Below are 57,671 nucleotides of genomic sequence, written 5' to 3' on the forward strand. Positions count from 1 at the left end.
TGGCCTCGTCCCAGGCGGCGAACTCCTTGCTGACGTCGGCCAGTCCGCCGTCCTTCACGTAGCCGGCGGTGTCGGTGTTGCCGAACTCCATGAGGTCGGGGGCGCTCTTCGGGTCGTTGAAGGCGGCCTTGACGCGCTGGGCCCGGGTGTCGACGGGTATGTACTCGACCTTGACGTCGGCCCCCTTGTGGGACTTCTCGAAGTCGGCGACAGCCGCGTTGACGACCTTCTCCTTGGGCTTGTTGCCGACCTCCTGGAAGAGCCAGACGCGGAGCGTCCCGGTCTTCTCGTCGCCCTCGGCGCCGGTGTCGGAGGTCTGCGGCGCGCAGGCGGTGGCGGTGAGGCCGGCCAGCACAAGTGCCGTGACAGGAACGGCGATTCGGGCAGAAAGCTTCATCCGGGACCCCTACCGGTCAATCGTTGCATTCCATGCAACGTGCGTTTCGTTCTGCACAACTCGCAGGAGACTAAGGGGGCCTCAGCGCGCCGACAAGTGGTCTCAACCACTCTGTGACCCGCGGTGCAGCCCGTGCAACGCGGACCCCACGATCCGGCCAGTCGGACCGGCCCGCGAACGGGCATACGAACGGCCCCCGGGGCGCGCGTCGCCACGCACCCCGGGGGCCGGGATCAAGGTCCGAAAAGAAATATAAGAGGCGGAGCGGACTACTTCTTGCTGTTGTCCTTGCCGCCCTTGCCCTTGTCCTTGTCGCCACCGGCGCCCATGGACTCGTAGATCTCCTTGCACATGGGACAGACCGGATACTTCTTGGGGTCGCGCCCCGGGACCCAGACCTTCCCGCACAGTGCCACCACGGGAGTGCCCTCGAGGGCACTCGCCATGATCTTGTCCTTCTGGACGTAATGGGCGTAGCGCTCGTGGTCACCGTCGCCGTTCGACACCTGCGGCGTCGGCTCTACGAGGGTCCCCGTACCTGCCCCGCGCTCGGGCTCAAGAGTGCTCATAACTGCCAAGCGTACTGAAAGCTCCGCGCATCAGTTCAGCGAAGGGTCGTCCGGATACGTCGCGATCATCGCCAGTTCGCTGCGCTGCCGCCGCAGAACCGACCGCCAGAGCTTCTCCGGGCGCGGCGACGAGACGTCGCCCGGCTCCGACTCGACCACGTACCAGGCTCCGTCCGTCAGCTCCGTCTCCAGCTGACCGGGCCCCCAGCCCGCGTATCCGGCGAAGATCCGCAGCGAGCCGAGCGCCGCTGCCAGCAGCTCGGGAGGCGCGTCCAGGTCCACCAGACAGATCGCCCCGTGCACCCGGCGCCAGCCGACGGGCTCACCCCTGTCCGAGCGGAGCCGGGAGCCCGGGGACGACTCCTCCCCGTCCGAGCGGGGCCGGGAGCCCGCGAAGGACTCCTCGCCCCCGGGGATCACCGCGACGCCCAGCGCCGAGTCGAGCGAGACAGGGCCGCCCTGGAACACCACGTCCGGCTCGCCGGTCAGACCGGCCCAGGACGCGAGGATGTCCCCGACGCCGACCGGGGTCGGGCGGTTCAGGACCACGCCGAGTGAGCCCTCCTCGTCATGGTCGAGGAGCAGCACCACCGCGCGGTCGAAATTCGGATCCGCCAGGGCGGGAGCGGCCACGAGCAGCCGTCCTGTGAGCGAGGACACCTCCGTCATGGCACAGATGATCCCGCATCCCGGCCCTCCGCGGGGGCCAAGTCGCCCGCACGGATCCGGGCGGCGCCCTTCCGCAGCTCAGGGCGCACGAACGCGGCACGGGTGCACGGGGAGCGCACGCCCGCGGGTCCGGCGGAACGGCCCTGCGGGTGGTGACCCTCCGCAAGCCCTGGGGAGCGGAACGTGTTGTGGCGAATTCATGACGTTCGAGTAGCCCCCGACGCCTTACGGAAGGGGGGCCGGGGGCCATTACCCTTTTGATGGCCCCCCGCCCGACCACTCCGGAACGCGAGTTACATGACCGGCACAGACGATGTCCTGCTTGTCCACGGCGGCACCCCGCTGGAGGGCGAGATCCGCGTCCGAGGCGCCAAGAACCTGGTGCCGAAGGCAATGGTCGCCGCGCTGCTCGGCAGCGGGCCCAGCCGGCTCCGCAACGTGCCCGACATCCGCGACGTGCGGGTGGTCCGTGGGCTGCTGCAGCTGCACGGCGTGACGGTGCGCCCCGGCGACGAGCCGGGCGAACTCATCCTCGATCCCTCGCACGTCGAGAGCGCGAACGTCGCCGACATCGACGCGCACGCGGGCTCGTCGCGCATCCCGATCCTCTTCTGCGGCCCCCTGCTGCACCGTCTGGGGCACGCCTTCATCCCGGGCCTCGGCGGCTGCGACATCGGCGGCCGGCCGATCGACTTCCACTTCGAGGTGCTCCGCCAGTTCGGCGCGACCATCGAGAAGCGGGCGGACGGCCAGTACCTGGAGGCACCGCAGCGGCTGCGGGGCACGAAGATCAGGCTGCCGTACCCGTCGGTGGGCTCCACCGAGCAGGTGCTGCTGACCGCCGTCCTCGCCGAGGGCGTCACCGAACTGTCCAACGCGGCCGTCGAGCCGGAGATCGAGGACCTCATCTGCGTACTGCAGAAGATGGGCGCGATCATCTCCATGGACACCGACCGGACCATCCGGATCACGGGTGTCGACCAGCTGGACGGTTACACGCACCGGGCGATCCCGGACCGCCTGGAGGCCGCCTCCTGGGCCTCCGCCGCGCTGGCGACCGAGGGCAACATCTACGTGCGCGGCGCCCAGCAGCGCTCGATGATGACCTTCCTCAACACCTTCCGCCGTGTCGGGGGCGCCTTCGAGATCGACGACGAGGGCATCCGCTTCTGGCACCCGGGCGGCGCGCTGGACGCCATCGCCCTGGAGACGGACGTGCACCCCGGCTTCCAGACCGACTGGCAGCAGCCGCTCGTGGTGGCCCTGACGCAGGCCACTGGGCTCTCCATCGTCCACGAGACGGTCTACGAGTCCCGGCTCGGCTTCACCTCGGCGCTCAACCAGATGGGCGCGCACATCCAGCTCTACCGGGAGTGCCTCGGCGGCTCGGACTGCCGCTTCGGGCAGCGGAACTTCCTGCACTCGGCGGTCGTGTCCGGGCCCACGAAGCTCCAGGGCGCGGATCTGGTCATCCCTGACCTGCGCGGCGGGTTCTCTTACCTGATCGCCGCCCTGGCGGCCCAGGGAACATCCCGGGTGCACGGCATCGACCTGATCAACCGCGGCTACGAGAACTTCATGGACAAGCTCGAGAAGCTCGGCGCGAAGGTCGAGCTCCCCGGCGGCTCACTCGTCTGACACGGGACGCGCCCCCCGCACCACAGTCCGCCGCCCCGGCCCCCCGCGAGGGACCGGGGCGGCGGACTTCTCCGTGGTCCCGGCGCCCGTTATCCACCCAGGGGCCGCAGAACGCCCGTACAGAGCCGAACGGGGCACGCGGCCTCCCCGGGGGGCCGACCGGCGGTGCCAGGCGCCGCAGACCGCCTCACAGCGCCCGCACGGGCGGTGTGCGCGGGAATGAACACCCTGGGCGCGGCTCCGGCGGCCCCGGGACAGCGCGAAGGGCGGCCGCCCCGGTCGGGGACGGCCGCCCTTCTTGATGCCTTGGGGACTTACTTGCCCTTGGCGGCTTCCTTGAGCTTCGAGCCCGCGGAGACCTTCACGCTGTAGCCGGCCGGGATGTTGATCGGGTCGCCGGTCTGCGGGTTACGAGCGGTGCGAGCGGCACGGTGGGTGCGCTCGAAGGTCAGGAAGCCGGGGATGGTGACCTTCTCGTCGCCCTTGGCGACGATCTCGCCGACGGTCTCGGCGAGGGCGGCCAGAACGGCGTCGGCGTCCTTGCGGGTCACCTCGGCACGGTCGGCCAGGGCGGCCACCAGCTCACTGCGGTTCATGTTTGTACTCCCGTGTTCTTCTTGCCTGTGAGGCGTGAGATCGAAGCCGATGCTGCCAGGGCCCTCTGACAGTCCCCGGACCCGGGTCTGCTGTCAGACCCTCGCGCCCGGATACGCATCCTGCCCCCACCTGCGGCGCTAACGCCAATCCGGAACCCCTCGACGTCACACGAATAGCACCACTGATTGCCTGTGATGACGTTCCGTCGACTTGTTGGAGCGTTCCGCAGCGGATGCAGGCCTGTGGGGCTCGCTGCCCGCCCACCCTAAAGGGGCGTTTGGGACCCTGCGACCCGCGACGCGCCGTACGGACCCCGGACGTGACCTACGGCACCGTCCGGGGGAGTCCCCGGCCAGGGCCTGTCGTCAAACTGCCGTCGTCGCCCGAAGGGCGGCAGACGACAGGCCCCTCAGGCCGGGCTGGAGACCGCTTCGGCGACTCCGGCCGCCTTCGCGGCCTCCCGGACGGCGTCCGCGACAGCGCCCGCGACCTTGTCGTTGAAGACCGAGGGGATGATGTAGTTCGCGTTCACCTCGTCCTCCGCGACGACGTCGGCGAGGGCGCGCGCGGCGGCGATCATCATCTCCGTGTTGACGGTGCGGGACTGAGCGTCCAGCAGACCCCGGAAGACACCGGGGAAGACCAGCACGTTGTTGATCTGGTTCGGGAAGTCGGAGCGCCCGGTGGCGACGACGGCGGCCGTCTCGCGGGCGACTGCCGGGTCCACCTCGGGGTCCGGATTCGCGAGCGCGAACACGATCGCGCCCTCCGCCATGGCCGCCACGTCGGCGCCGTCCAGGACGTTGGGGGCGGAGACACCGATGAAGACGTCGGAGCCCGCGACGGCCTGCTTGAGGGTGCCGGTGACGCCCTCGGGGTTGGTGTTGTCCGCGATCCAGCGCAGCGGCGAGTCCGGCGTGGCGTCCACCAGGTCCTCGCGGCCGGCGTGCACCACGCCGTGGATGTCGGCGACGACCGTGTGCTTGACGCCGGCCGCCATGAGCAGCTTGAGGATGGCGGTACCGGCCGCGCCGGCTCCGGACATGACGACCCGTACGTCACCGATCGCCTTGCCCACCACGCGCAGCGCGTTCGTCAGCGAGGCCAGGACGACGATCGCGGTGCCGTGCTGGTCGTCGTGGAAGACGGGGATGTCCAGGGCCTCGCGCAGCCGCGCCTCGATCTCGAAGCAGCGGGGGGCGGAGATGTCCTCCAGATTGATGCCCGCGAAGCCCGGGGCGATCGCCTTGACGATCGCGACGATCTCGTCGGTGTCCTGCGTGTCCAGGCAGATCGGCCAGGCGTCGATGCCCGCGAAGCGCTTGAACAGGGCCGCTTTGCCCTCCATCACGGGGAGCGAGGCCATGGGGCCGATGTTGCCGAGGCCGAGCACCGCCGAGCCGTCCGTGACCACCGCGACGGAGTTCCGCTTGATGGTCAGGCGGCGGGCGTCCTCGGGGTTCTCCGCGATCGCCATGCAGACCCGCGCCACACCCGGGGTGTAGATCATCGAGAGGTCGTCACGGTTGCGGATGGGGTGCTTGGACGCCATCTCGATCTTGCCGCCGAGGTGCATCAGGAACGTACGGTCGGAGACCTTGCCGAGGACGACGCCCTCGATGTCGCGCAGACCTTCGACGATCTCGTCCGCGTGCGAGGTGGAGGAAGCCGCGATCGTGACGTCGATCCGCAGCTTCTCGTGGCCGGAAGCGGTCACGTCGAGGCCGGTGACCGAGCCACCGGAGGACTCCACGGCCGTGGTGAGCTGGGAGACCGCTGTGCCACTCGCGGGCACCTCCAGCCTGACCGTCATCGAGTACGAGACGCTGGGCGCCGTTGCCATGGCCGAGTCCTTCGCTTTCCTGAGCTTCGTTGCCGCACGCGGATGGGGGTTCAGTCCCGCACGTGCGTTCCGATCGTCGCACCTACCGGCCGGTAGCAGGTAATGACTGCCACCTTTCGGAAACTTTTTTCCACCATACGAGAAGTGAGGATTCTGCGTAACCCCGGAAACGACGACAGACCCGCGCCACCAACAGGTGACGCGGGTCTGTCTTCCACGTAGGTGACACCGGCCCGCCATGCTCGCCTCGCGGCAAGTGGTCGCTCGTAGCGACGAAGGTTGGGCCCGGGGGCTTGGATCGAGCCGGTGCCGACTCCAGGCTAACAAAGACCCCGGAAAAGTGATTCCCGTGCGACGGACCGACTCGGAAAAGTACTCCGCACGCCGGCCCTCGCCGCCCCCGGATCAGTCCCTCAGCAGGTCCGGGACACCGTACTCGTCCGGCATGTCACGGTCCCCCGAGACCACGGTGAGCTGCTGCGTCGCACGGGTGAGTGCCACGTAGAGCACCCGCAGCCCCGCCGGGGACTCATCGGCGATCTCCGCGGGAGAGACCACCACCGTGGCGTCGTACTCCAGGCCCTTCGCCTCCAGGCTCCCCAGCGCCACGACCCGCTCCCCGAGCTCCTCCAGCCAGGCACGGGCCTCGGCGCGGCGGTTCATCGCGACGACCACGCCCACGGTGCCGTCCACCTGCGCGAGCAGCCTGCGGGCCTCCTCGCGCACGGTCGAGGCGAGGTCCCCGTCCCGCACCGTCTCGAAGCACGGTTCGACGCCCGTCGAGCGGACCGCGGCCGGGGACTCCATCCCCGGCATGGCCAGGGCCAGCACCTTGGCGGCGAGCTCGGCGATCTCCGCCGGATTGCGATAGTTCACGGTGAGGGTGAAACGGCGGCGCGGCCGGTTGCCGAGCGCCTCGTCACGGGCCGCGGACGCCTCGTCCGGGTCCGACCAGGAGGACTGCGCCGCGTCACCGACGATCGTCCATGTCGCGTGCCGGCCCCGGCGGCCCACCATCCGCCACTGCATCGGCGTCAGGTCCTGCGCCTCGTCGACGATGACGTGGGCGTACTCGGTACGCTCCGCCGCCAGCCGCTCGGCCCGCTCCCGCTGGGTCTCCTCGCGCTGCGGCATCAGCTCCTCCAGACCCGTGAGCTGGTCCAGCGGGTCGGCCTCCCGCTGCCTCTTCGGGCGGGCCGGCGTGCCCAGCAGGGTCTGCAGCTCGTCCAGGAGTGCCACGTCGTGCACGGAGAGCGGGCCCGTGCCGTCCTCGTCGAGACGCCTCAGCGAACGGGCGAGACGGCGCACCTCACCCTGGTTGAGGATGCGGCGCGCCCACCTGCCGAGACGCCGCTCGTCGGACATGGAGGCCAGCACCCGGCGAGGGGTGAGTTCCGGCCACCAGGCGTGCAGGAAGGTGAGGAACGGGGTCTCGGTGGACACGTCCTCGTCGAACGAGGAGCGCAACTCCGCCGCGAGCTCGGGGTCGGTGTAGCGGCCACGGCCCGACGACTTGTTCCAGAGGGCGTCCAGGAGCAGTTTGCGGGCGCGCGGGCGCAGCAGGTTGACGGGCGCCGTGCCGCCGAGGACGTTGTGCCGGATCCGCCGGAGCTCGTCTGCCTCCAGCTCGACGCGGGCGCCGAAGGCCACCACCCTCAGCCGGGTGGGGGTGCCCTCATCGGCCGGGGCCTCGTCGGCCTCGCCGAACTCCAGCTGCCCCTCCTGGGGCGCGGGCCTCGGCGCGGGCTGCTCCAGCGCCCCGCGTGCCGCCTTGCGCAGCACGTGGAGCATCCGGGAGGAGCCCTTGATCCGGGCGACGGCGGGCTCGTCGTAGGTGGTGGCGCCCTCCACGCCCGCGGCCTCGTCCGACAGCGAACCGACCGCACGGATCGCGACCTGGCCCTCCTCGCCGAGCGAGGGCAGCACCCCTTCGGTGTACGCGACCAGGAGCGGGGTCGGCGAGACGACGAGGATGCCGCCCGCGTACCTGCGCCGGTCCTGGTAGAGGAGATACGCGGCCCGGTGCAGGGCGACCGCCGTCTTGCCCGTGCCGGGGCCGCCGGAGACCTCGGTGACGGAGGCGGCGGGGGCCCTGATCACCAGGTCCTGCTCGGCCTGGATCGACGAGACGATGTCCCGCATCGTGTGGCTGCGGGCCTGGCCCAGCGCGGCCATCAGGGCGCCGTCGCCGATGACGGGCAGTTCCTCGCCCTTCAGCCTGGCGGTCAGCTCCGGGCGCATCAGGTCGTCCTCGACGCCGAGGACCCTGCGGCCCTTGGAGCGGATGACCCGGCGGCGTACGACCCGGCCGGGGTCCTTCGGCGTCGAACGGTAGAACGGCGCGGCGGCCGGCGCGCGCCAGTCGATCACCAGCGGTGCGTAGTCGGAGTCGAGTACTCCTATGCGGCCGATGTGGAGGGTCTCCGCGATCTCGGCGGTGCTGTCCTCCCCCACGGCGTCGTCGGCCGCCTCCACCGACGTGAAGGCGCCGTCCGGGCCGCGTTCACCGTCCTTGCCGCGCAGCAGGTCGATCCGCCCGAAGAGGAAGTCCTCGAACTCACTGTTCAGCCGGTTGAGATGGACTCCGGCGCGGAAGACCTGCGCGTCCCGTTCGGCGAGGGCGCCCGGGGTGCCTACCTGGCCCCGTTTGCCGGCGTCCCGCATGAGAAATTCCGCCTCGTCGATCTTCTCTTCGAGACGGCGGTAGACCCGGTCCAGATGTTCTTGTTCGACACCGATTTCCCGGTCCCGCAACGAATCGACAGCGGCATCCTGCGCGGCCACCGGGGCCCCCTTCTGACGTGCATCGAGCAGCCGTCAACCGTACGCGAAAGGGAGCCCCTGGCGCACCTGCCGCCCGGGTCGCGTTTCGGGTACTTTTTCCCGGTGCTGCCGAGCTCACGGCGTCACGGCGTCACGGCGTCACGGCGTCACGGCGTCACGGCGTCACGGCGTCACGGCACAGCCTTCACGCGGCGCCGGTGCCTGGCCACCCGCTCCCGGTTGCCGCAGACCTCGCTGGAGCACCAGCGGCGCCGCCGCCCCCGGGACGTGTCCAGATAGAGCCGCCGGCAGGCATCGCCCTCGCACCGCCGCAGCCCCGCCCGCGCGACCGGGTCCGTCAGCAGGTCCACCGCGTCCCGGGCCACCGCGGCGAGCAGCTCCCCGCACCCCGGGGCGGCGCTCAGCTCCCGTACGAGCGCCCCGCCCTGCCCGCGCACGGCCCGCAGCCCCGGCGGGGCGCCCGCCGCAAGGGCGTTGACCAGCTCCAGCGCCTTGTCGGCGCTGCCACCCGTCAGCTGAGCCGCCATCAGCCGGTCGACGCCGGCCCGCAGTTGCCTGAACCGCGCCACCCAGGTCTCGTCCACGGCCACCAGCGGCGTCCCGCGCGGGACCAGCCGCGAGGCCACCAGCCACTCGGCGAGACGCGCCGGACAGTCGAGCCGCTCACTCCCGTCGGAGGCCCCGGCGCCTGTCGCGACCAGGTCGAGACAGACACGCCCCGGGTCGAACCGCCGGTCGTACGCACCCGTGCCCGCCGCCATGAGCCTGTCACCGCCTAGGGGTCACCTGTGGGGGGAGAGCCACCCCCAGAGTGCCCGCATCCGGCCCGGCCCGGAACCCCTCAGGACACCGCCGTACCGTGTCCGCCATGAACGACGCGACGGTCACGCTGACGGCAGGCACCCTGCTCCTGCGCCCCTGGCGCCGGGACGACCTGCCGGCGCTGCTCGCGGCGTACGACGACCCGGCGATGCGGCGGTGGCTGCGGACGCAGGTCCCCGACGCCGGGGAGGGGGAGCACTGGCTGACCGTCCAGGAGGAGGGGTGGGCGTCAGGTACCCGGCTGAGCTTCGCCGCGACGGACACCGCACGGGACGGCGAACTCGTCGGCAGCGTCGCCCTGAACCGCCCCGTACCGGGCGTGGAGAGCGCCGAAGCCGGCTACTGGACCTCGGCGGGTGCACGCGGACGGGGCGTGGCCCCGCGGGCACTCGGGGCGCTCACCGACTGGGCGTTCACCACGTTCGCCGCGGAGGGCCTGCGGCGGCTGGAGCTGATCCACCAGGTGGACAACGAGGCGTCCTGCCGCGTCGCGGAGAAGTCGGGCTACGCGCTCGCCGAGATCCTGACCGCGCTGCCGCCGGAATTCCCGCTGGACGGCCACCGGCACATCAGGCACGCGCCCCTCCCCGCACCGTAGGAGCGCCTCAGCGCTCCGGCCGGCCGTCGTGCAGGATGCGCTGGAACATCCGGTGGTCCTGCCACGCGCCGTTGATGTGGAGGTAGCGCGGCGCCGTGCCGTAGAGCTCGAAGCCGCACTTCGTCAGCACCCGCTGCGAGGCCGTGTTGTCCAGGACCGTCCCCGCCTCCACCCGGTGCAGGCCGAGCTCGTCCCGTGCCGCTTCGCAGACGCGGGTGACGGCGGCCGTGGCCAGGCCCCGGCCCGCCCGGTCGACGTCGATCCAGTAGCCGAGCCGGGCGTTGCGGAACGCGCCACGCTCGATGGAGGACAGCGTCATGGCCCCCACCACCCGGTCCGCGTCGTCGGCCAGCGCCCAGGGCATCGCCCGCCCGTCGTCCCGGTCGGCCAGCAGTGCGGTCAGCCGCCGGCGCTGGCCCTCGGGGGTGTAGAAGGCCTCGGGACGCACGGGGTCCCAGCGCCGCATGTAGGCGCGGCTACGGGTCAGGGTCTCGGCGAACGACCCCGCGTCGTCGAGGGTCACGGGCCGCAGCCGGACACCGTCGGTCAGGGGATGGCTGTCATTGAACATCCCCGCACCGTAGCGGCCGGTCAGGAGCCGTCGTACTTGGTGTCCGCCGAAGGATCGAGGGCCAGCCGGTAGCCCCTCTTGACGACGGTCTGGACCAGCCGTGGCACACCCAGCGCCGTACGCAGCCGGGCCATCGCCGTTTCCACCGCGTGCTCGTCACTGCCGCTGCCCGGCAGGGCGCGCAGCAGGTCTGCCCTGGAGACGACCCAGCCCGGCCTGCGGGCCAGCGCGTGCAGCAGGGCCATGCCGGCCGGGGGCACGGGACGCAGGGCTCCGTCGACCAGCACGGCGTGGCCCCGGATCTCGACCTGGTGGCCCGCGACGGGCAACGTACGGGCGCGGGCGGGCAACTGCGCGCAGAGCACCTGCACGAGCGGGCCCAGCCGGAAGCGCTCCGGCTGGACGGTGTCGATGCCCTTCGCCTGCAGGGGCAGGGCCGTGACCGGCCCGACGCAGGCGGCGACCACGTCGTGGCTCAGTGCATCCAGCACCTCGGGGAGCATGCCGCGGACCTCCGCCCGGTTCAGGTAGGACGCGGCGGCGGGGGCGCTGGTGAAGGTGAGGGCGTCAAGACCGCGGGCGACGGTGACGTCGAGCATGCGGTCGAGCGGGGCGATGTCCTCCGGGGGCATCCACCGGTAGACGGGTACGCCGACGACTTCGGCGCCCGCCGCACGGAGCGACTCGACGAAGCCCGGCAGCGGTTCGCCGTGCAGCTGGAGAGCGACCCTGCGCCCCGCGACGCCCTCGCCCAACAGGCGTTCAAGAACCTCTGCCATCGACTCCGACTGCGGCGACCATGCCTCGGTCAGCCCGGCCGCCCGGATGGCGCCCTTGACCTTGGGACCACGGGCGAGCAACTCCGTACCGCGCAGCAGTTCGAGGAGCTGGTCCCCGATGCCCCAGCCGTCGGCGGCCTCCACCCAGCCGCGGAAGCCGATGGCCGTGGTCGCGATCACGATGTCGGGTGCCTGCCCGATCAGTTCCTTGGTGGCGGCCAGGAGCTCACTGTCGTCCGCGAGCGGCACGATCCGCAGGGCGGGCGCGTGCATGACCGCGGCGCCCCTGCGCGTGAGGAGCGTCCCGAGCTCCTCGGCGCGACGGGCTGCGGTCACCCCGACCGTGAAGCCCGCCAGGGGCCCGTGCTGTGCGTCGTCGTCGTGCATGGCGTGATACCCGGCTCTCGTCCCGCTGTTGCTCGATGATGCGGAGGACCGAGACTGTCAACGTCGCGTGACGGTCTCGGTCCTCCTGTATTTCCCGCCCGTTACGTCCTGCGTCGTACCGAGGACATCTTCACACCTCGGCGTAGCTGAGCTGGGGCTTCGACGCCACCGCCGCGGGACGCCGAAGGTATACCGCCCAGGTGAGGGTGAAACACACGGCGTAGAAGCCGAGGAAGCACCAGAAGGCGGCTGTTCCGGCGCCGGAGGCGGCGAAGGACTGGCGGAACGCGAGGTTGATCGCGAGACCGCCCAGGGCCCCGACCGCCCCGATGAGCCCCATGGCCGCCCCTGAGAGCCGCCGCCCGTACGCCGCGGCGCCCTCGTCGCCGAGGCCCTTGGCGACGCCCTGTGCGTGGAAGATGCCCGGGATCATCTTGAAGGTGGAGCCGTTGCCCAGCCCCGTCAGCACGAACAGCGCGATGAAGCCGACGAGGAACTCCGGCAGCGACTCGATGCCGGAGGCATGGACGACCACACCCGTCGCGGCGGCCATGGCCGCGAAGTTCCACAGGGTGATCCTGCCGCCGCCGTACCGGTCGGCGAGCCGGCCGCCGACGGGCCGGATCAGGGAACCGAGCAGCGGGCCGATGAAGGTGAGCGACGCGGCCTCCAGCGGAGTCCGGCCGAACTGGGTCTGCAGGACGAGTCCGAAGGCGAAGCTGTAGCCGATGAACGAGCCGAAGGTGCCGATGTAGAGCACCGACATGATCCAGGTGTGCGGTTCGCGTACGGCCTGGAGAGCGGCCCCCGTGTCGTTCCTGACGGGCCGGAGGTTGTCCATCCGCAGCGCGGCGCCGAGCGCAGCGACGACGATCAGCGGTACGTACGCCCCGAGCACGATCCGCGGGTGCGCGGCGCCCGCCGTGCCGATCACCAGCAGACCGGCGAGCTGGACGACCGGGACCCCGATGTTGCCGCCGCCCGCGTTGAGCCCGAGCGCCCAGCCCTTCTTGCGCAGCGGGAAGAAGGCGTTGATGTTCGTCATCGACGAGGCGAAGTTACCGCCCCCGATGCCCGTGAGCGCCGCGACGACGAGGAACGTGGTGTACGAGGTCCCCGGCTCCATGACCCAGAAGGCGGCGAGGGTCGGCACCAGGAGCGACAGCGCGCTGAAGATGGTCCAGTTCCGCCCGCCGAACAGCGCGACCGCGAAGGTGTACGGCACCCGGACGACGGCACCGACCAGGGTGGCCGTGGAGATCAGGAAGAACTTGCCCGCCGGATCGACGCCGTACTCCGGCCCCATGAACAGGACCATGACGGACCACAGGGACCAGACCGAGAACCCGATGTGCTCCGAGAGCACGGAGAACCACAGGTTCCTGCGGGCGGTCCTCTCGCCCGTCTCCCGCCAGAAGGCGTCGTCCTCCGGGTCCCACTGCTCGATCCAACGACCGGCCATCACGCGCCTCCACAGGGGGTCGGGGTGTTGTCCTGCCCACGCTAGGGAGTCCGCGTTTCGGTGCGGTGCCATGAGGTGACCGGTGCGCAACCTTGCTCTCACTCGGCCGGGAGGGGTGCGGTGAGCCGTCCCACCGCACCCCTCCCGGCCGTGTTCAGGCCTTGCGTGCCCGGTCCGCGCCGTTCGGCCACAGGCGGGGCCGGCGCTTGGCGGCGACGTCCTCGACCCAGCCGAACGCCAGGATCGCGAGCCCTATCAGGGGCCAGATCGCGATGAGGATCAACACCTCGTACGACTGTTCTATGTACGTGTCGAACGTGTCGCCGAACCACGGTATGGACCAGAGCTCGTCCACCAGCTGCGCGGCCGCCATCAGCAGCAGGTTGTGCCACAGATAGATCGTCACGGCCCTGTTGTTGGCCAGCGTGACCAGGCTGTCCCACCCGGCGAGCCTGCCGGGGAGCTTGCGCCAGGACGGGGCGTAGACCAGCAGGATCGCGCAGAAGCCGAGGGACCAGGTGGCCTGGGCGAGCGGGATCTCGTCCAGATTCCAGCCCTCGTCGGTGAGGTGCCCGGACGCCCACCACAGGCCGAAGCCCATGACGATCGCGGCGGAGGACACCGCGATGTAGCGCGGGACCTCCTTCAGCAGCCCGTCGTTGTGGGCGAAACCGAGGATCCAGCAGGACCCGAACACGGCGAAGTCGACGAGACCCTCGCCGAAGGTGCCGGGAACCGTCACGAGACCGGTGCCGATGACGGCGGTGAGGCCGATCGGGGCGAGCAGCGTGACCCACGGCAGCCTGCGGAACGCCTTGAGCAGCAGCGGTGAGGCGAGCACGAACCAGAGATAGGCCCGGATGTACCAGAGCGGTCCAGCCGCCTGGTCCGCCCAGGACAGCTCGAGCCAGCCGCCCTCGGAGCCGCTCTCCCAGGGGTAGGGCGGCGAGCCGAGCGGGAGGATGTAGCTGCCGAGCTTGATGAACCACCACAGCCCCTCCTCCCGGACGGGCTTCCAGCTCAGCGCGAACATCACCGGCACGATGACGAGCGAGAACGCCCACATCGGCGGGAGCAGCCTCCGCAGCCGGCTGCGGATGACGCTCACCGCCGGGCGGGACAGCGAACGCGCCATCAGCGAACCGGCCAGGGCGAACATCACGCCCATGGACGGGAAGAGGACGGTCAGCCAGGCCCACCCGAAGAGGTGGAAGACGACGACCCGGACCAGGGCCACGGCCCTGAGCAGGTCGAGGTAACGGTCCCGCCCGGGCTTGGCGCGGGGAGCGGGGGCCGCCTCCGCGGTGTCCGAGGTGTCCACGGGGGCGGGGGCGGCCGGGGCGTGCTCGGGGTAGGCCGCACCGGCGTGCCCCTGGTTCGCCTCGGTGTGCACCTCCTGGTACGCCGCGGTGGCCGCGTACTCCGGGTACGCGGCGGTGTCGGGCGGGACGGGGTGGACTGGCTCGACGACAGGCAGCGGAGCGGTGTGCGCGACGTCGGCGGGTGGCGGGCAGGGCGGATAGGCACTGCCCTGCTGCTGCACGGGCGCCCAGGCGTCATCGCCGTAGCCGTGTCCGCCGGCACTGTCGCCGTAGCCGTGTCCGCCGGCACCGTCCCGCTGGGGCCTGCCGGGGTCGGGGTAGGTCATGCGACGGGCCTCCGGTCCTTGTCCGTGTCCCTGCGGCGGTTCTGCGTGCCGCCCGGCGCCTCCACCACGCCCGTGCGCCGCAGCTTCTGCCAGCGCAGCCGGCCGCCGGTCAGAGCGGTGATCCAGGACTGGAGCAGCACGACGTACATCAGCTGCCGGTAGAGGATCTGCTGGAGCGGCAGGGAGATCAGATGGGTCATGCGCTCCCGGTCGAGCCGGAAGGCGTACGCGGCGCAGACGGCCTGCACCAGCAGGACGCCGAACCAGGCCGCGACCGTCTTCCCCGTCGGGCCGAAGACCAGTCCGTAGAGCAGGAAGACGTCGATCAGGGGCGCCAGCAGCGGTGCGACGACCATGAACAGCGAGACGAACGGCAGGCCCACGCGTCCGAAGCGGCCCGAGGGACCACGCTCGATGACCGCGCGGCGGTGCTTCCAGATGGCCTGCATCGTGCCGTAGGACCACCGGTAGCGCTGCGACCACAGCTGCTGCACGGACTCGGGGGCCTCGGTCCAGGCCCTGGCGTTCTCCGCGTAGACGACACGCCAGCCGTCGCGGTGCAACGCCATGGTGACGTCGGTGTCCTCGGCGAGGGTGTCCTCGCTCATGCCGCCGATCCGGTCCAGCGCGTCCCGGCGGAAGGCACCGACCGCGCCGGGGATGGTGGGCATGCAGCCCAGCAGGTCGTACATCCTGCGGTCCAGGTTGAAGCCCATCACGTACTCGATGTGCTGCCAGGCGCCGATCAGCGAGTCGCGGTTGCCGACCTTGGCGTTGCCCGCGACCGCCCCGACCCTGGGGTCGGCGAACGGCTGGACGAGCTCACGCACGGTGGACGGTTCGAAGACGGTGTCGCCGTCCATCATCACGACGATGTCGTAACGGGCGTGCGCGATGCCGTTGTTGAGCGCCGCGGGCTTGCCGGCGTTGCGCTGGCGCACGACCCGGACGTTGGGGATCCACATCGCTTCGACGAGGTCGGCCGTGCCGTCCGTCGAGCCGTCGTCGATGACGATGACCTCGATCGGATAGTCGCTGGCCACCAGCGACCGCACGGTGGCCTCGATGCACTCGCGCTCGTTGTACGCGGGTACGAGGACGGACACGGGCCGGGTGAAGTCCTCGCCCCAGCGGAAGTTCCTGCGGCGCACCTTCCTGGCGTGCAGGAAGGACAGCAGCAGCATCAGACCGAAGCGGGCCATGACGAGCACGCCGATGACGGCGAGGCCCACCACCATGACGCCGGTGACCTTCTCGGAGATCTCCACCGCCCCCACGAACGCCTTGCCCTTCCAGAGCGCGAACCCGGTGACCGGGGTGTGCGCGCTGGGGGCACCGAGCGCCGTCGTCAGGTCGGTGAAGTCGTAGCCACGCTCCTGCATCTTCGGCAGGAACTTGTCCAGGGCGGCCACGGTCTGGGACCGGTCGCCACCGGAGTCGTGCATCAGGATGATGGCGCCCTTGCCGTGCTTGGGCGTGGCCCGCTCGATGATCGAGCGGACGCCGGGGCGCTTCCAGTCCTCACTGTCGGTGTTGTTCACGACGGTGAGGTAGCCGCGGCTGCCGATGTACTGCGTGACCGGCCAGGACTTGTCGTCCATGGCGTCGGCGAACGAGGAGTACGGCGGCCGGAACAGCGAGGTACGGATACCGGCCGCACCCGCCAGCACCAGCTGGTTCTGGGAGAGCTCCCAGTCGATGCGGCTGGTGGACTGGAAGGAGAGGTCGGGGTGGTTGAAGGTGTGCAGCCCGATCTCGTGCCCCTCGTCGACCATCCGCTTCACGAGGGCCGGATAACGCGAGGCCATGGTGCCGGTCACGAAGAAGACGGCGTGCGCGTCATGCTTCTTGAGCTCGTCCAGGACCCGCGGGGTCCAGACCGGGTCGGGGCCGTCGTCGAAGGTCAGGACGATCTTGTGCTCGGGTATCCGGAGCGACTTGGCTTCCTCGCCCGCGGTACGGGCGTCGATGACCGGGCCGCCTTCGAGGACCCTGTCCGGCACCTGGTCGGTGGGCGCCGGTTTCTGGATGCGGTGGTCGGCGAGTACCTCGCTGTGCACGTATCCACGCAGCATGAGCATGGCGAGCAGGGCCACAAGAAGCAGCGACGGAAGCAGGTAGCGCATGGGAAGTCTGCGCCGGACGGTCCGCTTCTTCTTCCGGTTGTGCCTGCCCCGCGAAACGGGGGGTGTCATGTACTTCAGCCTTCTTGTGATTGCGCCGGCGAGTCAGAGGGGTCCGGGGAGTCCGGCGGGCTCTCGTCGACGGGAGCCTCTGTGTCGTCGTCCGTCGGCGACGGGTCGCCGGTCGGCTTCTCCGACGCCGAATTGCCCGGGGCCGGGGCCGAAGCGGTACCGGTCCTGGACGGCTTGCTGGACACGGAGGCCGAGGCGGACGCTCCGGGCACGGCCGGGCCGGACACGGAGGCGGTCCCGGAGGGAATGGCCGAGGGGGCAGCCGGGTCCGAGGCGGACGCGGATGCGCTGGGTGTGGCTCCGGGGCTCGCCGACGCGGAGGCGTCGCTCGGGGCGGGCTGCACCTCGACCTCGTCCGACTGATTCTCGTCCTGGCCGGATATCGGCAGCCAGGGAGCGCTGGAGTTCCCTCCGAGCACGGCGATCACGAGCGTCACCGCGTAGACCGCACAGATCGTGGCGAGCACCCAGCCGACGCGCCGGTACGTCTTGCTGCGGCGGCCGCTCTCGTCGACGAACACCGGGCCGTCGGAAGGATCCGGAGGGCCAGGCTCCACGGGCAGCTCGGAGAGCTGACGACCCAGCCCGTCCAGTTGGACGGTCACATCGTTCGGCTCATGCGTATGCCCGGTTCGGGTACCTTCGCGCCAATTTTCCACAGGTGTTCGCACTTCCCCCACTCAACGAAACAGGTGCGCGGGAAATGACTTGAATCGTGCCATCGGATCCGGGCCCCCACCCGTCCGTTCGGCACCCGTCACCGTGCACCCGAAACCACGAATGTAGCGCACGCCGACACCCCTCAGAGGCCCGTATCGGCGGTTGTTCATGAACAGTGACCCATGAGTGATACATCGGCATCCGGCAGCCACGAGGTACGTGGCCGTACCATCCATCCCTCCACCCCGGCGAGTTCGGCCACCGCAGCGCGCAATGCCGCCAGGCCGGGGTGGTCGAGCCCCCTGCGCCACACCATGAGCAGCGGCGACAGCGGCATCGGCCCGACAAGCGGACGCAGCACCGTCCCGGGCAGACAGGGGAAACCGACGACGGTCAGCACAGGGGCGCCGTTCTTCGCCATGACCCGTTGAAATTCGGCCACCCCTACGGCGAGCGGGGCGGGCGGCGCCAGGACGACACCCCACTCCGCGAACAGCCTCGTCGCGAGGTCCGTCCACTCCAGCGTGCGCGCATTGCCCGCCCCCGCGTAGACGGTTTCGCCGGTCAGATCACTCATCGCGATCTCTTCACACCCGGCCAGACGGTGACCGTGCGGCAGGAGAAGAGCCATCGGCTCGTACCGCACCGGCTGTACGGAGAGCTGGGCGAGCACGGCGGGATCAAGTCCTGCCGCCCGCCCGAAGGAGACATCGAGCCGGCCGGCGAGCACCTCGCCCGCCGCCCAGGTCAGCCCGCTCTCGAAGCGCGCCATCAGCTCGCACTCGGGCGCGAGCTCCCGCGCCCGGGCCAGCACCCGGGCCGCCGTCATCCCGTCGGTGTTGAGATCGACGAGCAGCGGGCGGTCCGCCGGATCCACGAAGGCCGCCCCGAGCGCGGCATGCGCGTCGAGCACCCGGCGGGCATACGGAAGGAGGCGCTCCCCGTCGGGGGTCAGCGTCACCTGCCGGGTGGTGCGCACGAACAGCTCCCGGCCCAGCTCGCGCTCCAGACGGCGGATGTCCCGGCTCAGCGCCTGCTGGGCGACGTAGAGCCGGGCGGCGGCCCGGGTGAAGTGCAGCTCCTCCGCCACCGCGACGAATCCGCCCAGGAGCCTGGGATCGACATGAAATGCGGCAACCACCCGGACAATTTACAACACAGGTGCGTCAATGGACCCCGATCAGGTGTTGGACGCCACCACCGGCACGCCCCGAGGCTGAACGGGTGCCTCACAAAACTTCAGCCCTGCCCACCCCTTCCTCCGCCCCTTCCCCTCCCCCTTCCCCTCCCCCTCCCTCCACCCCCACCCGCTCGAATCCATATCGACGACTGCTCGCCACCCCGGGCGCCCGGGCGTTCACGGCGGGCAATCTCCTGGCCCGGCTGCCCATGGGCATGTTCAGCGTCAGCGCGGTCATCATGATCGCCGGGGCACACGGTTCGTACGCCCTGGCCGGCGCCGTCACGGCGACCGGGCTGGCCGCGACCGCCGTGGTCGCCCCCTGGACGGCGCGTCTCGTCGACCGCCACGGCCAGGCCAGGGTCGCCGTACCCGCCACCGCTGTCGCGGTCCTCGGCTCACTCTCCCTGGTCCTCTGCGTGCACTACGACGCACCGGCCTGGACCCTCTTCGTCGCCTACGCCGCGACGGCCACCACCCCGAACACCGGCGGCATGTCACGTGCCCGCTGGTCCCACCTCCACCGTGGCGACGCGGCAGCCCTGCACACGGCGAACTCCTTCGAACAGGCCGCCGACGAGCTCTGCTTCATGCTCGGCCCGGTCCTGGCCGCCTCCCTGTGCGGGGCACTCTTCCCCGAGGCCGGCACGCTCACCGGCGCGATCCTGCTCATGACCGGCATCCTGGTCTTCGCCGCACAGCGCGCGACCGAACCACCGGTGGCCCCTCGCACGACCCGGGCGGTCTCCCCCCTCCGCACCCCCGGCATACCCGCCCTGCTCGCCGTCTTCCTGGCCACGGGCGCGGTGTTCGGGTCCCTGGAGGTCGTCTCCATCGCCCACGCCGGAGGCGCGATCCTGGCACTCCAGGCCGGCGGCTCCTGCGTGGCAGGACTGGTCTACGGCTCACTACGCCCGGCGACGCGGATCGGACGCAGGCTGCTGCTCTGCCTGGCGGGGATGACCGCGCTGATGTCCCTCCCCCTGATCGCCACGGCCACGACCGATTCACTGCTGGTCCTGGCCGGCTGCCTGCTGCTCGCGGGAGCGGCCACCGCCCCCACCATGGTCACCGGCATGACGCTGATCCAACGGCTCACCCCGCAGGCACAGCTCAACGAGGGCATGACGCTCGCCGTCACCGCGCTGCTCGGCGGAGTCGCGGCGGGTTCAGCGGCGGGCGGCTGGGCGGTGGAACACACCGGCACGGCGACCGGATACGCGGCACCGATGTGCGCGGCAGCCCTGGCCCTGGCGGTCGCCACCACGACCCACGGGTCCCGACGCCGCCCGACGTGACGTCCCGGCCGCTCCCCGGGGGAAGTCACGGACGCCGATATCGGGCATAGGGGGCTACAGCCGGTCCGTAACCCCAAGGCCGGGGCTGGAGGCTGACGACGAGTGAGACGTTCTGGCCGCCGAAGCCGAAGGAGTTGCTCAGCACGGCTTCCTGAAGTGCTTCTCGTCGCTCCGCTACGACGTCGAGATCGATGTCGGGACCGACGGCGGACCCGGTGAGGTTGCGGGTCGGTGGGATGACGCCGTGCTCCACGCTGAGGACGGCGATGAGCGCTTCGATCGCGCCGGCGGCGCCGAAGAGGTGGCCGAGCCCGGCCTTGGGGGCTGTCACGGTGGCGCGGCCGAAGACCTTCCCGATCGCGTGCGCCTCGGCGGCGTCGCCGAGCGGGGTCCCGGTGGCGTGGGCGTTGATGTGGCTGATCCGCTCGGGAGCCAGGCCGGCCTGTGCGAGGGCCTTCCGCATGGCCGAGATCTGACCGGATCCGTCGGCAGCCGGCGCCGTGATGTGGTGGGCGTCCGCGGCGACGCCGGCGCCCGCGAGTACCGCGTGGACGTGCGCGCCTCGGGCGTCGGCGTGTTCCGCGCTTTCGAGCACCAGGACGGCCGCGCCTTCGCTGAGGACGAACCCGCTGCGGTCCGCGGCGAACGGCCGTGATGCCGAGGCGGGGTCGGCGGTGTGCCGCGAGAGTGCCTGGGCCTGGGCGAAGCCTGCGACGGTGATCGGGGTGATGGCGGCCTCGGTTCCGCCCGCGATGACCATGTCCGCCTCGCCGGCACGGATGAGCCTGGCTCCCAGAGCGATCGCCTCGGCGCCGGAGGAGCAGGCCGAGACGGGCGTGAAGGCCCCGGCCCGTGCGCCGTACTCGATGCTGATCAGCGCCGCCGCCGCATTGGGCATGAGCATCGGGACCGTGCGTGGCGAGACGCGTCGCGGCCCGGCGGTCTCCAGTACGTCGTCCTCCCTCAGCAGGGTCCGCACACCCCCGATGCCCGTGCCGATCGCGGCTGCGAGCCGGTCCGGGTCCACCTCCGGGGTGCCGGCGTCGGCCCAGGCTTCGGCAGCCGCCGTGAGGGCCGCCTGCTGTGAGCGGTCGAGCCGCCTGGCCCGTACCGGCGGCAGCGACTCGGCGGGGTCGGCCGCCATCGTCCCCGCGACCGTGTCGGGGAGGCCGGTGTCCTCGTGGCCGCGCAGGGCTCCGCCGCGGATGCCGGACTCGCCGGCGAGCAGGGCTTTCCAGGTGGACGCCACGTCTGCCCCGAGTGGTGTGATCGCGCCGAGTCCGGTCACGACGACTTGAGTCCGGTGCATGCCCTTCAGCCTTTCTTGTATGCCATACAACAAGCGTGCCCAGCTGTTGTATCACATACAATTTCGGCGTGGACGAGAAGAAGCGGACCGAAGTCCGGTCGTCGTCGGCCCGGTCGCGTGACCGCGGTCGCACGACGAGGCGCCGGCTGATCGAAGCAACCGCACAGCTCTGCAAGGAGCGGCCAGGCGCCGAGGTGAGCGTCGCGGAGATCGCGAAGGCGGGAGGCGTCTTCCCCAACCAGGTCACGTATTACTTCGGCTCCAAGGACTCGCTGCTCGTGCACGCCGCCTTTCTCGGCTTGCTGCACGACGCCCGAAGGATCGAGCGCATCGGCCGCCAGGCCCCCGACGCGGCGGCATTCCGGCGGAACATCGCCCGCGCCGTGCTGGCCATGCCCTCGCTGCCGTCGGTCGCACGCGCACTCGCCGCCGGGATTTCCAAGCCGGAACTCGCCCCCGTGGTCGACCAGCACCTCCAGTTGCTGTTCCGGCAGTCCGAGCGTTTCGTGGACCGGATCGTCGAGAGCCGCGGCTGGAGGGCCCGCCGGCCGCTCGAAGCGGAGGCCAGGACCTTCTGGAGCACCGCGCTCGGCGCCGTGCTGCTCGTCCGCGCGGGGGCTCACGGCACTGTTGCCGACCTCGATCTCGCCGGAGCTTTGACCATTCACGACGAGTCCGAGTCCGAACAAGAACCTGGCTAGCAGCGCATACAAAAAGCCCCTGACCTGGCGAATTACTCGCAGGTCAGGGGCTGTATGTACATGGGGTTGTGGAGATGGCGGGAATCGAACCCGCGTCCAACGGTGCGGAACCAGGGCTTCTCCGAGTGCAGTTCGCTGCGCTTTTCTCGGCCCCGGAGGTCACGCGAACAAGCCTCCGACAGGCCCAGTCACTGTTAGATTTCCTTCAGGGCCCCGTGACCGGGCTCAGAAGTTTAGATCCCTGAATGATGCCAGGATCCGGGTCGGGATCACCCCCGGGCTGACACTCCGCAGAGTCTTCGCTTAGCTGCTAATTAGGCAGCGAGGGCGAAGGCGGAGGAATCGCGCTTGGAATTGGCGATTATTGGTTGCGACATATGGTTTACGAGATCATTGCCGCTTCCTCGACTCGCTTCCCCTGCTTCGACATCCGCTGTCGAAACCGATCATCCCCATGTTGATTTTTCAATACGCGCACCCTCTGTGGGGTGCACGGCCCATCGTACGTGACCAACGCACGCGGATGCCACCGTATTCCGGCAGGCTCCGGGGCGCGGGCCCCGGACAGCGGCCGCCTACGCGCTGCGCTGGCGCCGGCGGGCCGCCGAGATCGCGCGGTTCGTCTCCCGCGTGTCCTGCTTCTCGCGCAGCGTCTGGCGCTTGTCGTACTCCTTCTTGCCCTTCGCGAGCGCGATCTCGACCTTGACGCGCCCGTCCCTGAAGTACAGGGCGAGCGGCACGATCGTGTGACCGGACTCCTGCGACTTGGACGCCAGCTTGTCGATCTCGGCCCGGTGCAGGAGCAGCTTGCGCTTGCGCTTGGCCGAGTGGTTGGTCCAGGTGCCCTGTACGTACTCGGGGACGTGGATGTTGTGCAGCCACGCCTCTCCGTTGTCGATCTGGACGAAGCCGTCGACCAGCGACGCCCTGCCCATCCGCAGCGACTTGACCTCTGTGCCCATCAGCACGAGACCGCACTCGTAGGTGTCGAGGACGTGGTAGTCGTGCCGCGCCTTCTTGTTCTGCGCAATCATCTTGCGCCCGGTGTCTTTTTCCTTGGCCATAGTGCGGTCATTTTCGCACTACGACCCACCCCCGAGGCCACTCAATACTGTTTCGCCCCGCTGCTGGGCCTCCGGACCCGCCCCGACGTCCGGCGTGATGCCGCTCCCCTCGACGCTGCGGCCCGCCGGAGTGCGGTACTGCCCGACGGTCAGCTCGGCCACCGAGCCGCCCGGGAGCTTGCTGGGCATCTGGACGGAGCCCTTGCCGAAGGTGCGGGTGCCGACCGTCACGGCCCTCCCCCGGTCCTGGAGAGCGCCCGTCAGGAGCTCGGCGGCGCTCATCGTGCCGCCGTCCACCAGGACGACCACGGGCCGGCCTGTGTCCCCGCCGGACTCCGCGTACAGGGCGCGCTGCTCTCCGTGCACGTCGTAGGTGGCGACAAGACCGCCGTCCAGGAAGGCGGAGGAGGCGGTGACGGCCTCGCTGACCAGACCGCCCGTGTTGGCCCTGAGGTCCAGGAGGATCCCGGCGTCCCCGGGCGCCTCCCGCACGGCGTCACGGACCTCGCCGCCCGCGCCCTTGGTGAACGCGGTGACCTTGATCAGCACGGCCGATGAAGAGTCCTGGCCGAGGCGCCGGACACTCACCGGTTCCGTGCTCAGCCGCGCCCTGCGCAGCGTCGTGGTCCAGGACCGCCCGCCACGGCTCAGCCCGAGGTCCACGGATGAGCCCTCCGGCGTCTTCAGCCGGTCCCCGCGCAGCAGCGCGACCACTTCGGCGACGGGACGCTTACGGACCGGACGGCCGTCCAGGGTCAGCAGCAGGTCGCCCCTGCGCACACCGGCCAGGTCCGCCGGTCCGCCGGGCTCGACCCCGGTCACGGTGACCTCACCGCGGGCCGAACGGCGGGCGGAGACCCCCACGCCCGTGTACGAACCGTCGAGCGCCTGCTCGAAATCCTCGTACTCCCGCTCGTCGTACACCGCGCCCCAGCGGTCCCCGCTGCGGCTGACGACCTCCTGGGCGGCGTCCGTGCCGGACTTGCCGTCGGCCTCCGCGTCGGCGACCGCGTCGGCGATCTCCTCACGGTCCACGGAACCGGCGGCGGAGGACACCGCGTGGGCGTCTATCTCCGTGCCCTTTCCGTCCTCACGGGGCAGGGACCCGGTGGCCGCGGCGGTGGCCAGCACGCTCGCGAACACCAACGTCAGGGCCGCCCCGCGGCAGACACCGCGGGGTTTCAAAAGGTGCGTAAGGCCCAGCATGTGGCTGAGTGTAGGACAACGCCCCGGCCGCATACGGTTGGTTGGCCGCATGCGGGACGGGGCGCTCGTCACACCTTGAGGTACTTGCGCAGCGCGAAGAGAGCGGCAACCGCGGGCATCAGCAGGCCGATCGCCAGGACCAGCGGAAGCTTCGTGAGAACCGCCTCCCAGCCGATGAAGTCGATCAGATTCAGCTTCTGCTGGAGCGCGAGTCCGCCGTCGATCAGGAAGTACCGTGCCGCTATCAGGATCACGCAGGCGAGCAGGCCGCCGATCAGGCCGGCGAACGCGGCCTCCATGATGAACGGCATCTGGATGTAGAAGCCGGAGGCCCCCACGAGCCGCATGATCCCCGTTTCCCGTCTCCGGCTGAACGCCGAGACGCGGACGGTGTTCACGATGAGCATCAGAGCAATGACAAGCATCAGCCCCATCAGGAAGATCGCGGCCACGTTCATGCCGTTCATCAGCCCGAAGAGGTTGTCCAGGATGCTTCGCTGGTCCTGGACGGACTGCACCCCGTCACGGCCCGCGAAGGCCGTCGCGACCACCTTGTACTTCTGCGGGTCCTTCAGCTTGACGCGGAACGACTCCTGCATCTGGTCCGGGGTGATGTTGCCGGCCATCGGCGAGTCGCCGAACTGCTCCTGGTAGTGCTTGTACGCCTGGTCGACCGTCTCGAAGAGGACCGGCTTCTCGACGGCCTCCATCTTCTCCAGGTCAGCCTTGATCTCCTTCTTCTGCTCCGCCGTGACAGCGCCCTTGGCACACTTGGGGACGTCCTTGGCGTCGTTCTTGTTGCAGAGGAAGATCGAGACGTTGACCTTGTCGTACCAGTAGGTCTTCATCGAGCTGACCTGCTCGCGCATCAACAGCGCTCCGCCGAACAGAGCGAGCGAGAGGGCGACGGAGACCACGACCGCGAAGGTCATCGTGAGGTTACGACGAAGACCGACGCCGATCTCCGACAGGACGAACTGGGCGCGCATGGCGTCCTTTCAGTACTCGATGCTCAGTGCTGGTAGCCGTAGACGCCGCGCGCCTGGTCACGTACGAGACGGCCCTGCTCGAGCTCGATGACGCGTTTGCGCATCTGGTCGACGATGTTCTGGTCGTGGGTCGCCATGATCACGGTGGTGCCGGTCCGGTTGATCCGGTCCAGCAGCTTCATGATGCCCACGGAGGTCTGCGGGTCGAGGTTGCCGGTCGGCTCGTCCGCGATCAGCAGCATGGGGCGGTTGACGAACGCCCGCGCGATGGCGACACGTTGCTGCTCACCACCGGAGAGCTCACCGGGCATCCGGTCCTCCTTGCCCCCGAGACCCACGAGGTCGAGAACCTGCGGCACGGCCTTGCGGATCTCGCCGCGCGGCTTGCCGATGACCTCCTGCGCGAAGGCCACGTTCTCGGCGACGGTCTTGTTGGGGAGGAGCCGGAAGTCCTGGAAGACCGTGCCCAGCTGGCGGCGCATCTGCGGCACCTTCCAGTTGGACAGTCGCGCGAGGTCCTTGCCGAGGACATGGACCATGCCCTGACTTGCGCGCTCTTCCCGCAGGATGAGCCGCATGAAGGTGGACTTACCTGAGCCCGATGAGCCCACCAGGAAGATGAACTCGCCCTTCTCGATGTCGAGTGAGACATCCCGGAGAGCTGGGCGGCTCTGCTTCGGGTAGGTCTTGGAGACGTTGTCGAATCGGATCACGGATGCACCACGGTCGGCCGGGGGTAGGTGAGCGTGACACTACGCGAAGCGGGCGGACGCGTGCAGTCGGCGTCCAGCAATGGGTGTTATGTGAGGGAACGCGACGGTGCACGAACCGGGGCGTGCCGGACCTTGCCCGCCGGGCCGCGCCGAAAGCGCCGCGACCTGGCAGAGTGGTAGGGGGAACGGTTGAGTTTCCCGGAGCGTTGTGCGGAGAGAAGGCTGGTGCGGCTCCGCCGCGCGGGAGGAGGAATGCGCATGACCTATGACCGACTGGTGTGCGCGAACTGCGCGGCTCCCGTGAACGAGGGCCGCTGCCCCGTCTGCCGGGCGAGCCGGCAGCGCAAGCAGGACGAGGGCCCCTTCGCGGGGCTGAATCCGGCGATGCTGATCGCCCTGATGGTGATCCTGATGGCGGCCCTGGCACTTCTGGCGCACCAGGCCGTCTGAGCCGGAGGGCGCATCGCGCGCCACCCGAGCCGGAGAATCGTGACACCTGTCCGGCGGGGCTGAGCCATGAGCGTACGGCCCCAGGAAGCCCCCGCACACGAAAGAGCCCGGGAAGGCCATGTCGGCGCTCCCGGGCCCTTCAGTGTGCGCTGACGGGCGTCAGGCGGCCGTACGACCGCCGCCGGCCAGACGCGGCAGGAAGCGGAAGCCGATACCACCGGCGATCATCGTCGCGGCACCGATCACCAGGAAGGTGGTCTCGGCCGCACCGGTCTCGGCGAGCTCGTCCTTGCCCTTGCCCTGCTCGACCGGCTGGTTGCCGGCACTGTCCGTGTCGGTGTTGTCACCGGCGTCCGGGTAGGACGGGTCCGACGGCTCACCCGTGGGTGCGCCCGTGGGCTGGTCCGTCGGCTCACCCGTGGGCTCGTCGGTCGGCTCACCGGTGGGCTCGTCCGTCGGCTCACCCGTCGGCTCGCCGGTCGGCTCACCGGTGGGCTCGTCCGTCGGCTCACCCGTCGGCTCACCCGTCGGCTCACCCGTCGGCTCACCCGTCGGCTCGTCGGTCGGCTCACCGGTGGGCTCGTCCGTCGGCTCACCCGGGTTGGTCGGGTCCTCCTCGCCCGGGTCGGTCGGGTCATCGGTCGGAGTGCCCGGGTTGGTCGGGTCACCGCTCGGGGATTCGGAAATCCCGAGGAGGTCACCGAGCCCCGACGCCTGCGCCGCACCCGCGGCGGTGAGCGAGGCGCCCGCGGCGATCACTGCGCACGCGGCTATGCGCGCCACGCGGATGCGCGTCTTCTTCGTCATCTGTTTGCTACCCCCAGTAGCTGATCTCGTCGATGGAGCAGCCCTATGCGGTCCACGGCCCTGCGGGGTCACACTCTCTGCAGGGCCACGCCGTACCGTGGTCATCCCGCCCGCCCCCGATCACACCTGTCCCAGACATAAGCGTGCTGCTCTAGCACCCTGTCCAGAGATAAGAACTACGTCAAGGCCGTTCCGGTGCCATACGGGCCACTATGGGGGTTCTTGACGGGTATTCGGAATCACGACTGTGACCCATTCGCCACGCCTCTCCCTCAACTCCCCTGCGCTCCCAACAGGGTGAGCGCGCCGGGAACGCGTTCGGGCCCGGACAGAACAACCTGTACGGGCCCGAACGGCCTTGCGGCCGTGGTTACTTCTCGCTCTGCTTGCGCCAGCGGATGCCGGCCTCGATGAAGCCGTCGATCTCGCCGCCGAAGACCGCTTCCGGGTTGCCCATCTCGAACTCCGTACGCAGGTCCTTGACCATCTGGTACGGGTGGAGGACGTAGGAACGCATCTGGTTGCCCCAGGAGTTGCCACCGTCGCCCTTGAGCGCGTTCATCTTCGCCTGCTCCTCCTGGCGGCGGCGTTCGAGGAGCTTCGCCTGGAGGACGTTCATCGCGGACGCCTTGTTCTGGATCTGCGAGCGCTCGTTCTGACAGGAGACGACGATGCCGGTGGGCAGGTGGGTCAGGCGCACCGCGGAGTCGGTGGTGTTGACGCCCTGGCCGCCGGGGCCCGACGAGCGGTAGACGTCGACGCGGAGCTCGGACTCGTCGATCTCGACGTGGTCCGTCTGCTCGACCACGGGAAGCACCTCGACACCCGCGAAGGAGGTCTGGCGCCGGCCCTGGTTGTCGAACGGCGAGATGCGGACGAGCCTGTGGGTGCCCTGCTCGACGGAGAGCGTGCCGTAGGCGTACGGGACCTCCACCGCGAAGGTGGTCGACTTGATGCCGGCCTCTTCGGCGTAGGCCGTCTCGTAGACCTCGGTCTTGTAGTTGTGCCGCTCGGCCCAGCGGAGGTACATGCGCTGGAGCTTCTCGGCGAAGTCGGCGGCGTCGACACCGCCGGCCTCGGCCCGGATCGTGACCAGGGCCTCGCGCGCGTCGTACTCACCGGAGAGGAGCGTGCGGACCTCCATCTCGTCCAGTGCCTTACGGACGGACTCCAGCTCGGTCTCCGCCTCGGCGCGCGCGTCGGCGTCGCCCTCGTCCTCGGCGAGCTCGAACAGGACCTCCAGGTCGTCGATGCGACTGCGCAGGGCCTCGGCCCTGCGGACCTCGGCCTGGAGGTGCGAAAGCTTGCTGGTGATCTTCTGTGCCGCCTCCGGGTCGTCCCAGAGGGACGGGGCCGCCGCCTGCTCCTCGAGCGCGGCGATGTCGGCCCTCAGCGCATCCAGGTCCAGGACGGCCTCGATCGACCCCATGGTCGAGGAGAGGGACTTCAGCTCTTCGGAAATATCGACGACTGCCACGGGTCCAGCGTAACGGCTGGGCGGATGAACATGTCCCTCCCCCGGGTCCAGGCCCCCGGGGGACGGGCTCTCAGGGGGCCGACGGAGCAGAATTCCGGGTGTCGTCGGGTGCGGTGCCCGGGTCGTCGCCACTCGTGGCGAACCAGCCGCCGACCCCTATCGCCACACACACGGCGACCGCGGCGACGCCCAGGGTGATCCTGCGCTTCCGGACAACCGCCGACTTGTTGCGGGCCGAACCGGGGCGGGGCCGGCCGGGCGCGCGCGGGGCGCGGGCCGTGCCGAGGGGGCCTCCGGAGAGTTCGTCCGGGGCGGGGACCCGCATGCTCGTATGGGTGTCCCGGTTGGAGTCGGGGGAGGAACCGGGCACCAGCGGGACCGCGCCGCGGCGGCGGGGCTCCTCCTCGGGGGCCGGGGTGTACTGCTGTTCGTCGTAGGCCTGCGGTTCGCTCTCGTTGCCCGGCTCGTCGACGTCGAGCGGGGGTATCCCGGACAGCAGCGGCAGCAGCTCCCGCAGCCGGGTCGCCAGCTCGGAGGCCCGCAGCCTGGAGGCCGGGGCCTTGGCCAGGCACTGCACCAGGAGCTGCCACAGCTCGTCGGGGATGCCCGGGAGCGGGACGACCGTCTCGGTCACATGGCGGCGCAGGACGGCGCCGGGGTGGCCGCCGCCGAAGGGAGTGAAGCCGGCCAGGAGCTCGTAGAGCACGGTCGCCAGGGCGTAGATGTCCACGGCGGCGCGCGGCGGGAGGCCTTCCACGATCTCGGGCGCCAGATAGTCCGGTGTGCCGATGATCTGGGTGGCCTTGGTGCGGCGCGGGGTGTCGATCAGCTTGGCGACGCCGAAGTCGGTGAGCAGCGCGGGGTGGGAACCGCCGGGACCGAGAGGGCCCTCCATGTCGAGCAGGATGTTCTCCGGCTTGACGTCGCGGTGGACCACTCCCGCGCGGTGCGCGGCGGCGAGGCCGTCGGCGACGTCCGCGATGATCGCCGCGGCGGCCTCGGGCGCGAGACGGCGTTCCCGGTCCAGGCGGGTACGCAGATCGGTGCCCCGCACCAGATCCATCACCAGCGCCAGGTCGGTGCCGTCCACCACGAGGTCGCGGACGGCGACGACATGCGGATGCCCGAGCCCGAGCAGCGCGGTACGTTCCTGCACGAAGCGGCCCACGAGCTCCTGGTCGGACGCGAGGTCCTCACGGAGCAGCTTGATGGCGACCGGGCCCTCGGGCCCGTCGCCGAGCCACACCGTGCCGGCGCTGCCGCGCCCCAGGATCTGGTGGGCGGTGTACCGGCTGCCGATATTCCGTGCCAAGACTGCTCCCTCAGCGGCTGGCGTTGACCCCCGGTCGACAAAGTTACGCGGCCGATGGGGTGTTGCGTGCCCCGGATGACGCCAACCTTCACTTCTGCGGGCGAATTGGGCCGCAGAAGTCGACAAAGAGACGAGGTGTGGCCGTTACTGGCCGCTTCCGCCCAGATCCCTGGCCCAGTCGGTGACCCTGCCGATGCCGTCCCCTATGGCGTGCCAGAAGCTCGTGCCTTCGTCGACCCAGTCCTGAAGCGGCGTCAGTTCCCAGATGAGCCAGCCCGCGATGATCAGCAGCACCACCGTGAACAGACACCCCTTGAGGCAGCCGAGGCCGGGGATGCGCATCGGGTTGGCGCTGCGCTGCCTGGGCTGGCGGGGCGCCGGCGCCTGCGGCTCGGGCTGCTGCGGGGGCGCGTACTGCTGCCTCTGCTGCGGCTGGGGCCGCTGCTGCTGCTGAGGCTGCGGCTGGTAGCGCTGGGGCTGCTGCTGCGGATACTGCTGGGCCTGCTGCTGCGCGTACCGCTGGTCCTGAGGCTGCGGCTGCGGCTGCGGCTGCCGGCGCTGGGGCTGCTGGGGCTGCTGAGGCTGCTGCTGGGGCTGTTGGCGCTGGGGGGCGCGGCGCAGCGGGTCCTGGCTCGGGTCGAGGTACTGGACCTGCGTCTGCTCGTTACGGTCCCGGGCCGCCCTGAGCTGGGACTGCCAGGGGTGCGGCTCGTCGGACTGCGGCGCGCCGTCGGGGCGCGGGGGTACGGGCGGCATCATCGCGGTCGGGTCGGCGCCGCCGCCCGGGGTCTGCTGCATCACGCTGGTCGGGGCCGCCGGGTCGTGCGAGCCCGCGTTGGTCGGCAGCACCTGGGTCGGGTCGGCCGCGCCCGGGGCGTCCGGGACAGCCGCGGGTGCCGGGTCGGGGGTGAGCAGGGCGCCCACGCCCTCGGCCGCCGCGATCTGCGCCGCGTTCGCGTGGACGCCGATACCGGCGCCGACCGTACGCAGCGCACGGGCGAGGTTCACCGCGCTGGGACGCCGGTCCGGGTCCTTGCTCAGGCAGCGCTCGATGACCGTCCACAGCGGTTCGGGGACGGTGCTCGGGCGCCGAGGCTCCTCGCTGAGGTGCCGTTGCAGGACCTCGAGCGCGGTTCCGCCCGCGAACGGCGGACGGCCTGTGACCAGCTCGTAGAGCAGGATGCCCGCGCCGTAGATGTCGACGGCCGAGGTCTGCGGACGGCCCTCGGCGGACTCGGGCGCCACATAGGCGGGCGTGCCGACGAACTCATGGGTCCTGGTCAGGCCCGGGGAGTCCGCGAGGCGCGCGATGCCGAAGTCGGTCAGCATCGGGTGCATCTCGCCGTTGCGCTCGTCGAGCAGCACGTTGGCGGGCTTCAGGTCGCGGTGCACGACACCGTCGGCGTGGCTCGCGGCCAGCGCGTCCGCGATCTGGGCGGTGAGGAGCGAGGCGGCGACCGGGGTGAGCGGCCCGTTCTCGCGGAGGTAGCGGTGCAGGTCAGGGCCGTCGACCAGGTCCATCACCAGGGCGAGGAGATCGCCCTCGACGACGAGGTCACGGGTGCGCACGATGTTCGCGTGGGTGAGCCGCAGGAGCACGGAACGCTCACGCAGGAACCGCATCACGACGTCCGCGTCGTTGGCGAGCTCCTCCTTGAGCACCTTGATCGCGACGGTCTCGCCCGGCTGCCCGGCGACGGCCGCCTCGGCGCCCGCGGTCTCCCGCTGGCGGGCTCGCCAGACGGTGCCCGTGGCGCCGCGTCCGAGCGGTTCCTCGAGCAGGTACTTGCTGCCTACCGGCCGCACGTCATGCGCTCCCTGCTGATCGTTGTGCTTGCGGATCCCCGGGCCCTCCCGGATGTTCCGGCCCACTCTAATGCCGCCGTACGGGGCACCGGTCGGTCGTCGTCGCGTCGTGTTGCCGCTGTGTCAGCGGGAAGACGCAGACACGGAAGAGTTGGTTGCCGAACGAGTGTGCAGCACACCCTCGGCGGGACCAAGCAGGCACTTTTGCACGCACACTCGGCCATTCAAGATCACTAAGCGGTCACCCCCGGGCGTGTTGTCAGTGGCAGGTGCGAGGATGCGTGCAAGCACGGAACCGTCAGGTCGGGAGCCTCACGGTCCGTGACGACCTGTACCGGACGACGCGTCCGTGCCGGGTGGGGGGAATCACAGGGCATTTCCCCTGCCGGGCACCCCGCGCAGAAGGGACCGCTGACGGCGATGCAGATCCGGCTGACCGTCCTCGCGCCGCGCAGCGGCCAGAACCCGGCGCGCGCCTGCGACGTGCTCGTGACCGCCCCCGCCGGGACGGCTCTCGCGGCCGTCGCCTCCAGCCTGGCCGCCGCGGTCTCCGGCCCGGAGGGCTCCCTGAGCGGCGGCGCCACCGTGCTGTACGCCGGGCGTGAGCGGCTCGACCCACAGCGCTGCGCCCTCGGCGAGCCGCCCCTGGTGGACGGCACGGTGCTCTCGCTCCAGGTGCCGGGCGAGGACGAGGCGGCCGACGACGCCGTCCCGGCCAGGCTGCAGGTGATCGCGGGACCTGATGCCGGCGGGGTCCATCTGCTGCACGGCGGGCAGATCAGGATCGGCCGCTCGGCCGAGGCGGACGTACCGCTCGACGACCCCGATGTCTCCCGGCTGCACTGCGCGGTGACGGTCTCGGACGACGGACGGGTGTCCGTCGCCGACCTGGGCTCCACCAACGGCACCTCGCTGGACGGCACGGACATCCACGACCGCCCGGTCCGGCTGGTCCCGGGCGCCCTGCTGCGGCTCGGCGAGTCCACGCTCCGGCTCACGCCCGGCATCCGTACGCCCGCACTGGCGACGGCGCCGGACGGCGAGGGCCATCTGCGGGTGGCCCGTGTGGACGCTCCGGGCGGCGCGCACGGGGCGGCCGGGGGACCCGACACGGACCCGGCCGGCACCGAGGGGCACGGCCCCTCCCACGCCACGCACCCCGCACACGAGGGATACGCCGAGGGCCCTTCCGGCCAGGACGCCGGCCAGGGGGAGCCCTTCGCCCAGGTCACCCATGGCCGCGGCGCCCCGCTCGCTCCCGTGGAGGTTCCCAGACGCGGCATAGGCGCCTGGGCGCGCCGGCTCGCGAGCGGCAAGGGCGAGCAGACCCACGGAGCGCCCTCAGGCGGCTCACCGGCGACAGGACCGGAGTCCGTGTCCGCCCCGCACTCCCCCTCCGTCCCCGTTCACACCCCGTCCGCCCCGGCCGGGACCTGGCCCGACCCCGCGACCGTGCTCCTCACCGCGCTCGGCCCAGGACCCCGCCTGTGGGAGCGCGACACCGCGCACCCGGAGGCCCTGGTCGTGCGGCTCGGGACCACGGAGCGGGCCGACCTGCCCGCCGTGCCGGTCACCGTGGGGCTGCGCGAGGCCGGCTCACTCGGGCTCGCGGGCCCTCGGTCCCGGCTCTCCGGGCTCGCCCGCTCGACGGTGGCCCAGCTCGCCGCGCTGCACTCCCCCTTCGACGTGGAGATCGTGCTGATCAGCACGGACCGCACCCGGAGCCTCGATGAGCGGCGGCGCGAGTGGTCCTGGCTGGGGTGGCTGCCCCATCTGCGCCCGATGCACGGCCAGGACTGCCGCCTCCTCCTCGCGTACGACCGTGAGCAGGCGGCGGCCCGCGCGGCGGAGCTGGTGCGCCGCATGGACGAGGGGCCGCTGGGGCACGGCTGGGCGAGCGCCGACCGCGCCACCGTCGCCGAGGCTGCCCGGCAGCACGCAGGGCCGTACACCGTGGTGGTCGTGGACGGCGATCCAGGCTCCGCCGCCCTGCGCGAGACGACGGCCGCCCTGGCCGGTGCCGGAGCCGCCGCCGGAATCCATCTGATCTGCCTGGCCGACACCCCGGCCGCTTCGCCCACGTCCCCCGTCGCCGCGACCTACGACACCGCGTGCCGGGCCTCGATCGCCTTCCGTGAGTGCGGTGCGGTCGCCATGCTCAGCGGCGATGTGGCGACCGCGCTGCGACTGCTGCGCACGGCGGGCGGCCAGGCCGCGGGCCATGGCACGGTCGCCTCTGTGGACGCGGTGTCGGTGGCCTGGGCCGAGCGGTTCGGGCGCGCCCTGGCCCCGCTGCGCGACGAGGGCACGGCCGCGCTGTCCGGCCGGCCGGTGGCCGCTGCCCTGCCCCCGTCCGCCCGTCTGCTGGACGAGCTGGGGCTCGCCCGTGCCACTCCGGCCTCCCTGATGGCGCGCTGGGCCTCCACCGCCGATGACCAGCCGGGCGCGACGGTGCCCGCGACCGCGCCGGGCGCCTCGGACCTGGACACGACGAGCTCCGGCCGCACCCTGAGCGCGGGGCCCCGGGTGGGCGCGCAGCGCGAGTCCCCCGACTCCGGGCGCACTCCCTTCCGCACCAGCGGGCCGACCAGCTCGGGCTCGGGCCGCTCCTCCTACACCCCCGCCGCCGGAAGCGGCTCGCCCCGGATCGGCGCGCAGCGCCGCGACAGCGGCGCCGCGGAGACCGGCCCCGCAGGCGTGTCCTCCGGTTACGCGGGCCGGCCGGTGATCGTCCTCGGCGCCGGTCCTCGGGGCCCGCTCTCCGTCGATCTGGCCGACGAGGGACCGCATCTGCTGGTCGAGGGCCCCGCCGGCAGCGGCCGTACGGAGCTGCTGCGCGCCGCCGCCGCGTCCCTGGCATCCGCCGCGCGTCCCGACCGGCTCGGCATCCTCCTCATCGACGGGGCGGGCGGCGAGCACGGGGAGCGCGGCGAGGGGCTGCGCCCCTGCACGGAGCTCCCGCACGTCTTCACGCACCTGGTGGCCTCCGACCCCGTACGCATGCGGGAGTTCGCCCAGGCGCTGGGCGGCGAGCTGAAACGCAGGGCGGAGCTGCTCGGCACGCTGGACTTCACCGAGTGGCACGCGCGGTACGAACAGTCGCAGGAGCTCACCGGCCGTCGCCCCGCAGGCGCCGCCGAGCAGCGCGGGGACCTCGAATCACCCGCCAGCGGCACCCTGCGGCTGCGGCCCGCCACAGCCCGTCCGACGGACCCCGGGCCCTCCCCTCTTCCCCGGCTGGTCGTCCTGGCCGACGATTTCGACGCCCTGGTGGCCCCGGCGCTCGGCAGCCCGGGCCGCCCGTCCGCCGGGTCCGTGGTGCGCGTGCTGGAGGCCGTCGCCAGGGACGGCGGGCGGCTCGGTGTCCACCTGGTCGCCACCTCGGCCCGCCCGGACCGCACCGAGGACACGGAGCTGGCCAGGGGCGCGCGGCTGCGCATCGTCCTCGATCCGCCCGTCGTCCCACCGTCCCCGGACGAGGCAGCGCCGGGCCGGGGGCGGCTTGGGCATCCGGACGGCCGGGTGACGCCGTTCCAGGGCGGCCGGGTCACCGGCCGTATCCCTCGCACGGCGACGCTGCGCCCCACCGTCGTACCGCTGGAGTGGGAGCGGATGGGGGATCCGCCGGCCCGCCGCCCGGTGCGCGAGCTGGGCAACGGCCCCACCGACCTGGCCCTGCTGGCCAGCGCCCTGGAGAGGGCGGCCCGTTCGGTGAACGCCGAGCCACTGCCTCCGCTGATCCCCTGACCCGAAGGCCCGCGCCACCGGGTCCCTGACGCTACGTCACGAGCCCATCACGATCACAGGGTTGCCACAGGCCGCGGTATTGCGGCGCCGGTGCGCCGGGCATAGGACTGTGCGCACGGACGACGTGAACCGCAGGAGAGACGGGGCAGGGATGCGCAGAACCCTTCGCATGCGCAGGGCAGCACTGGTGTTCACCGCCATCGGGGCGCTGGCCCTCACCGGGTGCAGCGGTGACGACGACGGCGACAAGGACAAGGCCGGCAAGGGCTCGGGAAAGAGCTCCGGCAAGAGCGATGACAGCGCGTCGACCGTCAATCTGCCGAAACTGGACGGCGAGAAGATATCGGTGGCCGCGGTGTGGACCGGGCCCGAGCAGGCCAACTTCACCAAGGTCCTGGACGAGTTCGAGAAGCGGACCGGCGCCACGGTCACCTTCGTCCCTGCGCAGGACCCGATCGTGAACTTCCTCGGTACGAAGATCGCGGGCGGCCAGCCCCCGGACGTCGCGATGATCCCGCAGGTGGGCGCGATCCAGCAGGCCGTCGCCAAGAAGTGGGCCAAGCCGGTCGGCCCCGAGGCGCGGGCCCAGCTCGGCCAGAACTACGCGCAGGTCTGGCAGGACCTCGGCGCGGTCGACGGCACCCAGTACGGCGTCTACTTCAAGGCCGCCAACAAGTCCCTGGTCTGGTACAACACGAAGGCGTTCGAGAACGCCGGCGCCGGCGAGCCGAAGACCTGGAAGGACTTCCTGTCGACGGCCGAGACGATCTCCGCCTCCGGTGTCACCCCGGTCTCGGTGGGCGGCGCGGACGGCTGGACGCTCACCGACTGGTTCGAGAACATCTACCTCTCCCAGGCAGGCCCCGAGAAGTACGACCAGCTGGCCGAGCACAAGATCAAGTGGACTGACCCGTCCGTCAAGGACGCCCTGACCACGCTCGCCGAGCTGTTCGGCAAGCCGAGTCTGATCTCCGGCGGCGCCGACGGCGCCCTGCAGACCGAATTCCCCGTATCGGTCACCCAGACGTTCACCGGCGGGGACCAGCCCAAGGGCGCGATGGTCTTCGAGGGCGACTTCGTCTCCATCAACATCGCGCAGACCAAGGCGAAGATCGGTACGGACGCCAAGGTGTTCCCGTTCCCCGCGGTCGGCGCCGACTCCCCCGTGGTGACGGGCGGCGACGCGGCCGTGGCGCTCAAGGACAGCAAGGGCGCCCAGGCGCTGCTGACCTGGCTCGCCTCCGAGGACTCGGCGAAGATCTGGGCGGAGGCGGGTGGGTTCATCTCACCCAACAAGTCGCTGGACGCCGCCGCCTATCCGAACGACGTGCAGCGCACGATCGCCGAGGCGCTCATCGACGCCGGTGACGACGTCAGGTTCGACATGTCCGACCAGGCACCGCAGTCGTTCGGCGGGACTCCCGGCAAGGGCGAGTGGAAGACGCTTCAGGACTTCCTGAAGAACCCGAAGGACATCGCGGGGGCTCAAGCCAAGCTGGAGTCCGACGCGGCCAAGGCGTACAAGAGCTGACGGGGTGACCACAGCGACAGCGGGGGGCGCCGGAGGCGTGCCCCCCGCCGACAAGCGTCCCGACACGGGCACGGGTACAGGTGCGAGCACCGGCAAGCGCCCACGCGGAAGCGTGACCGGCACCAGGAGGGCCGTCGCGGTGGCGTTCCTGCTGCCGGCCCTGGTGCTGCTCGGCGCACTCGTCGTCTATCCGATCGTGTACTCCGTCTACCGTTCGTTCCTCGACCAGGCCGGCACCGGCTTCGCGGGCCTCGACAACTACAGGGCACTGTTCACGGACGACACGATCAGGACGGCCGTCAAGAACAACGCGATCTGGGTCGTGTTCGCACCGACGGTCGCCACCGTGCTGGGGCTGATCTTCGCGGTGCTCACCGAGCGGATCCGCTGGGGTACGGCGTTCAAGCTGGTCGTCTTCATGCCCATGGCCATCTCGATGCTGGCCGCGGGCATCATCTTCCGCCTGGTGTACGAGCAGGCGCCGGAGCGCGGTGTCGCCAACGCCGTGGCGGTGGGGGTGCACGACACGTTCGCGCAGTCCGCCGGCTTCCCGAAGGCGCATCCGCTGCCCGTCCATCCGCTGAAGGCGGGCGGCGGCGGTTCCTTCGTGACGAAGGATGCGGTGCGGACCGGTGAGCCGGTCAGCCTGCCGCTGGTCGGTGTGGTGCCGGCGAAGATGCCGGACGACGCGAAGCCGGCGAAGGCGCCGACCACGTCGGACGGGGAGATCACAGGGACGGCCTGGCTCGACTTCACCAAGGGCGGCGGCGGCAAGCCCAACGTCGTCGATCCGCAGGAGCTCGGCCTCAAGGGCATCACCGTCGAGGCGGTGAAGGACGGCAAGGTCGTCGCCTCGGCCACAGCGGGTGCGGACGGGGTGTTCACCCTGCCCGCCTCGGCGGACGGATCGCTGCTCCGGCTTCCGGCGGACAACTTCCGCGAGCCGTACAACGGCGTCGACTGGCTCGGGCCTTCCCTGGTGACGCCGGGGATCATCGGCAGCTACGTCTGGATGTGGGCCGGATTCGCGATGGTGCTGATCGCGGCGGGTCTGGCGGGTCTGCCGCGCGAACTCCTCGAAGCGGCGCGGGTGGACGGTGCCAACGAGTGGCAGGTGTTCCGCCGGATCACGGTGCCGATGCTCGCACCCGTGCTCGCGGTGGTCCTGGTCACCCTGATGATCAACGTCCTGAAGATCTTCGACCTGGTCTTCATCATCGCGCCCGGCTCATCCCAGGACGACGCGAACGTCCTGGCCCTCCAGCTGTACCGCTCCTCGTTCGGCACGGACGCCGATCTCGGGGTCGGCAGCGCCATCGCCGTACTCCTGCTGCTGCTGGTGATCCCGGTGATGCTGTTCAACATTCGCCGCATGCGGAAGGAGGGGCGCCGGTGACTCGGGCCTGCACGGCACCATCCTCCTGCCGGGGGTCCGGGGGTCGCTCCCCGGGAAGACACAGCACCATTCGCCGCATGCGGAAGGAGGGACGCCGATGACGACGACCGGGACCACAGAGGCCAAGCAGTCCCTCGGTGCGCGGATCGCCGCCAGGGCGGGCGGTGGCACCATGCGGGTCTTCCTCATCCTGGTGGGCCTGTTCTGGCTGATGCCGACCATCGGGCTGCTGCTCTCCTCGCTGCGAGGGCCCGAGGACATCGCGGCGACCGGCTGGTGGAAGGTCTTCACCGCGCCCTCCGAGCTCACCTTCGACAACTACCAGCGTCTGCTCGACAATTCGACGATCACCGATTCCCTCCTCAGTACGGTCACGATCACCGTCCCGGCCACCGTCCTGGTGGTCGTCATCGGATCCCTCGCCGGATACGCCTTCGCCTGGATGGAGTTCCCCGGCCGCGACTGGTGGTTCCTGGTCGTCGTGGGACTGCTGGTGGTCCCCGTGCAGGTCGCCCTGATCCCGGTGTCCAAGCTGTTCGGAACCATCGGGATCTTCGAGACGACCTTCGGCGTGGTCATGTTCCACACGGCGTTCGGCCTGCCGTTCGCCATCTTCCTGCTGCGGAACTTCTTCGCCGAGATCCCACGCGAGCTGCTGGAGGCCGCGCGGCTGGACGGTGCGGGTGAGATCCGGCTGTTCACCCGGGTCGTGATGCCGCTCGGCGGCCCGGCCATCGCCTCACTCGGGATCTTCCAGTTCCTCTGGGTGTGGAACGACATGCTGGTCGCGCTGATCTTCGCGGACTCGGAGTCCCCGCCGATCACCGTGGCCCTGCAACAGCAGGTCCGTCAGTTCGGCAACAACATCGACGTACTGGCGCCCGGGGCCTTCGTCTCCATGGTGATTCCGCTGGCGGTCTTCTTCGCCTTCCAGCGGCAGTTCGTCTCCGGCGTGATGGCGGGCGCCGTCAAGTAGCGCGCGGGGAACGCGCCCCGGCGACAACACAGCCCCGGCAACACCACACATCAGCACATGTGTTCGTCAACACCAGGGCGGCCCGTTCACTCGTGATCGGGCCGCCCTGGCTCGGTATTTCCCCCGAACGCCACATCCCGCGTAACCAAGTCACTCCATCAGCCGTTTGCGGGCCACCTGCCCTCTCGCGAGCGACCCCTGGATGTGTTGTGCCCCGGTTCAGTGTCATCGTGCCCGCGTACCGGGTCCAGGCGTATCTGCACGCGTGCCTCGACTCCGTGCTGAACCAGTCCTTCAAGGACTACGAAATCATCGTGGTCGACGACTGTTCACCGGACGCCTGCGGCTCGATCGCCGACGAGTACGCCACACGCGACCCCCGGGTCAGCGCCGTCCACCTGCCGCACAACGCCGGCCTCGGCCCCGCCCGCAACGCCGGGGTCGCCAGGGCTGCCGGGGACTACCTGCTCTTCCTCGACGGGGACGACACCTTCACCCCCGAGGCGCTCCAGGCCATCGCCGACCGTCTGGACGCCACCGACGGCCCCGACGTACTGGTCTACGACTACGCCCGTACGTACTGGTCGGGCGCGAGCGTGCGCAACACCTTCGCCGAGCACCTCACCGAGGCCGGCCCCGCCTCCTTCCGGCTCACCGAGCGGCCCGAGCTGCTCAAGGTCCTCATGGTCGTCTGGAACAAGGCGTACCGCCGCGAGTTCATCGAGGCCGAGGGGTTCACCTTCCCGCCCGGCTACTACGAGGACACCCCCTGGACCTACCCGGTGCTGATGTCCGCCGGGTCGATCGCCGTGCTGGACGCCGTCTGCGTGGGGTACCGCCAGCGGCGCCGGGGCAACATCCTCTCCACCACCACCCGTCGGCACTTCGACGTCTTCGACCAGTACGACCGGGTCTTCGCCTTCATCGACGCCCGCCCCGAACTCGCCGTCTGGCGACCGGTGATCTTCCGCCGGATGCTCGACCACTTCTCGACCCTCTTCACCTCCCGGGACCGGCTGCCGCGCGGCAGCCGCGCCCAGTTCTTCCGCCGCGCCCGCGCCCACTGCCGCCGCTACCGCTCCTCCGGCGCCCGCGTACCCCGCCGCGCCCGGCTGCGGCACGCGCTGTTCCGGCTGGGCGCCCACCGCACCTACCGCGCCCTGTGGCTCGCGCAGCGCCTGGGCGGCCTCCTCGGCCGCGCCGCCACGGCGGCGCGCCGGTCGGTGCGCGGGGCGGCACTCCAGCTGCACTACCGCGTCCAGCTGCGGCTGCCCGTCCGCAGCGGGGACGCCGTGTTCGCCGCCTACTGGCACCGTGGCTACACCTGTAGCCCCGCGGCGCTGGAGGCCACGGCCAGGGCCCTGGTGCCCGGGCTGCGCACCTCCTGGATCTGCCGCCCCGAGGACGCGCACACGGTTCCGGACGCGACCCGTGTGCTGCACCCGGGAACAGCGGCGTACTGGACGGCCCTGGCGCGCGCCAAGTACCTCGTGAACAACGTCAACTTCGACCGCAGGCTCGTGAAGAGACCCGGCCAGGTGCTGCTCCAGACACATCACGGGACCCCGCTGAAGACGATGGGCACCGACCTCGTGCACCGGCCCGCCGCGGCCGGCTCCATGGACTTCGGCCGCCTGCTGCGCAACGTCGACAAGTGGGACTACTCGCTCTCGGCGAACCAGCACTCCACCCTCGTGTGGGAGCGCACCTACCCGTCCGGCTACACCACGCTGGAGTACGGCAGTCCGCGCAACGACGTCCTCCACCGCACGGGCCCCGAAGAGACCGCCCGGCTGCGCGAGCGCCTCGGTGTCCCTGACGGCGGCTGCGCCCTGCTGTACGCGCCGACGCACCGGGACTACCGCCGTGCACAGAGGTACTCCCTGGACCTGGAGCAGCTGATCCGTGTCCTCGACCCGCACTTCGTGATCCTTGCGCGCTCCCACTACCTGGACGCGCCGGCCCCGGCCTCCGCCGGCCACACCCGGCACCCGCGGATCATCGACGTCACCTCCCACCCGTCCGTCGAGGAGCTCTGCCTCGCCTCCGACGCGCTGATCACGGACTACTCGTCGCTGATGTTCGACTACGTCAATCTGGACCGGCCGGTCGTCCTGCACCTGGAGGACGCGCAGGCCTACGAGGCGGCACGCGGCACCTACTTCGATCCGGCGGCCTTCCCTCCCGGGGCGGTGGCCCGTGACCAGGAGGAGCTGCACGAGACGTTCACCTCGGACCAATGGCGCGGGCCGCGGGCCGCGCAGCTGCGTGCGGCGTTCCGGGCCCGGTTCTGTCCGTACGACGACGGGAACGCGTCGGAGCGGGTGGTCCGCCGGGTCTTCCTCGGCGACACCTCGGGCCTGCCGCTGCCGGCCCCGCTGACGGACTGCGGGTCCACCGGGGTGCCTCGGCAGACGCCGGTGCGGGAGTACACCGGCGGGTGAGGCCCCGGGGCGGCGGGGCGCGCCGAGCCGTTCCGGGCACGCCCGAGCTCTCCTTGGTGAGCGGGCACACCCGAGCTCTCCCTGGTGAGCCGGGCACACCCGGCCGGTCAGCGCTCCAGGAGCGCGAACAGCTCTTCCCAGCGGCCCATGATCTCCGCCTCGGAGAACCGCTGGACATTGAGCCGCGCCCTGTCCCCCATCGCGTCCCGCATCCGGGGGTTGCCGGTGAGCCTGAGCAGCCGGTCGGCGAGCGCGCCGATGTCGCCCGCCGGCGCGAGCAGCCCGTCCTCGCCGTCGCGCACGATCTCCCGTACGCCCGGCGCGCAGTCGAACGCCGCACACGGCAACCCGCTGGCCATGGCCTCCAGCAGCGCCAGCGGGAAGCCCTCGCCGCGTGAGGACTGGACGAAGACCGAGGAGGCGGCCAGCGCGCCGGGGACGTCGTCCGTACGCCCCCGCCACACCACCGATGAGTCCAGCCCGAGACCGGTGCACAGCGCCCTGAGGTCCGCCTCGTCCTCACCCGTCCCGTACACGTCGAGACGCCAGTCCTGGCGCTGCGGTGCCACCAGCGCCCAGGCGTCCAGGAGCATGTCGATGCCCTTCTGGTCGGTGAGCCGGCCGATGCTCGCGACCGACTTCTCGCGGCGCGGGGAGGGCAGATCGGGCAGCGCGGCCAGGGCGTTGGGCATGAAACCCACGTTGTTCATCCCGTCGCCCGCCCACTTGTCGGCGTCCTCCTCCGTGAGGACGAGCCAGCGGTCGAGCGGTGGGTAGTGGCTCTTGATCCAGCGGTAGCGGTGGCTCGCCCGGGAGTAGTCGTAGGACTCGTGGCTCATCCCGATGACCCGCAGCCCGCCGGTGTCCGCCTCGCCGACCCACTCCATCGCCCAGACCTGGCTGACGATCACCACCCCGCCCGGCCCCGCCGCCCGGAAGATCTCCGACAGCTGGTCGACGGCGCGCAGCTTCCGTGCCGCACGGCCTGCCTCGGCGCGCCGGGCAGGGATCCGGAAGCGGTCCCGCAGACCCCTGGGGGCCCAGGGTGTCGGGGGATGCGCCGGGTACAGGGCGGTCACCGGGTAGCCGGGCGGCTCGGGCAGGGCCATCTTCCGCTCGGCGGCATGGATACCGATGGTGTGCACCCGGTGGCCGGCCTCCTGGAACAGCTGGGCGGTCCGGTGCATCCAGCCGGTCACACCGCCGAGTTCATCCGTGCTGTTGGAGACGATGAAGACATCACGGCCGTGGTTCATCGACGGGCCTCCCCGGTGCGGGCGGTACGGGACAGGGCGTTACGGGCGTTACGAGCCGTACGGGGCGGGACGAGGTGCCGGGCGAACACGGCGTCCACGACCGCGCGGGCGGAGTCCCCCCGGTCGTACGCCCCGAACTCCTCGGCGAAGGCCGCGCGCCGGTCCTGGAATCCGGTGTCCGCGCCCTTCAGCCGGGCCAGCACGGCGAACAGCTCCTCCTCGGTCGCCGTCACCGGTCCCGGCGCCTTCTCGCGCAGGTCGAAGTAGCTGCCCCGCTCGGCGGCGTAGGCATCGAGATCGGGGGCGAAGAGGACCACGGGACGGTCCAGGAGGGCGTAGTCGAACATGATCGACGAGTAGTCGGTGACCAGGACGTCGGCGAGCGTGAGGAGCTCGCTGACGTCGTGATGGCCCGACACGTCCACGACCGTGCCCGGCGGGCAGGGAGGCAGGCTCGCCGCCTCCAGGTAGTGCGCGCGCACCAGCAGCGTGTACGTGTCACCGAAACGCTCCGCGAAGCGCGCGGCGTCCAGCAGCAGCCGCTGCCGTTTACGCCTGCCGGGACCGCCCCGGAAGGTAGGCGCGTACAGCACGACCTTGCGGTGGTCGGGCAGGCCGAGTTCGGCTGCGAGCGCTGGACGGGGCAGCCGCCCCTCCGCCTCGTCCCGGGCGCGCGCGGCGAGCAGCACGTCGTTGCGGGGGTATCCGGTGCGCAGCAGTGCCTTCTCGGGCAGCCGGTAGGCGCGGGCCAGGGTGCGCTCGTCGTGCTCGGACCGTACGAGGAAGTGGTCGAAGCGCCGCACCGCCTGCTGGAGCCGTTCGCGCTGCGGGGCGTTCTGCAGGCGCACCCTGGTCTCGTCCAAGCCCATGCGTTTGTACGCCGAGCCGTGCCAGGTCTGGAGGTAGACCGTGCCGGACGGCTTGTCGAGGTGCTGCGGGAATCCCTGGTTGTCGACCCAGTACTCCGCCCTGGCCAGGGCCCACAGATACCGCCAGGACCAGCGGCGCACGAGCCCGGCGTCGGCGGGGAAACCGGCCGGGGACTCGGCGTACGACCAGACGCAGCGCAGCGGGAGCCCCCGGGCGCGCACCTCCTCGTGTACGGCCCGGGGGCTGTCGCCGTAGCAGGTGCCCATATGGCTCTCGAAGACCACGGAACCCTTGCGTACGGGCAGCCGGAGCAGCCAGGAGCGGTAGACGGAGGTCTTGAAGTCCTTGGCGTGCAGCCCGTCCCACCGCTTGCGCAGCGCGCGCAGCAGGAGCCTGGCGCGGCGGGCGGGGCGGAAGTGGGTGGCGTAGTGGACCAGCCTGCGGGCCGTGCGGGCGGGCCTGCGGCGGGCTTCGAGCCGGAGCGCGAGGTGGTCCCGGAGCGTGATGTAGGGCTCCCAGGTGTCCCCGGCGGCCCTGCCGAGCCGGGGGCGCGCGGGGGAACGGTCCGACGGGCCGACGAGGTCATGGGCGGCGAAGAGGTCGCTCACCGAGCGGGTCCGGCCGTCGTCGAGCACCAACCGTGCGTCCCACACCGTGTCGCGGGGGCCGAGGGGACGCACCAGGCGGGTGAGATCGGCGCGGGCGGACCAGCTGATCCCGGTGGCGTCGGGCCGCAGCGCGTCGACAGGGGCGCGGAAGACACGGGAGCCGTCGCGTACGCGGAACTCCAGATGGGCGGTGAGGGCGCCGTCCGGGTCCGGCCCGGTGTGCGCGGGCAGCACGAGCCTGCCCTCCAGAAGGACACGGTGCCCCTCGGCCTCGTAGCGGGTGAGCCTGTTCATCAGCTTCAGCTCGCCGAACGCGCGGTGCTGATGCCCGAGTTCGGTGACGTCCAGGGCCGGATCGAGGGCGGGTCCGGGGCCGGAGCCGGTGCCTTCCGGCCAGTACACGCGGCCGTCATCGCCCGTGACGAGGGGCGCGGCCACGGTGCCCCTCCTGCGCAGGGCGTACGCCGCGCACAGCGACCCGTCCGCGTCACCCCGCTCCAGAAGCCGGATACCGACACGCTCGACGGGCGGGAGGGTGAGCAGCGCGGCGTCCGGGACGCAGTCGGGCAGCACCCTGGCGGCCGTCAGCGCGAGGTGTTCGCGGCGGGCGGCGGGCAGTTCGGGGAGGCTGCGCACCAGGGGCACCAGGTGGTCGAGCAGGAAGGCGCGGTCCCTCTCCTCGCGCAGTTCCGTCAGCCCCTGGGCCACCAGCACGTGGCACACCCGCCGGTGCGCCTCCACGAGCCCGGCGAGGTCCCGGCCGGCGTCCGCCGCCGCCCGCCCGGAGACGATCCGGCGGCGCACGAGGGCGATACGGCCGACGACGGACGCCGCCAGGACGCCGAACGGGATCGTGCTGTGCATGAGGTCATCGTCGTAACGAAGGGCATGGCGCTCCAATGCCGCGCGCCGCAGGCAGAAGCCCGTCACCAGGGCGTCGTGCACGGCCAGTTCGGAGGCCTCGGTGAACCGGACGACGGTGCGGGAGCGGAGGAACAGCGGGTGCTGCCAGGAGGGTTCCCGTTCCTTCGTCCCGTCGCCGGTGAGCCGGCTCCAGCGCCCGGCGACCAGGTCGGCGTGGCTCCGCTCGCCGGCTTCCCAGAGGTTGCGGCAGGCGTGCCGCTGGAGGCGTTCGCCGACGTCGAGCACGAGGACGTAGCGGCCCCGCGCCGCGTCCAGGCCGGCGTTGCGCAGCGAACCGACCGAGTCCGTACCCGGGTCGAGGACACGGACGCGGTCCGGGGCCTGCCCGGCGAGCGACGCTGCCGCCGTCCGCAGGGCGGTGGGTGCCCCCTGGGGCAGCACGACGAGGGCTTCGACGGCGCGCAGGCTCTGGTCGAGCACGGACTCCACGGACGCCGTCAGGGCCTCTGTCCCGCCCTCGGCGGCGGTGACGACACAGCTGAAATCGGGCGCGCTCATGCCTGGGCACCCTTCAGCATCCGGTCCACGACCTGGGCGGACGCCGTCCCGTCGTCGAGGTCGCAGAACGCCTGGCGGAAGCCGGTGTACGCCTCGCGGTGGCCGGCCGTCGCTGCCTCCGGGTCGCGGAGCGCCTCGACGACATCGGCGGAGCCGGTGATCAGCGGGCCGGGCGCCCGGTTCTCGAAGTCGAAGCAGAAACCGCGCAGGGTGTCGCGGTAGTGCTCCAGGTCGTAGGTGTGGAACAGCATCGGCCGGCCGGTCTGCGCGAAGTCGAACATCAGGGACGAGTAGTCCGTGACCAGCACATCGCTGATGAGCATCAGCTCGGCGACATCGGGGTGGCGCGACACATCACGGACGAAGTCGCTCGAAGGGATGCTGCCGCCGACCAGATAGTGGCGGCGCACCAGCAGGACGTGGTCGTCGCCGAGCACCTTCCGCGCCTGGGCCAGGTCGAGCTGGAGGTCGAGGCCGTACAGCCCGCTCTGCTTGGGCCGGTCCTCGCGCCAGGTGGGGGCGTAAAGGACGATCCGTTTGCCCTCGGGCACACCGAGTGCCTCCCGGACGGCTGCGGCGACCTTCGCGCGGTCGGCGGCGTACAGCAGGTCGTTGCGCGGGTAGCCGCACTCCAGGACCTCGCCCGTGTGCCCGAACGCGCGGCGCAGGACGGGCGTGGAGAAGCGGTTCGGCGAGACGAGGACGCTCCACTGGGCGGCCCGTCGAGGCATGGACTCCATGTACGCGGGGTCGGCGTACGCGGTGCCCGCCAGGTCACGGCCGATGCGCTTGAGCGGCGTGCCGTGCCAGGTCTGGACGACGAACTGGCCATCGGCCCGCTCGAACCAGTCGGGCAGCTGGGTGTTGGTGACGATCCACCGGCTGCGCGCCAGCGCCTGGTGCCACTCGGCGCTGTGCAGGGCGACGGCGCGGACCCCCGCGGGCACGGCCGCCTGCTGGTCCCGCACCACCCAGAGATGCTCGACGCCGGTGTCGCGCCCGGCCAGTTCCTCGTGTACGGCACGGGGCGAGTCCGAATACTGGCGCCCGTCGAAGCTGGAGTACAACACGGTGTCCCGCAGTTTCCCGCCGCGCGCGCTCGCGTACCGCTCGCGCAGCCGGCGCTGCGCGTACGCCCCCCGGTCCTCCGGCGGCAGGGCGCTCCCCGACCGCAGACAGAGCCGGTCGTGGAAGCGCCGCTCAAGGGTGAAGACGCGCCCCGCCGACTCGCGCGACAGCGGCAGGCCGGCGTGCAGCCTGTGCTCCACACGCAGCGGCAGATAGCGCTCCGGGTCGGTCTCGCCACGGTCCCGGAGGAAGGGGTACCAACGGCCCTCGGCGAGCGGCAGCGTACCGCCGGCTCCGTCGACCGCCCCGGGGGACAGCACCGTACGGAAACGGGCAGCGGCACCCGCAGAGGCACCGCCATCCGCATCACTGTCGGCATCCGTGCGCTCCACGGCGAAGGAGTGCTCCTCCTGATGACCGCTGTGACGCAGGACGAGCTCCACCGTGCCGTGCCGCACCGCGGGGAAGGTCCCCTCCAGCGCCGCACCGGTTTCGTCCGTCCATGTCACAGCCGTCACGACGGGCCGTACGTCCCTGTCGGTGAGCACCAGGTCCCCCGAGGGGTTGGCGGCCGCGTAGACCTCACGGCCGCCGGGCAGCGGATAGCGCCCGGCGGCGGTCTCCGGACGGGCCGCGACCGTCAGCCGGCCGGCCCCGCCGGTCAGCTGTACGCCCCAGTCGCCGTCGGAGCCACGGAACGTCACCAACGGCACCTCGGCCACGACGGCGCGGCCGTCCGTACCCTCGGCGGCCACCAGGGGGAACTCGCGGGTCTCCTTCGTACGCCACTCCTGGATCCGCAGAACCTTCGGAGTGTCACCGCCCGGCAGCCGCACGGCGATCCGGATCCCGTCCCCGGACTCCGTCGGCCCGTGCCCTGCGAGCACGGCGTCGACCCGCTCGGCGCGCAGCTCCAGCTTGTTCCCCGAGAGCAGCGGGACGACCCGGGTGCGCTCGTCGACGTACCGGACGGCGGGGGCCGCCGGATTGCCGAGCAGCCGCATCGGTCCCCTGCGGGGCCGTCCCGCGCCGACGACGAGGGACTCCAGCTTCCAGACCGTGCGGGCACCGCGTGCCGTACTCCGGGTGACGAGCCGGACCGGGTCGATCACGGTCTCGAAGCCTGACCGCTCGTAGCGGTGCAGGGAGCGGCCCGAACCGGCCGTCGCCTCGTCCGTCGCCGTCCGGCGCAGCCGCAGCGGGATCAGCCGGCGGCCCGACCGCAGCCAGCCTGTCCCGGCGGACCTGCCCGGGGCGTTACGGACGTACGCGTACCCCTTGAGGTGCAGCAGCCCGTCCTTCCACACCGCCTCGGTGAGATGGGCGTGCACGGGAAGGTCATCCGCGGACAGGGCCGTGACCTTGCGCGGAAGTCGGGCGTCGACACCCGGGTACTGGGCGCGCGGCCGCAGCCGACCCCGGACGTGGAAGGTGCCACGGTCGGTGGACTCGTGGTCCAGGACGGCGAGCAGTTCCGCGATCCTCCGCTCCCGGATGAGCTGCCACTTGACCCTCAGATGCAGGGGCAGCGCGTCGAGGACGGCGGGTTCGACCGTCGCGGCGAAGGCGCCGGCGTGGGTGAGGAAGGCCTGATGGAAGCTTTCGTCACCGTCCGGGAGGGCCTCGATGAACAACCACAGGTCACCGGAGAGCGCGTGCTCGTCGTAGCGCCGTTTCGCCTCCGTCATGCCCCGGTCCGCGAGGAACCGGCTGACCGTCGTGACCGCGGTGACCCGGTCGCGGATGCCCCGGGCCACCGCACGCCGGGTGGTGATCGAGCCGTCACGGTCGCGCCAGTGGTAGACGGGCTCCTCGACGACGTCGACGCTCCCGGCCAGGAAGTGCGCAGGCAGCACCACGGCGATGTCCTCGTACAGCACGCCCGTCGGGAAGGCGAAGGCGTGCCGGTCCCAGAAGGACCTCCGGAACACCTTGTTGCACGCGATGCGGTCGCCGAGCAGGATCCAGTCCCGGGTGACATGGGTGGCGCGGCGGGACTTCTCCATCGGCCTGCGGAACATGGGGGACTGTTCGAGTGCCCCGTTCGCCCGGAGCCTGAGGACGTTGCCGGTCGCGAAGTCCGATCCCGATGCGTCCAGTTCGTCGAGCATCCGGGCGAAGGCACCCTGCGGCACCACGTCGTCGCTGTCGACGAACGTCAGGAAGTCCGCGTCAGGGTGGGCCTGTGCGGCGCCCGCGTTGCGCGCCGCCCCGAGCCCGGCGTTCTTCTGCCGGATCAGACGGAAGCGGGCGTCCCGCCGGGCGAACTCCATCGCCACATCGGCGCTGCCGTCCGTCGCGCCGTCGTCGACCATGACGACTTCGAGGTCTGCCATGGTCTGCCCGGCGAGCGAGGCCAGGCAGGCGCCGAGGTACTCCTCGACGTTGTAGAGGGGGACGACGACGGTGAGACGGGGTGCCATGGCGCTGCGCACGATCCTTCCGGACGGACGGGACTGACTTCTGTGTATGGAACGAGCCCCGTGCCGGGGAGGCACGGGGCTCACAACGGGGCACGGCCCGCGCGGGGTTCGGCCGGGCATCGCCCGCTCAGGGTTTGACGGCGATACGGCCCTCGTCCATGCGCAGCAGCAGGAGCTGCTCGCCGGTCTCCTCCAGGAACTCGTCCACGGCCTGGCGCGATCCCTGCCAGTAGCCGTAGTCGTCGATGAGCAGTACCCCGCCGCTCACCAGCCGCTCGTACAGGTACCTGAGCTCGTGCTTCGTCGACGCGTACCAGTCGGTGTCCAGCCGGAGGATGGAGATCCGCTCGGGCGCCTGCCCGGGGACGGTCTCCTCGACCTTGCCCCGCACGTAGTGGACACGGTCCGCCGGATACGGGACCTTCTCGAACCCGGCCTGCACGTCCTCCAGGGAGGCCACCGCCCAGATCGGCCGGTCCTTGCCCTGCGCGTCCAGCAGTTCCTTGGCCGGCCTGCCGTCCCGGCGCAGGTCCTCGTCGGTGGGCGGCGTCATGCCCTCGTAGGTGTCGAAGAGGTAGAGGTCACGCCCCGTCTCCCCCAGCGACAGCAGCGTCTTGGCGCAGGCCTGCATGGAACCGCCGCGCCAGACACCGCACTCGACGATGTCGCCCGGGATGTCGTGCTTGACGATGTGCCGGGTCGCGAGGACGAAGGCGTTGAGCCGCTCCGGGGAGGTCATCGTGTACGGCTTGACCGCCCGGATGATGTCCTTCGCCTCGTCGTCGTAGTCCGCGGGGAGCTCCGGCGGCTTCCTGACCGCGGCCTTCGGGGCGGGCGGCGGCTGAGCGGGGGCCGAGCGGGGAGCGGGCAGGGTCGCACGCCTGAGCTGGTATCCGGTGAGTTGCTGAAGGACGCCGTTGACGGCGTTGCGCCAAGCCATGGGGCCGGACAGTACGCGCGCTTTGCGACGCATGTCACTTTTCGTCAACCGGTGGTTGATGGAACCGTACGGCTGTCCGGACGCCCGCACAGCTCCCGCCCGTCCAGCGGGCGCGGCAGCGGCACCCGGTCCACCCCGCCGGCCCGGTTGGCCCACCACACGGCCGTCTCGCGCACCGCGAAGTCCACAAGCCCGTTCTTCAGCCGGGTCACCGGCCGCCGGTCAGGCCGCGGACGGCGGAAGACACCCACCGAATCGCCCCAGTAGGCCGCCTCGGTGTCGATGGATGCGTAATCGTGCCGGATGCCCTTGACGGGCGGGAAGTCCGTGTACGCCTCGCAGAGTTCGAGACGGGAGTGGGCGGCCATCGCCCGGAAGCCGTCCGGGTAGTAGCGCCAGCAGTCCTGCGCGTCGTGGACATGGCCGCGCGAGGGCGCGGTGATGAAGGCGTAGCCGCCGGGCCTGAGCACCCGGGCGATCTCCATCATCGACACCCAGAAGAAGGGGATGTGCTCGAAAGCCTGGCCGGACAGCACCACATCGGCGCTGCGCGACTTCGCGGGGATCCGGTAGGGCCGGTCCATGACCGCGTCGACGTTCGGACCGTCGAGGACGTCGACCCCGAAGTAGTCGATGTCGTGGCCGGTCAGGAGTCCCCGGTGGGTGCGGGTCTGCTTCCCGGAGATCCGCGAGCCGAGGTCCACGACGCGGTGCCTGCGTGTTCTGGGCAGATATTCCTCGACGCAGAGCCGCATCTGCTCGTAGGCGGACCGGTGCATGAGCTTCTCCCGACGTTGCCGTGTGCGCTGTTGAGCACAACGACGCCGTGGTGCGGAGGGATCGCCCCGTACGGGTGACTCCGGCGTTCAGTTCGAACGCGCCTCGTCCGAGAGCGGCCCGTCCGAGAGTGGCCCGTCCGGGAGCGGCCCCTTCGCGCGCACCGGGAAGACCCTCCGCACCACGCGCTCCGCCGCGTGTCCGTCGTCGTACGGGCAGAAACGCCTGCGGAACGCGGCGCGCCGCGCATCGGCCTCCGGGGACCTCCAGGCGCCGCTCCGCAACACCTCGCGCAGCTCGTCCTGCGTGGTGGCGACCGCCCCAGGGGCGTCACCGGGGCGCCCGGACAACAGGTCGACGTAGGTGCCCCGGGCAGCACGGTAGGCGTCCCAGTCGGGCACATAGGTGATGATCGGGCGGTCCAGACAGGCGTAGTCGAACATCAGCGACGAGTAGTCCGTGATCAACGCGTCGGCGGCCAGGAAGAGTTCTTCGACGCGGGGGTGGCCGGTGACGTCGACGACCCGGTCCCCCACCGCCTCCCCGGCCGACCGCCCGTAGAAGTAGTGGGCGCGCACCAGCAGCACACAGCCGGGCACCGTCTCGCGGCTGAGCCGCTCCAGGTCGATCCGGGGGACGAAGCCCTCGCGGTAGTCGCGGTGGGTCGGCGCGTACAGCAGCACGGTCGATCCGGGCACGATGCCGAGCTCCGCCCTGATCTTGTCGGTCTGTTCGGGGGTTGCGGTGCACAGGATGTCGTTGCGCGGATAGCCGTACGGCAGTTGCTCGTACGAGGAGGGGTAGACCCGGTCCCAGATCTCGGTGCTGTGCGGGTTGGCGGAGAGGCTGAAGTCCCACTGGTCGGTGTGTGCGAGGACCCGTTCGAAGCTGACGCCCTTGGTGAGAGCGGGGTACGGAAGCTGGTCCAGGCCCATGGTCTTCAGTGGCGTCCCGTGGTGGGTCTGGAGATAGACCTGTCCGGGCCGTTTGGTGAACCCGCCGGGAAAGCTGGAGTTGTTGACGAGGTACGTCGCGGTGGCCATGGCCCGCCAGTAGGCGCGGGAGCCCTCGATGACGTACGGCACACCGGGCGGCATCCGGTCGCTGTGACGGGAGGAGACGACCCAGACGCCCCGGATGTGCGGGACCAGTTCACGGGCCTTGGCGTAGACGGCGGCGGGATTGCAGGCGACGCCCCTGTTCCAGTAGGCCCCGTAGACGGCGAGGCAGGGGTCGAGCGCCCGGTGCAGGTCGGCGCGGTAGACGGCTCGCAGCACGCGGGCGCGCAGCGCCTTCCTGCCCGCGCGCACGGCGGCCCGCGCCCGGGTGCGCCCGGCGCGCACGGCCTGCCTGCTCCGGTGGGCGACGTACCGGCCGGGCAACCCGGCCGCCCGGAAGAACGCGGCGCGGTCGCCGGGTGCGATCCGGCCCGGGTCGTCGAGCACGGCGGTGAGGTGCGCGATGCGGGCGGCCGGGACCCGTGGGTCGCCGCCGGTCTCGTCGGCCAGCCGCTCGTAGGCCTCGATGACGGCGAAGTGCGCGCGGCCCGGTGTGGCGGCGGCCGGACCGGTGCGGCGCAGCCGGTGACGGACGCAGAGCCGGTCCAGCGAGGCGAGGGTGCCCGCGTCGGAGGCCAGGAAGGCCGCGCGGTGGACGGGCACCACGTCGTCGTACGGGCCCTCGGTGAAGCCGAGCCTGTGGGCGACCCAGAAGGCGCGGCGGAAAAGATGGTTCCGGGCGGCGGGGAGGGCGTCGTCCGGCTGTACCGTGCCCCACCAGTCGATCCGGTCGTGGCCAAGACGCAGCACGTCGGGGCGGTCATCGGCGAGCCGCGCTGAGATCTCCGCCACCGCTGCGGGAAGGAGCAGGTCGTCCCCGCCGAGGAAGAGCAGATAGGTCCCACGCGCCGCCGCCGCACCGGCGTTACGGGCCGCGCCGGCGTCCGGGGGGCCGTCGAGTACACGCACGCGGGGGTCGTTCCCGGCGAACTCCCGGGCGATGGCGAGGTCCAGCCCGCCGTCGGCCGCTCCGACGACGAGCAGCTCCAGATCACTTGGCCCGCCCTCCGGCGGCGACTGCCCGGTCACGGACTCCAGGGCCGCCCTGAGATACCCCTGGACACGATGGGCGGATACGACGACGGTGAGCAGCATGGCAGCCGAGCGTAACGGCGACCGCGCCGTCCGCCCCAGGGATCTTCACCCGTTCGGGGCAGTGGCGTGACCCGGGGCGCTCACCCCTGTTGAGCCCTCCATGAAGCCACTCCTCAGCGTCGTCGTCCCCGTGCACAACGTCGAGGACTACCTGGAGGAGTGCCTCGCCTCACTGGCAGGACAGTCCCTGACGGACATCGAGGTGGTGCTCGTCGACGACGGCTCGACGGACGACAGCCGCAGGATCGCCGAGGACTTCGCCGCCCGGGACGACCGCTTCCGCTGTGTCCACCAGCCCAACGCCGGCCTGAGCGCCGCACGCAACACGGGGGTCGCCCACACCGCACCCGGCGTCCCCTACCTGGCGTTCGCAGACAGCGACGACACCCTCGTCCCCGACGCGTACGAGCGGATGGTCGCCTCCCTGGAGTCCACCGGCTCGGACCTGGTGACGGGCAACGTGTGGCGGCTCACCGAGCAGGGAAGGCAGCAGGCCTGGCAGTACCGGTGGCTGACCGCCGACCGCCCCCGCACCCACATCACCCGCGACGCCGGGCTGCTGGCCGACCGTGTCGCCTGGAACAAGGTGTTCCGGCGCTCCTTCTGGGACCGGCACGCCTTCTCCTTCCCGGTGGGCAAGCTCTACGAGGACACCCCGGTGATGATCCCCGCGCACTACCTCGCCGGGACGGTGGACGTGCTGCACGAGCACGTCTACCACTGGCGTGTGCGGGAGGGTTCCATCACCCGTCGGCGTACGGACGTGCGGGGCGTGCGGGACCGGATCGCCGCCTGTGAACAGGTCAGCGCGTTCCTCGCGGACCGGGGTGACGGGCAGCGGCTGCGCTACGACGCCTCGTGCCTGCGCGACGACTTCGTGTACTTCCTGGAGGGGCTGCCGATGGGCGGCCCCGCCTACCGCTCCGCGTTCATGTCCGACGCGGGCGCCTTTCTCGACCGGGCGGGCGACGCGGCTGCGGCCGGGCTGCCGGCCGAGGCGCGCATCCGCTGGCAGCTGGTGCGGGAGCGCAGGACCGACGAGCTGCTGGCGGTCCTGGAGTTCGAACGGGCCAACGGTGCGGGCACGTTCACCGTCGCGGGTCCGCCGGGCCGGCGGCGCGCGGTGCACCCCGGGGTCGGAGGGGTCCGGAGCGTCTCGGCACGACTCGGCAGGAGTGATCTGCCGGCCGTGGCACGGCTGGTGGACGCCACGTGGGGCGAGGACGGCAGGCTGCGGCTGCGCGGATACGCGTACATCCGCAACCTCCCCGCCCTGGCCGCCCGGCACTCGCTGAAGGCCGGACTGGTGCGGGACGCGGCGGGAGGACTGCCACGGGCCGTGCCGGTGCGCACGATCCGGATGGACCGGGCCACCACGGACTCCGGCCAGGAGTCGCACTGCTACGACTACGCCGGGTTCGAGACGGTCCTCGACCCGGGGCGGCTCGGTCCCGGCAACTGGCTGGTGGGCGTGGTGGTGGCCGGACACGGCGTCGTACGCCGGGCCGCGCTGCGCGCCGTGGAGGCGTCCGCCGCGCAGCCGCTGGTCCACGACCTGGGCGGCGGCAGGCGAGCGGTCCTCGGCTACCGGGACGGCCGCCTGGAACTGGCCGTGTCCCGGCTGTCAGCCCTGGCCACCGGCCACAAGCAGGTGCCGGGCGGCCTGGAGTTGACCGGGCGGCTGTACGGGGGCGCCCGGCCGACGGCGCTCGTCCTGACCCGCGACGGGGCAACGGAGCGCGTCTGCCCGGTGCGGCCCGAGGACGGGGGCGGAGCCTTCAGCGCCCTGATCCCGCTCGCGGAGCTCACCGCCGAGCCCGGCGGCGTCACCGGCCCCGCCCCCGTCCTCGCGTCCGCCCCTGCCTCCGGGGGCCGTTGGCGGGTGGCCCTCCTGGCCGACGGCGTCCGGGTGCCGCTGGCGGCGGCGCCTGACCTGCCGCCACCCGCGTACGCGGACGCGGCGGGCCAACTGGTGGTGGACACGTCCGGCGAACCGCGCGTGGACCACGCGGAGCGCGTTCCGGGCGGTGCGCTGCGCATCGGCGGGACCGGGACCGGCGCGCTCGAACTACGACACAGCACCCTCGGCGAGACGGTGGCCGTACCCCTGACCGACTCCGCCGGGAGACACAGCCCCGGTACGGCGCACGAGGGCTGCTTCTCGGCCCTGCTCGCGCCACCGCCCCGGGAGGGTGAATGGGAGGTGTTCCTCGGCGGCAGGCCCGTGCGCGTGGGGGCAGCCTTCGCCGCTCTCCTGCCCGTGGGCGCCGCCGGCGCGCGCTTCCGCATCGACCGCCGTCACGGCGACCGGCTGACCGTGCACTGCGCGCCGGCGCTCGACGACGCGGAGCGGAGCGCGTACCGCCAGGGCCTGTTGCGGACGGCGCACTATCCGGCGCAGCGCCGGCTGCCCCTCCGGGACATCGTGCTGCACTCCGGAGAGGGCTCCCCGCGCGCCGTGCACGCCGAGCTCGTGCGCCGGAGCACCGATGCCGAGCACCTCTGGGTCACGGACGGCTCCCCGGGTGCCGCGGCCCGCGTACCCTCCACCGCTGTCCCCGTCGTGGCGTACAGCACCGCCTGGTACGAGGCGCTGGCGCGGGCCCGCCGGATCGTCGTGGCAGGGCAGCTGCCCGCGTGGTTCGAGCGCCGCCCGGGCCAGACGGTCGTACAGACCTGGCACGGTCCCCCGCTCGGCAGGTTCGGCCTTGACCTCACCGGCACCCTGTACGCGGACCACCAGGACCTCGCCACACTGGAGCACCGCTCCGCCCAGTGGTCGGTCCTGGTCTCCCCCGGCGCTTCGGCCACCGCGCGGCTGCGCCGTGCCCTGGCCTACGGCGGCGAGGTGCTGGAGGCGGGCTGCCCGGCCGATGACCTGCTGTTCGCGCCCGGCCGCGACAAGACCGCCGAGCGGGTACGCCGGCGTCTCGGCATCCCGGACGGTCACCGTGTGGTGCTGTACGCGCCGACGTACCGCGACCATCTCGCGCACCCGACGGCCGGCGTCCCCGCCGGCTCCTCGCCGCTGTACCGCTGGGATCCCGCGCTCGACCTGCCCGCGCTGGCAGGGTCGCTGGACGGCCGGACCACGGTGCTGGTCCGCAGGCATCCCCGGGTGACGGGCAGCGTGCCGGCGCACCCTGCCCTGCGTGACGTGTCCGCGCACCCGGACACCACCGAACTGCTTCTGATCGCCGATGTGCTGATCACCGACTACTCGGGCCTGGTGTTCGGCTTCGCGCACACCGGCCGTCCGATCCTCTTCCACACCTACGACCTGGAGCACTACCGGGACACCGTGCGCGGCTTCTGCCTGGACTTCGAGACCCGGGCCCCCGGGCCGCTGCTGGTCACCACCCAGGAGGTGACTCAGGCCCTGCGGGCCACGACGGCGTCGGCGGAGCTGCACGCGGAGGCGTACGAGAGCTTCCGGCGTGAGCACTGCGGCCCCGGCGGCGGCGACGCGGCCCGCAGGGTCGTGGACCGGCTGCTCGACGCCGACACGTCGAGCCCCGTCAGCCCTTGAGCGCCCGGACCGCGGACTCCGCGAGGTCGTCGAGATACCCCTTGGGCAGATCGCTGCGGACCACGACGAGGCGCCAGTACAGCGGACCGACGATGAGGTCCAGCGCCCGGTCCGGGTCGCTGCCCTCGGGCAGTTCGCCGCGTGCCACGGCTGCCCGTACGACGACGGCGGCCACCCCCTGCTGCTGGTCGAGCAGCGCCGCCTTGATGGCCTCGGAGATCTCCGGGTTACGGGCCGCCTCGACCAGCAGGTCGGGGATCACCTGGGAGGCGACGGGGTGACGCAGGGCGTACGCGGCGAGTTCCAGCACGGCACGCACATCCCCGTACAGCGAACCCGTCTCGGGCGCCGGCATGCCCTGCGCGGCGACGGCCGCGACCAGGTCGAGGACGAGATGGAGCTTGGACTTCCAGCGGCGGTAGACGGCGGTCTTGCCCACCCCCGCCCGCCGCGCGATGCCCTCGATCGACATCCGCGCGAATCCCACGGCGGCCAGCTCCTCGAAGACGGCGCCGCGGATCGCGTCGGTCACGTCCTCCCGAAGCACCGCGGCACCTGCCGGGATGCGGCGCCCGGTTCGCCGTTCGGTGTTCATCTCCC

General features: G+C 71.4%; 41 protein-coding genes and 1 other RNA gene (1 of these 42 only partly in view). 11 read left to right on the forward strand and 31 right to left on the reverse strand.

Going from position 1 to position 57,671, the window contains the following annotated elements; all coding sequences use genetic code 11:
* The 3 genes from AB0C75_RS01800 to AB0C75_RS01810 form a co-directional block, all read right to left on the reverse strand.
* Positions 1-397 carry the start of an extracellular solute-binding protein gene (locus AB0C75_RS01800; protein ID WP_362886017.1) on the reverse strand. The gene continues 908 nt to the left of window position 1, outside the view, so only the first 397 of its 1,305 coding nucleotides appear in the window; the start codon lies at positions 395-397; its stop codon lies off the left edge, out of view.
* Positions 398-666: 269 nt separating this feature from the next.
* The gene (locus AB0C75_RS01805; RefSeq protein ID WP_362886019.1) at positions 667-966 is read right to left on the reverse strand and encodes a DUF3039 domain-containing protein; all 300 of its coding nucleotides are present in this window, start codon (positions 964-966) and stop codon (positions 667-669) included.
* Positions 967-996: 30 nt separating this feature from the next.
* Positions 997-1,635: a YqgE/AlgH family protein gene (locus AB0C75_RS01810; protein ID WP_362886021.1), complete on the reverse strand. Its 639-nt coding sequence runs from the start codon at positions 1,633-1,635 to the stop codon at positions 997-999.
* A gap of 297 nt (positions 1,636-1,932) precedes the next feature.
* Between AB0C75_RS01810 and murA the strand changes: the two genes are divergently transcribed.
* Positions 1,933-3,273: a UDP-N-acetylglucosamine 1-carboxyvinyltransferase gene (murA, locus tag AB0C75_RS01815; protein WP_362886023.1), complete on the forward strand. Its 1,341-nt coding sequence runs from the start codon at positions 1,933-1,935 to the stop codon at positions 3,271-3,273.
* 314 nt (positions 3,274-3,587) lie between these two features.
* Here the strand turns inward: murA and AB0C75_RS01820 are convergent, their stop codons facing one another.
* The 4 genes from AB0C75_RS01820 to AB0C75_RS01835 all read right to left on the reverse strand — a co-directional run bounded on the left by AB0C75_RS01820 (position 3,588) and on the right by AB0C75_RS01835 (position 9,258).
* Entirely contained in the window at positions 3,588-3,869 is a 282-nt protein-coding gene (locus AB0C75_RS01820) for an HU family DNA-binding protein (protein ID WP_003968811.1), read from the reverse strand.
* Between the two features lie 410 nt (positions 3,870-4,279).
* Positions 4,280-5,713, reverse strand: a complete 1,434-nt coding sequence (locus tag AB0C75_RS01825) for an NAD-dependent malic enzyme (RefSeq protein ID WP_362886025.1) — start codon at positions 5,711-5,713, stop codon at positions 4,280-4,282.
* A gap of 405 nt (positions 5,714-6,118) precedes the next feature.
* On the reverse strand, positions 6,119-8,497 hold the full coding sequence (locus tag AB0C75_RS01830) for a UvrD-helicase domain-containing protein (RefSeq protein ID WP_362886027.1): 2,379 nt from the start codon (positions 8,495-8,497) through the stop codon (positions 6,119-6,121).
* Between the two features lie 170 nt (positions 8,498-8,667).
* Positions 8,668-9,258 carry an ABATE domain-containing protein gene (locus AB0C75_RS01835; RefSeq protein WP_362886028.1) on the reverse strand — a complete coding sequence of 197 codons (591 nt, stop codon included), beginning with the start codon at positions 9,256-9,258 and terminating at the stop codon, positions 8,668-8,670.
* Between the two features lie 107 nt (positions 9,259-9,365).
* Between AB0C75_RS01835 and AB0C75_RS01840 the strand changes: the two genes are divergently transcribed.
* Positions 9,366-9,917 (forward strand): GNAT family N-acetyltransferase, encoded by a 552-nt coding sequence (locus AB0C75_RS01840; protein WP_362886030.1) that lies wholly within the window; start codon positions 9,366-9,368, stop codon positions 9,915-9,917.
* A 7-nt stretch (positions 9,918-9,924) separates the two neighbouring features.
* Here AB0C75_RS01840 and AB0C75_RS01845 read toward each other — a convergent pair whose 3' ends face one another.
* From AB0C75_RS01845 to AB0C75_RS01875, 7 genes are all read right to left on the reverse strand, one after another.
* The gene (locus AB0C75_RS01845) at positions 9,925-10,488 is read right to left on the reverse strand and encodes a GNAT family protein (protein ID WP_362886032.1); all 564 of its coding nucleotides are present in this window, start codon (positions 10,486-10,488) and stop codon (positions 9,925-9,927) included.
* A 20-nt stretch (positions 10,489-10,508) separates the two neighbouring features.
* Entirely contained in the window at positions 10,509-11,654 is a 1,146-nt protein-coding gene (locus AB0C75_RS01850) for a uroporphyrinogen-III synthase (RefSeq protein WP_362886034.1), read from the reverse strand.
* A 130-nt stretch (positions 11,655-11,784) separates the two neighbouring features.
* Positions 11,785-13,116, reverse strand: coding sequence for a nitrate/nitrite transporter (locus AB0C75_RS01855; RefSeq protein WP_362886036.1), 1,332 nt, complete (start codon positions 13,114-13,116; stop codon positions 11,785-11,787).
* A 154-nt stretch (positions 13,117-13,270) separates the two neighbouring features.
* A complete protein-coding gene (locus AB0C75_RS01860) occupies positions 13,271-14,437 on the reverse strand; it encodes an acyltransferase (RefSeq protein WP_362886162.1) in 1,167 nt (388 codons plus the stop codon).
* 323 nt (positions 14,438-14,760) lie between these two features.
* On the reverse strand, positions 14,761-16,959 hold the full coding sequence (locus AB0C75_RS01865; protein WP_362886038.1) for a glycosyltransferase: 2,199 nt from the start codon (positions 16,957-16,959) through the stop codon (positions 14,761-14,763).
* A gap of 5 nt (positions 16,960-16,964) precedes the next feature.
* Positions 16,965-17,564 (reverse strand): hypothetical protein, encoded by a 600-nt coding sequence (locus AB0C75_RS01870; protein ID WP_362886039.1) that lies wholly within the window; start codon positions 17,562-17,564, stop codon positions 16,965-16,967.
* 221 nt (positions 17,565-17,785) lie between these two features.
* Positions 17,786-18,760, reverse strand: coding sequence for a LysR family transcriptional regulator (locus AB0C75_RS01875; RefSeq protein ID WP_362886041.1), 975 nt, complete (start codon positions 18,758-18,760; stop codon positions 17,786-17,788).
* A 188-nt stretch (positions 18,761-18,948) separates the two neighbouring features.
* On the opposite strand from AB0C75_RS01875, the gene AB0C75_RS01880 reads away from it, so the two are divergent.
* The gene (locus tag AB0C75_RS01880) at positions 18,949-20,097 is read left to right on the forward strand and encodes an MFS transporter (protein WP_362886164.1); all 1,149 of its coding nucleotides are present in this window, start codon (positions 18,949-18,951) and stop codon (positions 20,095-20,097) included.
* Positions 20,098-20,122: 25 nt separating this feature from the next.
* On the opposite strand, the gene AB0C75_RS01885 is transcribed toward AB0C75_RS01880, so the two are convergent.
* Positions 20,123-21,406, reverse strand: coding sequence for a beta-ketoacyl-[acyl-carrier-protein] synthase family protein (locus AB0C75_RS01885; RefSeq protein ID WP_362886042.1), 1,284 nt, complete (start codon positions 21,404-21,406; stop codon positions 20,123-20,125).
* Positions 21,407-21,474: 68 nt separating this feature from the next.
* Between AB0C75_RS01885 and AB0C75_RS01890 the strand changes: the two genes are divergently transcribed.
* A complete protein-coding gene (locus tag AB0C75_RS01890; protein ID WP_362886044.1) occupies positions 21,475-22,107 on the forward strand; it encodes a TetR/AcrR family transcriptional regulator C-terminal domain-containing protein in 633 nt (210 codons plus the stop codon).
* Between the two features lie 66 nt (positions 22,108-22,173).
* On the opposite strand, the gene ssrA is transcribed toward AB0C75_RS01890, so the two are convergent.
* The 5 genes from ssrA to ftsE all read right to left on the reverse strand — a co-directional run bounded on the left by ssrA (position 22,174) and on the right by ftsE (position 26,079).
* Positions 22,174-22,561: a transfer-messenger RNA gene (gene ssrA / locus AB0C75_RS01895) on the reverse strand.
* Between the two features lie 121 nt (positions 22,562-22,682).
* A complete protein-coding gene (smpB, locus tag AB0C75_RS01900; protein WP_362886046.1) occupies positions 22,683-23,171 on the reverse strand; it encodes an SsrA-binding protein SmpB in 489 nt (162 codons plus the stop codon).
* 18 nt (positions 23,172-23,189) lie between these two features.
* The gene (locus tag AB0C75_RS01905) at positions 23,190-24,377 is read right to left on the reverse strand and encodes a S41 family peptidase (protein ID WP_362886048.1); all 1,188 of its coding nucleotides are present in this window, start codon (positions 24,375-24,377) and stop codon (positions 23,190-23,192) included.
* A gap of 68 nt (positions 24,378-24,445) precedes the next feature.
* Positions 24,446-25,366 carry a permease-like cell division protein FtsX gene (gene ftsX / locus AB0C75_RS01910; protein ID WP_362886050.1) on the reverse strand — a complete coding sequence of 307 codons (921 nt, stop codon included), beginning with the start codon at positions 25,364-25,366 and terminating at the stop codon, positions 24,446-24,448.
* A gap of 23 nt (positions 25,367-25,389) precedes the next feature.
* Positions 25,390-26,079, reverse strand: a complete 690-nt coding sequence (ftsE, locus tag AB0C75_RS01915) for a cell division ATP-binding protein FtsE (RefSeq protein ID WP_362886052.1) — start codon at positions 26,077-26,079, stop codon at positions 25,390-25,392.
* Positions 26,080-26,337: 258 nt separating this feature from the next.
* Between ftsE and AB0C75_RS01920 the strand changes: the two genes are divergently transcribed.
* A complete protein-coding gene (locus AB0C75_RS01920; RefSeq protein WP_362886054.1) occupies positions 26,338-26,529 on the forward strand; it encodes a hypothetical protein in 192 nt (63 codons plus the stop codon).
* A gap of 159 nt (positions 26,530-26,688) precedes the next feature.
* Here the strand turns inward: AB0C75_RS01920 and AB0C75_RS01925 are convergent, their stop codons facing one another.
* The 4 genes from AB0C75_RS01925 to AB0C75_RS01940 form a co-directional block, all read right to left on the reverse strand.
* Positions 26,689-27,336 carry a PT domain-containing protein gene (locus AB0C75_RS01925; protein WP_362886056.1) on the reverse strand — a complete coding sequence of 216 codons (648 nt, stop codon included), beginning with the start codon at positions 27,334-27,336 and terminating at the stop codon, positions 26,689-26,691.
* A 370-nt stretch (positions 27,337-27,706) separates the two neighbouring features.
* Complete coding sequence (gene prfB, locus AB0C75_RS01930) at positions 27,707-28,813, reverse strand: peptide chain release factor 2 (protein WP_362886058.1); 1,107 nt, start codon at positions 28,811-28,813, stop codon at positions 27,707-27,709.
* A 70-nt stretch (positions 28,814-28,883) separates the two neighbouring features.
* On the reverse strand, positions 28,884-30,125 hold the full coding sequence (locus AB0C75_RS01935; protein ID WP_362886060.1) for a serine/threonine-protein kinase: 1,242 nt from the start codon (positions 30,123-30,125) through the stop codon (positions 28,884-28,886).
* 144 nt (positions 30,126-30,269) lie between these two features.
* Positions 30,270-31,931: a serine/threonine-protein kinase gene (locus tag AB0C75_RS01940; protein WP_362886062.1), complete on the reverse strand. Its 1,662-nt coding sequence runs from the start codon at positions 31,929-31,931 to the stop codon at positions 30,270-30,272.
* Between the two features lie 420 nt (positions 31,932-32,351).
* On the opposite strand from AB0C75_RS01940, the gene AB0C75_RS01945 reads away from it, so the two are divergent.
* The 5 genes from AB0C75_RS01945 (at position 32,352) to AB0C75_RS01965 (ending at position 42,025) form a co-directional block, all read left to right on the forward strand.
* A complete protein-coding gene (locus tag AB0C75_RS01945; RefSeq protein ID WP_362886064.1) occupies positions 32,352-35,678 on the forward strand; it encodes an FHA domain-containing protein in 3,327 nt (1,108 codons plus the stop codon).
* Between the two features lie 151 nt (positions 35,679-35,829).
* Positions 35,830-37,209: an extracellular solute-binding protein gene (locus AB0C75_RS01950; protein ID WP_362886066.1), complete on the forward strand. Its 1,380-nt coding sequence runs from the start codon at positions 35,830-35,832 to the stop codon at positions 37,207-37,209.
* A 4-nt stretch (positions 37,210-37,213) separates the two neighbouring features.
* Complete coding sequence (locus AB0C75_RS01955) at positions 37,214-38,605, forward strand: sugar ABC transporter permease (protein ID WP_362886068.1); 1,392 nt, start codon at positions 37,214-37,216, stop codon at positions 38,603-38,605.
* Positions 38,606-38,702: 97 nt separating this feature from the next.
* Complete coding sequence (locus AB0C75_RS01960; RefSeq protein WP_362886070.1) at positions 38,703-39,581, forward strand: carbohydrate ABC transporter permease; 879 nt, start codon at positions 38,703-38,705, stop codon at positions 39,579-39,581.
* 209 nt (positions 39,582-39,790) lie between these two features.
* Positions 39,791-42,025 carry a bifunctional glycosyltransferase family 2 protein/CDP-glycerol:glycerophosphate glycerophosphotransferase gene (locus AB0C75_RS01965; RefSeq protein ID WP_362886072.1) on the forward strand — a complete coding sequence of 745 codons (2,235 nt, stop codon included), beginning with the start codon at positions 39,791-39,793 and terminating at the stop codon, positions 42,023-42,025.
* Between the two features lie 107 nt (positions 42,026-42,132).
* Here the strand turns inward: AB0C75_RS01965 and AB0C75_RS01970 are convergent, their stop codons facing one another.
* The 6 genes from AB0C75_RS01970 to AB0C75_RS01995 form a co-directional block, all read right to left on the reverse strand.
* On the reverse strand, positions 42,133-43,281 hold the full coding sequence (locus AB0C75_RS01970; protein WP_362886073.1) for a glycosyltransferase: 1,149 nt from the start codon (positions 43,279-43,281) through the stop codon (positions 42,133-42,135).
* Positions 43,278-46,181 carry a CDP-glycerol glycerophosphotransferase family protein gene (locus tag AB0C75_RS01975; RefSeq protein ID WP_362886074.1) on the reverse strand — a complete coding sequence of 968 codons (2,904 nt, stop codon included), beginning with the start codon at positions 46,179-46,181 and terminating at the stop codon, positions 43,278-43,280. The genes AB0C75_RS01970 and AB0C75_RS01975 overlap by 4 nt, the downstream gene beginning before the upstream one ends.
* A complete protein-coding gene (locus tag AB0C75_RS01980) occupies positions 46,178-49,672 on the reverse strand; it encodes a CDP-glycerol glycerophosphotransferase family protein (protein ID WP_362886075.1) in 3,495 nt (1,164 codons plus the stop codon). Before AB0C75_RS01980 ends, AB0C75_RS01975 begins: the two co-directional genes overlap by 4 nt.
* Positions 49,673-49,799: 127 nt before the next feature.
* Positions 49,800-50,645, reverse strand: a complete 846-nt coding sequence (locus tag AB0C75_RS01985; protein WP_362886076.1) for a TylF/MycF/NovP-related O-methyltransferase — start codon at positions 50,643-50,645, stop codon at positions 49,800-49,802.
* A gap of 11 nt (positions 50,646-50,656) precedes the next feature.
* Positions 50,657-51,391: a methyltransferase domain-containing protein gene (locus AB0C75_RS01990; protein ID WP_362886077.1), complete on the reverse strand. Its 735-nt coding sequence runs from the start codon at positions 51,389-51,391 to the stop codon at positions 50,657-50,659.
* An 87-nt stretch (positions 51,392-51,478) separates the two neighbouring features.
* Positions 51,479-53,542, reverse strand: coding sequence for a CDP-glycerol glycerophosphotransferase family protein (locus AB0C75_RS01995; protein ID WP_362886078.1), 2,064 nt, complete (start codon positions 53,540-53,542; stop codon positions 51,479-51,481).
* A 100-nt stretch (positions 53,543-53,642) separates the two neighbouring features.
* Between AB0C75_RS01995 and AB0C75_RS02000 the strand changes: the two genes are divergently transcribed.
* On the forward strand, positions 53,643-57,071 hold the full coding sequence (locus AB0C75_RS02000; protein WP_362886080.1) for a CDP-glycerol glycerophosphotransferase family protein: 3,429 nt from the start codon (positions 53,643-53,645) through the stop codon (positions 57,069-57,071).
* On the opposite strand, the gene AB0C75_RS02005 is transcribed toward AB0C75_RS02000, so the two are convergent.
* Positions 57,061-57,666 carry a TetR/AcrR family transcriptional regulator gene (locus tag AB0C75_RS02005; RefSeq protein ID WP_362886081.1) on the reverse strand — a complete coding sequence of 202 codons (606 nt, stop codon included), beginning with the start codon at positions 57,664-57,666 and terminating at the stop codon, positions 57,061-57,063. The two genes, AB0C75_RS02000 and AB0C75_RS02005, sit on opposite strands and share 11 nt — an antisense overlap.
* Positions 57,667-57,671: the final 5 nt, after the last annotated feature.

The organism is Streptomyces sp. NPDC048565, from assembly GCF_040650935.1.
In the GTDB taxonomy this organism is placed as follows: Bacteria; Actinomycetota; Actinomycetes; order Streptomycetales; family Streptomycetaceae; genus Streptomyces.

Excerpts from the sequence above, each read along its gene's own strand:
- AB0C75_RS01905 (WP_362886048.1), bottom strand. The coding sequence starts at position 24,377 with ATGCTGGGCCTTACGCACCTTTTGAAACCCCGCGGTGTCTGCCGCGGG.
- AB0C75_RS01985 (WP_362886076.1), bottom strand. The coding sequence starts at position 50,645 with ATGCGTCGCAAAGCGCGCGTACTGTCCGGCCCCATGGCTTGGCGCAAC.
- AB0C75_RS01950 (WP_362886066.1), top strand. The coding sequence starts at position 35,830 with ATGCGCAGAACCCTTCGCATGCGCAGGGCAGCACTGGTGTTCACCGCC.
- AB0C75_RS01850 (WP_362886034.1), bottom strand. The coding sequence starts at position 11,654 with ATGCACGACGACGACGCACAGCACGGGCCCCTGGCGGGCTTCACGGTC.
- AB0C75_RS01945 (WP_362886064.1), top strand. The coding sequence starts at position 32,352 with ATGCAGATCCGGCTGACCGTCCTCGCGCCGCGCAGCGGCCAGAACCCG.
- AB0C75_RS01820 (WP_003968811.1), bottom strand. The coding sequence starts at position 3,869 with ATGAACCGCAGTGAGCTGGTGGCCGCCCTGGCCGACCGTGCCGAGGTG.
- AB0C75_RS02000 (WP_362886080.1), top strand. The coding sequence starts at position 53,643 with ATGAAGCCACTCCTCAGCGTCGTCGTCCCCGTGCACAACGTCGAGGAC.
- AB0C75_RS01970 (WP_362886073.1), bottom strand. The coding sequence starts at position 43,281 with ATGAACCACGGCCGTGATGTCTTCATCGTCTCCAACAGCACGGATGAA.
- ftsX (WP_362886050.1), bottom strand. The coding sequence starts at position 25,366 with ATGCGCGCCCAGTTCGTCCTGTCGGAGATCGGCGTCGGTCTTCGTCGT.
- AB0C75_RS02005 (WP_362886081.1), bottom strand. The coding sequence starts at position 57,666 with ATGAACACCGAACGGCGAACCGGGCGCCGCATCCCGGCAGGTGCCGCG.
- murA (WP_362886023.1), top strand. The coding sequence starts at position 1,933 with ATGACCGGCACAGACGATGTCCTGCTTGTCCACGGCGGCACCCCGCTG.
- AB0C75_RS01835 (WP_362886028.1), bottom strand. The coding sequence starts at position 9,258 with ATGGCGGCGGGCACGGGTGCGTACGACCGGCGGTTCGACCCGGGGCGT.
- AB0C75_RS01980 (WP_362886075.1), bottom strand. The coding sequence starts at position 49,672 with ATGGCACCCCGTCTCACCGTCGTCGTCCCCCTCTACAACGTCGAGGAG.
- AB0C75_RS01855 (WP_362886036.1), bottom strand. The coding sequence starts at position 13,116 with ATGGCCGGTCGTTGGATCGAGCAGTGGGACCCGGAGGACGACGCCTTC.
- AB0C75_RS01995 (WP_362886078.1), bottom strand. The coding sequence starts at position 53,542 with ATGCTGCTCACCGTCGTCGTATCCGCCCATCGTGTCCAGGGGTATCTC.
- AB0C75_RS01975 (WP_362886074.1), bottom strand. The coding sequence starts at position 46,181 with ATGAGCGCGCCCGATTTCAGCTGTGTCGTCACCGCCGCCGAGGGCGGG.
- smpB (WP_362886046.1), bottom strand. The coding sequence starts at position 23,171 with ATGGCCAAGGAAAAAGACACCGGGCGCAAGATGATTGCGCAGAACAAG.
- AB0C75_RS01865 (WP_362886038.1), bottom strand. The coding sequence starts at position 16,959 with ATGACACCCCCCGTTTCGCGGGGCAGGCACAACCGGAAGAAGAAGCGG.
- AB0C75_RS01845 (WP_362886032.1), bottom strand. The coding sequence starts at position 10,488 with ATGTTCAATGACAGCCATCCCCTGACCGACGGTGTCCGGCTGCGGCCC.
- AB0C75_RS01825 (WP_362886025.1), bottom strand. The coding sequence starts at position 5,713 with ATGGCAACGGCGCCCAGCGTCTCGTACTCGATGACGGTCAGGCTGGAG.
- AB0C75_RS01885 (WP_362886042.1), bottom strand. The coding sequence starts at position 21,406 with ATGCACCGGACTCAAGTCGTCGTGACCGGACTCGGCGCGATCACACCA.
- AB0C75_RS01925 (WP_362886056.1), bottom strand. The coding sequence starts at position 27,336 with ATGACGAAGAAGACGCGCATCCGCGTGGCGCGCATAGCCGCGTGCGCA.
- AB0C75_RS01990 (WP_362886077.1), bottom strand. The coding sequence starts at position 51,391 with ATGCACCGGTCCGCCTACGAGCAGATGCGGCTCTGCGTCGAGGAATAT.
- AB0C75_RS01840 (WP_362886030.1), top strand. The coding sequence starts at position 9,366 with ATGAACGACGCGACGGTCACGCTGACGGCAGGCACCCTGCTCCTGCGC.
- AB0C75_RS01810 (WP_362886021.1), bottom strand. The coding sequence starts at position 1,635 with ATGACGGAGGTGTCCTCGCTCACAGGACGGCTGCTCGTGGCCGCTCCC.
- AB0C75_RS01920 (WP_362886054.1), top strand. The coding sequence starts at position 26,338 with ATGACCTATGACCGACTGGTGTGCGCGAACTGCGCGGCTCCCGTGAAC.
- AB0C75_RS01805 (WP_362886019.1), bottom strand. The coding sequence starts at position 966 with ATGAGCACTCTTGAGCCCGAGCGCGGGGCAGGTACGGGGACCCTCGTA.
- AB0C75_RS01960 (WP_362886070.1), top strand. The coding sequence starts at position 38,703 with ATGACGACGACCGGGACCACAGAGGCCAAGCAGTCCCTCGGTGCGCGG.